Annotated in this window: 49 protein-coding genes and 1 other annotated feature (1 of these 50 cut by a window edge); of the genes, 35 read left to right on the plus strand and 14 right to left on the minus strand. The window is 37.1% G+C overall.

Annotated elements, in window-relative coordinates:
- The 3 genes from mprF to rihC all read left to right on the plus strand — a co-directional run.
- Positions 1-553, plus strand: the 3' end of a protein-coding gene (gene mprF / locus A5819_RS06635) for a bifunctional lysylphosphatidylglycerol flippase/synthetase MprF (protein ID WP_086277775.1). The gene continues 2,039 nt to the left of window position 1, outside the view; the window shows 553 of its 2,592 coding nt (coding positions 2,040-2,592); its start codon lies off the left edge, out of view; it ends in the stop codon at positions 551-553.
- Positions 554-666: 113 nt separating this feature from the next.
- Entirely contained in the window at positions 667-999 is a 333-nt protein-coding gene (locus A5819_RS06640) for a hypothetical protein (protein ID WP_086277777.1), read from the plus strand.
- 140 nt (positions 1,000-1,139) lie between these two features.
- A complete protein-coding gene (gene rihC / locus A5819_RS06645; protein WP_176271377.1) occupies positions 1,140-2,063 on the plus strand; it encodes a ribonucleoside hydrolase RihC in 924 nt (307 codons plus the stop codon).
- Between the two features lie 214 nt (positions 2,064-2,277).
- On the opposite strand, the gene A5819_RS06650 is transcribed toward rihC, so the two are convergent.
- The 3 genes from A5819_RS06650 to hisJ all read right to left on the minus strand — a co-directional run bounded on the left by A5819_RS06650 (position 2,278) and on the right by hisJ (position 6,608).
- Positions 2,278-2,568 (minus strand): hypothetical protein, encoded by a 291-nt coding sequence (locus tag A5819_RS06650; RefSeq protein WP_086277780.1) that lies wholly within the window; start codon positions 2,566-2,568, stop codon positions 2,278-2,280.
- A gap of 218 nt (positions 2,569-2,786) precedes the next feature.
- Entirely contained in the window at positions 2,787-5,423 is a 2,637-nt protein-coding gene (locus tag A5819_RS06655) for a YfhO family protein (RefSeq protein ID WP_086277782.1), read from the minus strand.
- Between the two features lie 357 nt (positions 5,424-5,780).
- Positions 5,781-6,608, minus strand: coding sequence for a histidinol-phosphatase HisJ (gene hisJ, locus A5819_RS06660; RefSeq protein ID WP_086277783.1), 828 nt, complete (start codon positions 6,606-6,608; stop codon positions 5,781-5,783).
- A 666-nt stretch (positions 6,609-7,274) separates the two neighbouring features.
- Here hisJ and A5819_RS06665 point away from each other — a divergent pair.
- The 9 genes from A5819_RS06665 to A5819_RS06705 all read left to right on the plus strand — a co-directional run bounded on the left by A5819_RS06665 (position 7,275) and on the right by A5819_RS06705 (position 16,408).
- On the plus strand, positions 7,275-8,375 hold the full coding sequence (locus tag A5819_RS06665) for a site-specific integrase (protein WP_086277785.1): 1,101 nt from the start codon (positions 7,275-7,277) through the stop codon (positions 8,373-8,375).
- A 334-nt stretch (positions 8,376-8,709) separates the two neighbouring features.
- Positions 8,710-11,163: a WxL domain-containing protein gene (locus tag A5819_RS06670; RefSeq protein WP_086277786.1), complete on the plus strand. Its 2,454-nt coding sequence runs from the start codon at positions 8,710-8,712 to the stop codon at positions 11,161-11,163.
- 16 nt (positions 11,164-11,179) lie between these two features.
- Positions 11,180-11,518 (plus strand): LPXTG cell wall anchor domain-containing protein, encoded by a 339-nt coding sequence (locus A5819_RS06675; protein WP_086277788.1) that lies wholly within the window; start codon positions 11,180-11,182, stop codon positions 11,516-11,518.
- A 1-nt stretch (position 11,519) separates the two neighbouring features.
- Positions 11,520-12,308 carry a WxL domain-containing protein gene (locus A5819_RS06680; protein WP_086277790.1) on the plus strand — a complete coding sequence of 263 codons (789 nt, stop codon included), beginning with the start codon at positions 11,520-11,522 and terminating at the stop codon, positions 12,306-12,308.
- Between the two features lie 28 nt (positions 12,309-12,336).
- A complete protein-coding gene (locus A5819_RS06685; protein ID WP_086277791.1) occupies positions 12,337-13,110 on the plus strand; it encodes a WxL domain-containing protein in 774 nt (257 codons plus the stop codon).
- Positions 13,111-13,202: 92 nt separating this feature from the next.
- Complete coding sequence (locus A5819_RS06690; RefSeq protein ID WP_086277794.1) at positions 13,203-14,270, plus strand: DUF916 and DUF3324 domain-containing protein; 1,068 nt, start codon at positions 13,203-13,205, stop codon at positions 14,268-14,270.
- Positions 14,271-14,542: 272 nt separating this feature from the next.
- Positions 14,543-15,034: a hypothetical protein gene (locus tag A5819_RS06695; RefSeq protein ID WP_254907232.1), complete on the plus strand. Its 492-nt coding sequence runs from the start codon at positions 14,543-14,545 to the stop codon at positions 15,032-15,034.
- A 28-nt stretch (positions 15,035-15,062) separates the two neighbouring features.
- Positions 15,063-15,671: a signal peptidase I gene (gene lepB / locus A5819_RS06700; RefSeq protein ID WP_086277797.1), complete on the plus strand. Its 609-nt coding sequence runs from the start codon at positions 15,063-15,065 to the stop codon at positions 15,669-15,671.
- 47 nt (positions 15,672-15,718) lie between these two features.
- Positions 15,719-16,408, plus strand: a complete 690-nt coding sequence (locus A5819_RS06705; protein ID WP_086277798.1) for a winged helix-turn-helix domain-containing protein — start codon at positions 15,719-15,721, stop codon at positions 16,406-16,408.
- Between the two features lie 130 nt (positions 16,409-16,538).
- Here A5819_RS06705 and A5819_RS06710 read toward each other — a convergent pair whose 3' ends face one another.
- From A5819_RS06710 to A5819_RS06735, 6 genes are all read right to left on the minus strand, one after another.
- Positions 16,539-17,786: a glutamate-5-semialdehyde dehydrogenase gene (locus tag A5819_RS06710; RefSeq protein WP_176271454.1), complete on the minus strand. Its 1,248-nt coding sequence runs from the start codon at positions 17,784-17,786 to the stop codon at positions 16,539-16,541.
- A gap of 40 nt (positions 17,787-17,826) precedes the next feature.
- A complete protein-coding gene (gene proB / locus A5819_RS06715; RefSeq protein ID WP_086277801.1) occupies positions 17,827-18,624 on the minus strand; it encodes a glutamate 5-kinase in 798 nt (265 codons plus the stop codon).
- Between the two features lie 143 nt (positions 18,625-18,767).
- Positions 18,768-20,012: a DUF1015 domain-containing protein gene (locus tag A5819_RS06720; protein ID WP_086277803.1), complete on the minus strand. Its 1,245-nt coding sequence runs from the start codon at positions 20,010-20,012 to the stop codon at positions 18,768-18,770.
- Positions 20,012-21,199 carry a phosphoglycerate dehydrogenase gene (locus A5819_RS06725; RefSeq protein ID WP_086277805.1) on the minus strand — a complete coding sequence of 396 codons (1,188 nt, stop codon included), beginning with the start codon at positions 21,197-21,199 and terminating at the stop codon, positions 20,012-20,014. Before A5819_RS06725 ends, A5819_RS06720 begins: the two co-directional genes overlap by 1 nt.
- Positions 21,200-22,291 (minus strand): 3-phosphoserine/phosphohydroxythreonine transaminase, encoded by a 1,092-nt coding sequence (gene serC, locus A5819_RS06730; protein ID WP_086277807.1) that lies wholly within the window; start codon positions 22,289-22,291, stop codon positions 21,200-21,202.
- A gap of 253 nt (positions 22,292-22,544) precedes the next feature.
- On the minus strand, positions 22,545-23,240 hold the full coding sequence (locus A5819_RS06735; protein ID WP_086277809.1) for a MurR/RpiR family transcriptional regulator: 696 nt from the start codon (positions 23,238-23,240) through the stop codon (positions 22,545-22,547).
- 42 nt (positions 23,241-23,282) lie between these two features.
- Here A5819_RS06735 and A5819_RS06740 point away from each other — a divergent pair, with 42 nt between their 5' ends.
- The 18 genes from A5819_RS06740 (at position 23,283) to ispE (ending at position 39,611) form a co-directional block, all read left to right on the plus strand.
- Positions 23,283-23,900, plus strand: coding sequence for a hypothetical protein (locus tag A5819_RS06740; protein WP_086277811.1), 618 nt, complete (start codon positions 23,283-23,285; stop codon positions 23,898-23,900).
- A 12-nt stretch (positions 23,901-23,912) separates the two neighbouring features.
- Positions 23,913-25,229, plus strand: coding sequence for a PTS sugar transporter subunit IIC (locus A5819_RS06745; RefSeq protein ID WP_086277813.1), 1,317 nt, complete (start codon positions 23,913-23,915; stop codon positions 25,227-25,229).
- Positions 25,230-25,369: 140 nt separating this feature from the next.
- Positions 25,370-26,755 (plus strand): hypothetical protein, encoded by a 1,386-nt coding sequence (locus A5819_RS06750; protein ID WP_086277816.1) that lies wholly within the window; start codon positions 25,370-25,372, stop codon positions 26,753-26,755.
- A 111-nt stretch (positions 26,756-26,866) separates the two neighbouring features.
- Complete coding sequence (locus tag A5819_RS06755; protein WP_086277818.1) at positions 26,867-27,346, plus strand: dUTP diphosphatase; 480 nt, start codon at positions 26,867-26,869, stop codon at positions 27,344-27,346.
- Positions 27,347-27,449: 103 nt separating this feature from the next.
- Entirely contained in the window at positions 27,450-28,820 is a 1,371-nt protein-coding gene (radA, locus tag A5819_RS06760) for a DNA repair protein RadA (RefSeq protein ID WP_086277820.1), read from the plus strand.
- Between the two features lie 89 nt (positions 28,821-28,909).
- Positions 28,910-30,052, plus strand: a complete 1,143-nt coding sequence (locus A5819_RS06765) for a PIN/TRAM domain-containing protein (RefSeq protein ID WP_086277822.1) — start codon at positions 28,910-28,912, stop codon at positions 30,050-30,052.
- The gene (gene ispD / locus A5819_RS06770; protein WP_086277824.1) at positions 30,039-30,761 is read left to right on the plus strand and encodes a 2-C-methyl-D-erythritol 4-phosphate cytidylyltransferase; all 723 of its coding nucleotides are present in this window, start codon (positions 30,039-30,041) and stop codon (positions 30,759-30,761) included. The genes A5819_RS06765 and ispD overlap by 14 nt, the downstream gene beginning before the upstream one ends.
- A gap of 9 nt (positions 30,762-30,770) precedes the next feature.
- Positions 30,771-31,244, plus strand: coding sequence for a 2-C-methyl-D-erythritol 2,4-cyclodiphosphate synthase (gene ispF / locus A5819_RS06775; protein ID WP_086279663.1), 474 nt, complete (start codon positions 30,771-30,773; stop codon positions 31,242-31,244).
- Between the two features lie 15 nt (positions 31,245-31,259).
- A complete protein-coding gene (gltX, locus tag A5819_RS06780; protein ID WP_086277826.1) occupies positions 31,260-32,717 on the plus strand; it encodes a glutamate--tRNA ligase in 1,458 nt (485 codons plus the stop codon).
- 1 nt (position 32,718) lies between these two features.
- Positions 32,719-32,919 (plus strand) — a binding site (T-box leader).
- Between the two features lie 62 nt (positions 32,920-32,981).
- Positions 32,982-33,530 carry a serine O-acetyltransferase EpsC gene (gene epsC / locus A5819_RS06785; RefSeq protein WP_086277828.1) on the plus strand — a complete coding sequence of 183 codons (549 nt, stop codon included), beginning with the start codon at positions 32,982-32,984 and terminating at the stop codon, positions 33,528-33,530.
- On the plus strand, positions 33,514-34,926 hold the full coding sequence (gene cysS / locus A5819_RS06790; RefSeq protein WP_086277830.1) for a cysteine--tRNA ligase: 1,413 nt from the start codon (positions 33,514-33,516) through the stop codon (positions 34,924-34,926). The genes epsC and cysS overlap by 17 nt, the downstream gene beginning before the upstream one ends.
- Positions 34,923-35,321, plus strand: coding sequence for a Mini-ribonuclease 3 (locus A5819_RS06795; RefSeq protein ID WP_086277832.1), 399 nt, complete (start codon positions 34,923-34,925; stop codon positions 35,319-35,321). The genes cysS and A5819_RS06795 overlap by 4 nt, the downstream gene beginning before the upstream one ends.
- A complete protein-coding gene (rlmB, locus tag A5819_RS06800) occupies positions 35,311-36,150 on the plus strand; it encodes a 23S rRNA (guanosine(2251)-2'-O)-methyltransferase RlmB (protein ID WP_086277834.1) in 840 nt (279 codons plus the stop codon). The genes A5819_RS06795 and rlmB overlap by 11 nt, the downstream gene beginning before the upstream one ends.
- 71 nt (positions 36,151-36,221) lie before the next feature.
- Positions 36,222-36,752 (plus strand): NYN domain-containing protein, encoded by a 531-nt coding sequence (locus tag A5819_RS06805; protein WP_086277836.1) that lies wholly within the window; start codon positions 36,222-36,224, stop codon positions 36,750-36,752.
- 87 nt (positions 36,753-36,839) lie between these two features.
- Positions 36,840-37,400 (plus strand): sigma-70 family RNA polymerase sigma factor, encoded by a 561-nt coding sequence (locus A5819_RS06810; protein WP_086277837.1) that lies wholly within the window; start codon positions 36,840-36,842, stop codon positions 37,398-37,400.
- Between the two features lie 133 nt (positions 37,401-37,533).
- Positions 37,534-37,779 carry a Veg family protein gene (locus A5819_RS06815; protein WP_086277839.1) on the plus strand — a complete coding sequence of 82 codons (246 nt, stop codon included), beginning with the start codon at positions 37,534-37,536 and terminating at the stop codon, positions 37,777-37,779.
- Between the two features lie 215 nt (positions 37,780-37,994).
- Positions 37,995-38,576, plus strand: coding sequence for an ATP-dependent Clp protease proteolytic subunit (locus A5819_RS06820; protein ID WP_086277840.1), 582 nt, complete (start codon positions 37,995-37,997; stop codon positions 38,574-38,576).
- Positions 38,577-38,759: 183 nt separating this feature from the next.
- Positions 38,760-39,611, plus strand: coding sequence for a 4-(cytidine 5'-diphospho)-2-C-methyl-D-erythritol kinase (gene ispE, locus A5819_RS06825; protein WP_086277842.1), 852 nt, complete (start codon positions 38,760-38,762; stop codon positions 39,609-39,611).
- Positions 39,612-39,680: 69 nt separating this feature from the next.
- Here ispE and A5819_RS06830 read toward each other — a convergent pair whose 3' ends face one another.
- Complete coding sequence (locus A5819_RS06830) at positions 39,681-39,998, minus strand: hypothetical protein (RefSeq protein ID WP_086277844.1); 318 nt, start codon at positions 39,996-39,998, stop codon at positions 39,681-39,683.
- 23 nt (positions 39,999-40,021) lie between these two features.
- Positions 40,022-40,177 (minus strand): hypothetical protein, encoded by a 156-nt coding sequence (locus tag A5819_RS19215; RefSeq protein ID WP_176271378.1) that lies wholly within the window; start codon positions 40,175-40,177, stop codon positions 40,022-40,024.
- Between the two features lie 226 nt (positions 40,178-40,403).
- On the opposite strand from A5819_RS19215, the gene A5819_RS06835 reads away from it, so the two are divergent.
- The 4 genes from A5819_RS06835 to purR all read left to right on the plus strand — a co-directional run bounded on the left by A5819_RS06835 (position 40,404) and on the right by purR (position 44,038).
- Positions 40,404-41,372: a metal ABC transporter substrate-binding protein gene (locus A5819_RS06835; protein ID WP_086277846.1), complete on the plus strand. Its 969-nt coding sequence runs from the start codon at positions 40,404-40,406 to the stop codon at positions 41,370-41,372.
- 80 nt (positions 41,373-41,452) lie between these two features.
- Positions 41,453-42,133, plus strand: a complete 681-nt coding sequence (locus A5819_RS06840; protein ID WP_086277848.1) for a metal ABC transporter ATP-binding protein — start codon at positions 41,453-41,455, stop codon at positions 42,131-42,133.
- Entirely contained in the window at positions 42,106-42,942 is an 837-nt protein-coding gene (locus A5819_RS06845) for a metal ABC transporter permease (RefSeq protein ID WP_086277850.1), read from the plus strand. Before A5819_RS06840 ends, A5819_RS06845 begins: the two co-directional genes overlap by 28 nt.
- A gap of 268 nt (positions 42,943-43,210) precedes the next feature.
- Positions 43,211-44,038, plus strand: a complete 828-nt coding sequence (gene purR / locus A5819_RS06850; protein ID WP_086282436.1) for a pur operon repressor — start codon at positions 43,211-43,213, stop codon at positions 44,036-44,038.
- Positions 44,039-44,095: 57 nt separating this feature from the next.
- Here purR and A5819_RS06855 read toward each other — a convergent pair whose 3' ends face one another.
- A complete protein-coding gene (locus tag A5819_RS06855) occupies positions 44,096-44,947 on the minus strand; it encodes a MucBP domain-containing protein (RefSeq protein ID WP_086282438.1) in 852 nt (283 codons plus the stop codon).
- Positions 44,914-45,423, minus strand: a complete 510-nt coding sequence (locus A5819_RS06860; protein WP_086282439.1) for a hypothetical protein — start codon at positions 45,421-45,423, stop codon at positions 44,914-44,916. The genes A5819_RS06855 and A5819_RS06860 overlap by 34 nt, the downstream gene beginning before the upstream one ends.
- A 194-nt stretch (positions 45,424-45,617) precedes the next feature.
- On the opposite strand from A5819_RS06860, the gene A5819_RS06865 reads away from it, so the two are divergent.
- A complete protein-coding gene (locus A5819_RS06865) occupies positions 45,618-46,763 on the plus strand; it encodes an ArgE/DapE family deacylase (RefSeq protein WP_086282442.1) in 1,146 nt (381 codons plus the stop codon).
- A 269-nt stretch (positions 46,764-47,032) separates the two neighbouring features.
- Here A5819_RS06865 and A5819_RS06870 read toward each other — a convergent pair.
- On the minus strand, positions 47,033-47,335 hold a 303-nt coding region (locus tag A5819_RS06870; protein ID WP_139843552.1), incomplete at its 5' end, for an Asp23/Gls24 family envelope stress response protein.

The raw sequence follows: 47,335 nt of genomic DNA on the forward strand, positions 1-47,335 counted from the left end.
AGCGCATGTGTCTGAGGAGTGGTTAGGTAGCCAACGAGAGAGAAATTTTGTCTGTGGTTATTTTGACCAAGAATATTTGGGGCTTAGCGATGTAGGGGTTTTCCGGAATGAACAACATGAAGTGATCGGCTTTATTTCAGCTAAACCGATTGTTCAAGGTCTTGAAATGTCCTATGATTTGCTTCGATATCGTGAATCAGCACCGAAGTATACTGCAGATTTCATGCTAACGCATTTTATCACAGAATATCGTAATCGTGGCTATCGCTCGGTTAATTTAGGAGCTGCACCGCTAGCGAATGTCGGTGAAACAAAATACTCATTTTTAAATGAGCGTCTGATCAATATTTTTTATAAGTATGGCGATCAATTGTATGGATTCAAAGATACGAGAAAAGAAAAAGAACAATATGTTACGAGTTGGGAATCCAGATATTTTGCTTATTCAAAACAAAGTAATGTGCTCTTTGCTGTTATTCAGTTGGCGTTATTGATTGAGCGAAGTAAAGGCAAAGTTGCTTCACTAGTTGAAGAGGTCATGACAGGATCATAAAAGAGGGGTGAATGAAGCTAGAAATGGTTTCATTCACCCTTTTTGTACTGCTTAAGTCCCACTAGTAAAAAAATGTGAATAGCGTATAATAATTTAAAAGGAGGTTTTTTTGGATGAATAGTATGCAAGTGAGAGTAAGCACGAAAGCTGAATTAGCAGAAGAATTAGATAAGAAGACAGATGAAATTATCGTTGAAGGTGATTTCAGTCAAAGTATTGCTGAAATCAAAAAAGGCCAACTAAGTGATACCGATATGCTAGGATTTGCAGTGGGAAGTTGTGGATCAGGTATGATCATGGAGTATGGGATCAGTAAGTTAATGGATGTTTTTGATCCTGCTGCAAAAGAAGACAAAAAAATTCGGAGACAAATTGAACGATTATATACAATCAAGCGTTTAACGCAGGAATCATTTTTACTGCATTTAAAACAATTAGATTATTAAAATAGAAGAAGGCGGGAAAACAGGCACTTTTTCTGTTCCCCACTTTTTTATAAAAAAAGGGGTAGCTTTAGTTCTCTGAAACGAGCATGGGAGAAAGGCTTTTTCAGATAATTTTAGTTGAAAAGGAAGGATTACGTAACGTGAAAAAAACAAGAAAAATCATCATCGATACAGATCCAGGGATCGATGATGCAGTAGCAATTGCAGCGGCGCTTTTTGATGAAAGGCTGAACGTTAGATTGTTTACGACTGTTGCTGGTAATGTCAGTGTAGATAAAGTAACCAAAAATCTACTTAAACTGCTCGCTTTTTGGGGGAAAGAAGTTCCGGTGGCAATCGGATCAGATCGGCCATTACTTCGTGAAGCGATCAATGCAAGTGATATTCATGGAAGTACTGGGATGGATGGCTATGAATTTTCCGAATCAAAGTATGAACTATTAACAAAAAAACATGCAGTGATTGAGATGTATAAAGTATTGATGGAGTCAAAAGAAAAAACAACGATTGTGGGGATCGGTCCGCTTACGAATATTGCTCTTTTACTTCGAATTTATCCAGAATGTGTGGAGAGAATTGAAGAACTGGTAATCATGGGTGGTTCTTTGGGGAGAGGAAATTATGGAATATTATCTGAGTTTAATATTGCTGCAGATCCAGAAGCGGCTAAAATCGTATTTGAAAGTAAGATTCCATTGACGATGGTAGGCTTAGATGTTGGTGAGAAGGCGTTAATATTATCTGAAGATCGTATACAAATCAAAAAAATGAATAAAACAGGTGATATGATTGACCATTTATTTAGTAACTATCGTGGTGGCAGTTTAGATACAGGATTAAAGATGTATGATGGTTGTGCCGTGGCCTATCTATTAATGCCGGAAATGTTTGAAGTTAAAGAGTCTTATGTGGCAATTGAAACACAAGGTAGTTTGACTGCTGGTGCTACTTTAGTTGATTTGGCTGGGTATTTAGGGAAAGAGATTAATTGCCGAGTGTGTGTGGATATTGAGGAAGAACAATTTAGGCAGTGGTTGTTAGAAGCGATTGAGAAGTGTGCTTAATCGCTAGGCTATAAGACAAAAGTATTGGTTATACAAGAGGTTGGGACAGAAGCGTTTAATCCCGAGAAATAAGAAGGAATTCACGAAAATTGCTCTTCAAATTTTTGTGAATTTCGGCTTATTTCCGAAGGGATTGCTTCTGCTCCCACCGTTTATTCGAGATCAGCTTGTTTAACAAAAAGAGAAGCGACTCCTGTCCCAGCCTCTTTAACGTCTATTTTACAAATTCAAGCATCATAAAATAAAAAAGCGTAGCTAGTAGGAATAAGATATAGGCACCTGTGACCATTCGACTTAAATGAACACTCTTCCATTTGTTAGAATAGGCTTTTTGAAAAGTTATCATCAACATAGATAGTGTAATAATTGTTACCAAAATAGGTCTAAAATTAAAAAACATATTCCAATGTGGAGACAGTGTTGTTATTTCTATTCTTGGTAAAAAGTAATAGATGATTATCGCTAAATTAGTGCCAAAAATTGAAATAGGTTTTGCTTTGTTCATATTTAGTCCTCTATTCTAGTATAAGTTTGTGTTTGAGCTAATTCAAAATAGTTTTATAGATAAACTGTCGCTTAGTAGGCTACTTTCCTATTTTAATGATAATATATGATTTTTTACTCGTCAATCCTATATGCTTGTTCTAAGTGTTAAGAATAAAAGAAGTTGGTGTAATAAAAAAGAAGGAGCTTCACAACAAAGCTCCTCCACTAAAGATCATTTTAACGTTTTTTTCGTTTCCTTTTTTTAGGTTTTACTAAAGTGAGTTTAGTTTTATTCGTAAACCGTACATAAACCACAAATCCCCCAATACAAACAACAAACAAAATCACACCAGGGATAAAACCTTCCGGTAAATAAACAAATTCAATCGTATGCTCACCTTGTGTTACGGGAATGCTGACAAAGGCTTTTTTAAACGCTTCAATCGGTACCTTTTTTCCATCTACATACGCTTTCCAGCCTTTATCGTAAGGAATCGTTGTTAAAAGGACTTGATCTTTCTCAGCGTTCACTGTACCGACAGCTTTTCGTCCTTTAGCAGTTAGATCAGCGCCTTTGGCTTGGATTGCCTGAACAGATGATTCAAAGGCTTTGGTATCTAAACCGACAACTTTAGGTTCCATAAAACTAACGGCTGTTGTGCCATAAAAGCTCACTGTAAAGGTAACAGTAGTTGGTTTATCGTAATAGCCGATATTGTAATACTGTCCTGTAATATTGATTTGTGATTTTTGGCTAACACCATTGACCGACATCGTTGCACTTGAACTTTCTAGTTGAGCGAAATCTGTTGGGAATAAGCTAAGATACGCTTGAGTATTAGCTGGTACATCAACTGTCCAAGTAATATCTTTAGAAATGTTGTTTTGAATTTCTTTATAGGTTACTGATCCAGCATTTTGCTCGATTTTAACATTTGTTTTATTAATAATGGTTGGTTGATAAAATTTGAAATAATTTTCTTGTTTATCAGATAATGCATTGAATAACTCCGTTTGACTGGTTAAGTTATCGTTGGCGGGCTGTTTGACTTTATAAATATCTTTATCAGCTAAAAAGCCTAATGGCAACGCATTACTATTTTCGTATAATGAAAATTTATCTGCTTTGTCTGTTGGGAAAAAGCCAAATTTCAAGGGATCACTTTCCGAAATATTGTATTTGATTCCAACAAGTGAGTCCATTAACAACGTATTATTGGGGTAGCGAATGTTCAAACCAGTTCCTCTAGAACGGAAACCTAAGTCATTCAAGTAAGAAGAAGAATGACGATTTCGGATAGAAGAAAACAAACTGACTCCGCTGTAACCGTAATTAATACTATCGTTAGAAGAAACAGGATTTAAGTTTTCCAACCGATAAAAAGAATCATTTTCTTTTTTCGTTTTATCCACTAATTTTTTGATTGATGGATAAGGCTCAGAATAAAGGCTGCGTGAAGCATAGTTCCAATCATCCAGAATACCTTTTAGCATTGTATTAGTATTGATGAATGCCTCTGTTGAAACGAGTAATACTAATAATATAATCAGATAGTGCATCGGTATTTTTTTCAGTTGATAAAAGACGATACTAGCTAGATACAAAAGTAAAAATAAAGCTGTAATGACAAAGGCCGAAATCGGAACATAGTCATAACTTGTGGCGTTTTTTGTACCTTCCGCTAAGGCGAAAATAGCGATCAACATAATCGTAGAACCTGCTAAGACGCCGAGATCATCTGTTTTAAATTTTTCAAAGCCGTATCCTGCTAATAAAACCACTAAGAAAGAAAATAAAAAACTATAACGGAACAAGAACATATTCGGTGCGTGCATCCCGTGCCAAAATAGATTCAACGGCGTGATATAAAAGCTAGCAATCAAAATGATGAACAGGCTACCAAATAAGAATTTGTTTTTCCGTGGAATTTCCTTTGTGACAAAGTAAAAGATACAGAAAATTAGTGGAAGCAGACCAACATAGATAAACGGAATCGAACCATATTTGGTCGTATCATACACACCGATCATATTTTTCATGACGATATCCCAAAAAGCAGTGGCTTCTGTTTTAAACTGAGTGACTTCAGATAATGTTTCGCCATTTGCACGTAAATCAAGAACAGCGGGCAGCACTAAAATCATCGAAGCGCCTCCTGCTAAAAGAGAAGTCAGACCATAAGGAATAATCCGTTGTTTGTATACTTTCCAATTCGTCAACATTCGAGCGATAAAGTACAAGAATGAGAACACACCAATCATAAAGCCCATGTAAAAATTGGAAATGAACAAGAGCAGATAACTGACAAATAGCAGTGTTGGTTTTCGTTCATCCATCAGACGATGAATACCGAGAATAACCAAAGGCAGATAAGTAAATGCATCTAACCACATGATAATTTCAGAATGCGCGGTTGCAAAAGACATCAAAGCATAAGGTACACTAAGCATGACATGTCCCCACTTAGGCATTTTATAAGTGTTCTTAGCAAAGACCCAAAAAGCCAAACCAGCTGAACCAATTTTCAGTAAGGTGATCAGATACAGAGCATCCGGGATATTTTGGTTTTTAAAGAATAGGACGAGTGGGGTAAATAGTCCACCTAGGTAATAAGAAATCAGGGAAAGATAGTTTAATCCCAGCGATGCATTCCATGTATAAAAAATGCTTTGTTTACCATGTAGCATATTGTTAAAACTAGCGTGAAAATTGGAAAATTGTGAAAAAGAATCACTGGCCATCACACTTCGGCTGCTACCGGGGTAAATACCAATACTTAAATAAACAATGACCATCACAAAAAAAGGAATAAAAAAGCTGGCGGTCATATAAGGCCAGTTTTCTTTGATAAATGCTTGCATTTTTTTCTTCATAATCGACCTCGCAACGTAATAAATAGAATATATATAGTTTAGCATATCCGCTGAAAAATTGATTGTCAGAAAGAAAAAATTAAAGAAATTCAAAAGGTTTTACGGAGGTGTCACTTTTTGATTTACATGACACAATAGACGAATACACCTCAGTAACAGCTGTTCTTCTCAATATAATGTAAGTTTGTGCCAGTTCTCGATATAAAATCTATGCTATTCAAAAAGAAAAATTACAAACGTTAGCAAGTGGCGATCAAATCAACCTGCACGAGCTATAAAAACACCGCAATATGAAACATTGAATGAAGTAAAAAGAGCAAGATTTGTGGATAACTTTTCACAAGTCTTGCTCTTTTTTTAAAGGTATTGTGTAATTCTCTCATATCCTTGTCCAACATCAGCCAGTGAATGTGTATCAGACCCATAAACAAATGGAATGCCCAATTCAATAGCTTTTTTAGTTATCCACACCTGTGGATAAGTCTGTTGATAACCCTGTTTATAAAATCCGGCAGTGTTCAAATCTAAGCTGTATTTTTCCTGCTGTACACGTGTCAAAAGGGTGTGGACAAGTGTAGTATTTTCGGAAGAATAATCAGTTGGTTCATCAAAGAACTGTTCAAATTTTTGGCACAAGGAAATATGACCTAAGCGAGTTGGTTTAAAAGGACCTAAATCAGCATCTAAAGAGGCTAAAACCTTTTGGTAATAACGTTTTTGAGCATATTCAAAGCTTCCTAAATAGTCAACGACACCTGTTTTATATTCTTCAAATGAGTAATCAATTCCGCGCAAGCCATCTTGTCCATCAAGAAAATGAACAGATAAAATACCATCATCTGTTTGCGGTCCATATTCTGCTAAAAACTCACGTGTCCAATCTTCAAATTCTGAAAAATAATCTAACTCAAAGCCAATGTGAATAATCATGTCAGAAGCATACTTTTTTCGTAAGCTATTCATCTTTTTAAAATAGTTATCCACATCATTTAAAGCCATCGAGGCAGTTTTCCACACCTCAGGGTCTCCCGCTGCAAATTTTTCTATACCCTTAGGTAAAGGAGCGTGTTCTGTAATGGAGTATTCTTTAAAACCTAGACGAATTGCCTGTTGAATCAATTGCTCAGTTTCTTCCACTTTTCCATGTGGACAATATTCTGTATGCGTGTGACCATCACGTTTCATACGAAAACCTCCCGATTACTTATCTGTTTTTTTTCATACAGATCCTATAACGTTCATTCTGTCCAACAGTGTTTAGAAGAAAGTTACTGTTTGTGTAAACAATAGAGAATTGAGTGATAATTTCAGGATAAATATTTTTTAAAAATTAAAATTTTAATCATTATTTTTTTGTTATATAATCATTATTATAGTATTTTTTCAAGCTATTCAGAAAAATAAATGATTAAAGAAAAGGGAGGGTGGGGAAACCGTTACTAATTTCAAAAAGGTAGTGTTTTTCAGTAGATAAAAGTAAGTTGTAGATGGTTATAGAAATAAAAAAATAAAACTATTTCTTGTTTTTAAATGAAACGAGAAATAGTTTTATTTGATAAAAATTTGTTTAAGTTAAATACATTGTATTGGTTTATTTGAAATAAATCAATAGCTTTATAATCTGTCTCTTATACACATCTAGATGTGTATAAGAGACAGGTTAAATACATTGTATTGGTTTATTTGAAATAAATCAATAGCTTTATAATAGAAAAAACTGTTTTATTTTCTCAATTTTTTTAGGTTTCTTAAAAAAAAATGAAAAAACCGACGATATTCAAAGGAAAGATGGGGTATTTTTTACCGCCGTCAATTAAGCCGTCAACTATTATAAGAAAGGATTTGATTATTTTGGCTAAAGGCGAAAATATTTATAAAAGAAAAGATGGACGTTGGGAAGGGCGTTATCCTAAAGCTCGTAAAGCAGATGGGACGATCCATTATGGTTATATCTACGCCCGTTCTTATCGTTGTGTAAAGGAGCAGTTGATTGAACGAAAAGCTCAAACCGCACTATTCTATTTAAAATCAGCAAAGGAATTTCAGGGAACTTTTGGAGAGTGGGCAAATATTTGGCTGAATGACATCATGGCTGTAAAACTAAAAGAGAGCACATATGCTAGTTATAGCAATAACCTTCAAATACATATTTTTCCACTATTAGGACAGCGGGCACTCAAAAAGATTACCACTTCTGATATGGATCAATTAGTAAAAGGACTTTCTAAATCATTGTCAGCCAGCTCTATTCAGATTGTATTCCGAATCGTCAAGAGTTGCTTTGAAGCAGCTAGAGAACGTGGTTATATTTATCTGAATCCTTGTGAACAGACGATGTTACCTAAAATTAATAAACAAAAAATCCAAGCACTGACGCGTAATCAACAAAAAGCAGTAGAAATAGAAAGTCAAAAAACAGCCAAAGGATTGCCTGTTTTATTAGCATTGGAAACAGGTATGCGAATCGGTGAAATTTGTGCGTTGAAATGGACAGATATTGATTTTGAGGAGTCTGTTTTACGTGTTCATAGAACAAAACAGCGGATCGCAATGCCAAAATCCTCAAGTCAGCGCACTAAAATCATTGAAACAGCACCAAAAACAGCTAATGCCAATCGATTGATCCCACTTTCTTTAAAATTGAAAACAGCGTTATTGAACTGCAAAGCACAATCGAATTCGGAGTTTGTTGTGACTAGCGGGTCTCGTTCTGTTGAACCAAGAACGGTCAGCTATCGATTTGAGCAAATCAAAAAACGCTTAGGTTTATTTAATGTACCCTTCCATGCTTTGCGACATACGTTTGCAACTCGTTGTGTAGAATTAGGTGTAAATATTGCCGCTATCAGTTCGTTGTTAGGTCATTCCTCCATAAAATTGACTTTGGATACATATACAAATTCTTTTTTTGAAGAGCAAAGAGCGGCTATCGATAAATTAGCATGTTTATAAATAGTGGAAACGTTACTAATTTTCGGACTATATAGTAGAAAATTAGAGCCTTTTAAATAACGTTTGTTATTTAAAAGGCTTAAGAAATGACTCAACAGCAATTGTTTTAAGAACTATATTCTTTTTTTTTCGCCGTCAACTTCCTCGTCAGAACGAGCCCAAAATGCTTAAAAATAGGCGGAAATTAAGCGTATTTCTCGTTTCATTTAAAAATGAGAATCTTTTATTCATTAAATCAAAGACCCCCAATGAAGTCAATTATTCTGATTAAGGCAGGTTTATTTGTCATGTTTAAAAGAAAAAGCGCCTCAATAGAAAGGAGGTGAAAACAAAGATGTTAGGTAAAGTAAAAAGAGTTATTTTTTCTGCACTGATTTTTTTTGTAGTAGGTGTGCCGTTGCAGGCAGAAGCGTTAGGGTATATTGATGCGCCGCAAAGTGTTCCTTTAGATCAGATTTTTGTAACGCCTAAAGGAGCAAATAGTTATGTAGAAGGAAATAATGTTATCATCACGGATAAAAAAATAAGCCAAATCGGGAGTATTTTTTCCACAGAGCAAAATAAAATGGATTTAACCAAAGATTTTTACTCTGAAATGTACATTTACATTGATGGTGATGCAGACGGGATTGCATATGTGATGCATAATGATCCAGATAAAATTGCCAATTTTTCTGGATTAGTCGGTGCTGGTTTGTCCATTTATGGTGATAAGGTTGTTTATGGATCGCCTAGTCAAATTGGCGGAAAACAATTGAAAAAAAGTTTTGCCATTGAATTTGATACTTACTACAACGGTGATAGTTATGATTCTGGTCTAAATAGAAATACAGATAAAGGACATATTGCTTATTCTTTTCCAGATAAACTTTCTTCTTACAAGTACACAAGTCCATCTACTACGATAACAGGAATCAACCATTCAGGATTACAGTACCCAACGTTTAAGCTTGGGGATGGACAGTGGCGTTTATTAAAGATTCAATGGACTGCTTGGAATGCTAGTAATGTTGGTAATTTGACCTATACCTTTGGTGATTTAGCTCCTATTTCAGTTCCAATTTCTAGAGATACTTTTGGGACAGATAGTGTTTATTGGGGATTTACTGGTTCAACTGGTGCTTTTTCTGAAAAAGCAGTAGTTGCATTCAAATCAGTACCCGGATTAGTAAATTATACTGAAAATGTTGAGTTTATGAATGGTAAAGGACAAAAAATTCAAAGTATTACGCAAGATTCAGAAGTAACGGTGCATTATTCGGGACAATATACGGGTGGTAAGCAGAGTATGATTCAACCCACTTTCAAGTTTACGTTATCACCCAATCAAGTATATCAGCCAGGGACGTTTCTTTTAAACGGTGCTCCTGTAACACCTACGTATATCAATAATGAACTAGTGGTTCCTCTTTCCAAAGACTTATCGGCAACGACTCCGTTGGTTGATATTCAATTTAAAGTGAAGGATACCAAGGTGACAGATGATGCAAAATTGACACTAACCGCACAAGCAGTAGCTAAAAACTTTATTTCTGGCAAAGATGCTTCATATGACATCACATACGATCGAGAAGCCCCTCTTGGTATTGGAAAATTAACCTTTATTGATGCTGGTGACGAACAAGCAATTACTGGAGCTCCTGATTATAGTGCCTTTTTATTACACTATGAAGATGACTTTTCGCCAAAAGATAAAATCAAGATCAACTTAAAGGCGGGACAAGATATCGCAAGTATCGTAAAAACAATTGGTCCTAGTAGCTTCCAAGTTACTCTTACAGATGAAAAGGGCAACGCGCGTGATGTGACGATTCCAATTTTTATTCAAAATCAAGAGGTAGTCAAAAGTAGTCAATACATTATCTGTGGGACAGACTTTAGTGTTGCGGCAAAAGATTACCCTGAAACAGAAGCTGCATTACTGACCTTGATCAAGGAAAAAGCTGATTTAAAATTGTGGCAGTATAATGAGCTGTCTGCAAATCCAATAGATAAAAATAAGTTGAATTTGACGATTGGAACCTTACCTAAGCCACCTGAACTTGCGGGTGCTGGTGTTTATGAAGTAACCGCTTCTTATGGTTTGGATAGTACAAAAGTCGATAAAACAATCAAGGTTACCGTTACCCAAAGTTTTGCCACTGTAAAAATTTCTTTTGTTGACGAAAAAGACCAACCAATCATCGAAGATTTATCATTTGAAGCAACGATAGCTGATCGTATCGACTTAAGTCAAAATACTCAAGTCATTGAAAAACTTAAAGCGGTCAAAGGCCTGAATTATGTCTTAAACACACCGCCGCCAGATGAAAAAAATCTTTTGATCGTTCCAGAAGGTGTAACGCGAAAATATACGTTTAAAGGAACGTTGTTTATTGAATCTGCACCTAATGCGATTGATTTCGGTGATCAAAAAGTGAGTGGTAGCAATAAAAAATTCGATGATCCAAGCTATGATCAACATTTGATTATTTGGGATAATCGTTCAACCTTGGGGACTTGGAAAATTACGTTAAAACAATCACAGGATTTTAGTATTCCAGGAGATCCAACGCATCATTTACCCAATGCCTTAAGCTATCAGACGACTACTGAAGAAAAAGTGATTTCTACAGATTCTCAGGAAGTCTTTCGCTCAAAACACCAGGCTGCTGGAAAATATGACATCAGCGAAGAAACGTGGGGACCTAAAAAACAAGGGTTACGTTTGAATGTGCCGGTCGCATCTGTTAAGCAAGTAGGAAAATATGAAACAACACTGACTTGGCAAATAGAAGAAGCCTATTAATGGAGGGAAGACTGTTATGAAAAAGCATCGAATTATTCGTTATATTCTAATTCCTTTGATTTTTCTTGCCGTGTCTTTCGGTACGATTAATAAGGGCTGGGCAGCTGAGGAAGGCGGGCAGGTACAGACAAAAGCTGGGATCGTTTTAAAAAAATCGACTCCTACGACTGAGCAAACAAGTGACGCAACACATAATGGTTTATCACCTCAAGAGAAAAAGCCGGCTGGGCGACTGCCAAACACTGGTGATTTAATAAAAGTCAGTTTGCTGTTCACAGGTGTTATTTTAAGCTTACTTGCATTGATTCTTTTCTTTTGGAAGAAGAGACGTCCTGTGAAAGGAGAGCGTGATTGAGATGAAAAAAGAACGACTCGTCAGTTCCCTACTATTATTTGCACTATTCGCAAGCCCGTCAATCGCTAAAGCGGATGCTACTAACTTCTCTGGTGATGGAACGATTGAATTTAACGGGAAACATCCTTTGCAAGTGATGGATCCAGAACATCCAGAAAAACCTGTTGATGCAGGAGTAAGTCCGAATATGGATCGCTTATTACGTGTTGATTTTGTTCCTCAAATCAATTTTTGGGAAGCAGAAATTTCTGATACAGATCAAACATATTATGGAAATGCTCAATTGTTCAAAGATGATACTGGAGCAAGAGGTAATTTTATACAAGTATCTGATTTTAGAAATGATAGCCCAGGTTGGACGTTGCAACTAAAGCAAGAAACACAGTTTCAAAATAGTGCCAACGGTCAAAAATTAAACGGTGCAGTGCTTTCGTTCGATCAGTCTTGGGCCAACTCAATAAATGATCCTGAGACAGCACCTAAAGTGTCTAAAGAAGTGATTCGGCTTTTAAATATTGGCGAAAGCTATAATTTAGCTGAGGCCAAGCCGAATATGGGGGAGGGAACCTGGGCGATTATTTTCGGAGCTTCTGTAACGAATGATAAAAAAAGAGCAGACACGCTAAAACCGAAATTGGATGAACAGAATAATCCAGTCGTTGATCCAGCGTTCAACAATCAACCAATTTATGAAAATCAAGCGATTTCTTTATTTGTACCTGGTAAAGCAACAAAAGAGCCAGGAAACTATCAAACGGTGTTAACTTGGATAATATCTGAGCTACCATAAATCAAAAAAATTCTAGGAGGAAACACACATGAAATTAACACACAAATTATGCGCAGCTGCGCTATTAGCAGTCCTTGGAGCAGCAGTATCCTTGCCAACAGCTGTACAAGCGGCAGATGATCCATTGAACTGGAGCGGAAAAGGTACGATCAATTTTAGTGAGGATGATGGTGAAGACAAACCAGTTGATCCAACTGACCCAACGAAACCGATCGATCCTGAAAATCCAATTACAGAACCACCAGTTAACCCAGCTAAAGGACCTTTAAAAGTTATTGCGGTGACTGATTTAAATTTCGGCGACAATAAAGTAACGCCGGCTTCAGGTAATGGCTGGGAGTATACAGCAAAAGCCGCTGAAGTTGTCTATAAAGATGGTACAAAAGTGGTTAGTCCAAACTTCGTACAATTTAAAGATACTCGTGCTGATAACCAACCTAACAAACACACCTTGACAGCAAAAGCAACAAAATTTACGAATACAGAAAAACAAGAGTTGAAATCAGCTCAATTGAAATTTGGTAACGTGAAACTAATCAATGCAGCAGATCAAAACCAAGTCAATACAGCTGGCGTTCCAGCAACACAAATTGTTGAAACTGATGGAACAACACCAACAACTTTTGTGACGCAAGATGCTGCAGATAAAGGCTTCGGTCAATTTATCCTACAATTTGGAGATAAGGCTGATAGCACTGAAGCAGATTCTGTTAAATTGTGGGTCCCTTCAGCAGGCAATAAATTATCAACAAGTAGCGGCTATTCTTCAACAATTACTTGGACGATTGCTGACGCAAGATAATCTAAACAAAACATAAAAGTAAAATGAAGAGTGGGAACAAGTTCGTCATTATTGGCGCACTTGTTCTCATATAAAAGAAAGGGCAGTATGGAATGAAAAAGAAAATCTTAACGTGGCTGGCAATTATTCTATACATAGGGGTCAATAGTACCTTTTTATCCACAACAGGACTTGCTGCTAAAGAGGATGGCAGTGGCTTTACGTATAAAGTCATCCAGCCTGAAAACCAACATAATAAAGAAGTCGGCTATTTTGACTTACGTATGACACCAAGTCAGGAGCAAACTGTCACGATCAAAATGAACAATAGCTCCTCAGCAGAAATCACCGTAGAAGTCGCATTAAATAGTGCTAAGACTAACACAAATGGTGTCGTCGAATATGGTCCCTCTAAACTTGAAAAAGATAAATCTTTAAAATATGATTTCGCCGATCTAGTAAAAGGTGAAAAGACGGTTAAAATTCCTGCTAACCAAAGTGTTGATTATACATTAGACATAAAGATGCCCAACGCTCAATTTGACGGTGCAATTTCTGGCGGAATTTACATGATCCAAAAAGGACAAACAGAAAGCCAAGATGCCATGATCAAGAATGAGTACGGCTACTTAGTTGGCATGATTTTAACTGAAACAGATACAGTGATAACGCCAGAACTGAAGCTCAACACAGTTTTTGCCGAGCAGCAAAACTACCGTAACGCCGTTTTTATCAATTACTCAAATATAGCACCTGTTTATCTTGATGATATGACCGTTGATGTTCAAATCATGAAAAAAGGTTCGGATGAAGTACTATATGATACAAAACAAAATAAAATGAGAATGGCACCTAACTCACAAATCAATTTTCCTGTTTTGATGAATGGTGAAAAAATGCAGGCGGGCGATTATCGGGCCCATATTTTAGTCACAGCAGAAAATAACGGTAAATGGGAATGGGAACAAGAATTTAAGATCACAGATGAAGAAGCAGATAAATTTAACCAAGAAGATGTCAGTTTATTACAAGAAAGTCGAATAAATTGGCTGTTGATCATTGCATTAGCGCTAGGTGGAGTCGTACTGATAGTGATCATTTTCTTTACAGTCCGCTTCTTTAGGCAAAAGAATAAGAAAAAAGCTAGAAAGAAAAAGAAATCAGGCAACAAAAAAAGGTAATGTTGCAAAGCAACGAAAAACGTTGTTTGGTGATCCAAAAAAATGGCAGATACAAAGCAAACGATTGTTAAAACTGCCCATCTCTGGGGGATAGAAAAATGTCGATACTAGATTGGCTATTCATTGGGATACTTTCAACGGCTATCCTCTGTATTATTTTCGCAATTGTTTTTTTAATTTCTTATTTTCTAACAAAAAAAGAGAGGTTCAAATTAAAACAACTTCGACCAAAAAATAAAAAAAGGCGCAGAATTCTTAAAAAGAAATCTCGTATGTTAATAAAAAAAGGCAAAAAGCAAATTCAATTGGGGCTGATGTTCTTACTTTTAGGTACAGTCTTAGCAGGTGGCGCCGCTTTTTCCCGTTACCACCAAGCGACAAATTTAGGAGATCGTGATTCAGACGGTATTGTGGAGGGGTATTATTTATTAAATAAAACATCAGAACAATTAGCATCGGTGCAAGAAACACCCAATGTTGAGAAAGCAAGAAAAAATTTACGGGAATTAGCTGCAAAGTTATCTGGATTTGGGGTTCGATATGCGGATCCGAGGTTGACAGTAGAAGGACAGCAATTGCTAAATCGCTATTATTCACAAATGAAGGAAATCGGGCTAAACTTGAATAACCAATCGGTCGAAAGTCTGCAAGAAAAAACAACCTATGAAAATTATTTAGCAGATATCAAAAAAGTACAAACGATCCAGAAAAAAGTTTTTACGTATTTCAATGTGAATGAAGCAGCTTTAAAGCAAAAGAAATAAAGGGTTTAGGGAATGGCTGTGAGGCTAAATGAGTAGAAAAAAATTGTCCTATAACAAAAAAAAGCGTAGGCGTAAAAAAAGAAAGATACGCAGCATTCAAGAGGTTAGTAAGGAATTAGGCATAACGTTTTTAATAGTACTATTATTGCTCTTTTTGCTCTCTAGAGTATTTTTTACGCTACCAAAAAATGAAGGCTATGGTATGCGTGATGAGCTAAATGATGGCGATCGGGTTTATGTTGATCGGTTGGGAAAACGGAAACGTTTTTCATTGATTTATTTCAAACAGCCTGATGGAAATGGTACTTCGATTCGCCGAATTATAGGATTACCAGAAGAAAAAGTTAGTTATCGAAATGATGAACTCTATATTAATGATCGGTTGGTTGTAGAACGTTTTATACAAAGACGGCTAGTACAAGCCAAAATAGAGAACGAAGTAATCACTGTTGATTTTGATTCAAAAGACATTTTAGAAACAAACAATGGCATAATTCCGCAAGGTAAATATTTGGTACTTGGGGATAACCGACATTATGCTACCGATAGTCGTTACTATGGTTTAGTTGATGAACAAGCGGTAATCGGTACTGTAAAACTGCGCTGGTGGCCATTTTATCAAATTAGGGCATACTAAAACGGCTATGGATCAAAAGAGAAAAACTTTCTATTGGAGGGGTAGACATGTATCGTATTGGCGTAGTAAATTTCGAAGGTAATACATCGGAATGGGAACAATTACAAACGATAATACCAAGTGAGTGGACGTTGATTCCTATAGTTGAGGATTCAAAAGACAGGTATGACTTGATTATTATAGTAGAAAATAGTTTGAAACAAGTTGGGGAAATCTGTGGACAGTTGATACAGGTGAAAAAAGAAGCAGATTCTCTGATTTGGATTTGGTCAGTAGTTCAAAATGAGATGAACCGAATGGTCTATTTAAAACTTGGGGCCGATGGTGTAAAAACAGACAGTTTAAAGTTAGAAGAATGGCTGCTGGTTGCAGAGAACGCATTAAAGCGTAAAAAGATAATTAGCAATTTACAAACTGAAAAGACAGTTCAAGAAAGCCGTTGTGAAGGGATTGTTTTAAATCACCGAAATAGAAGTGTTGTCGTAAATGAAACTGAAGAGGTTCAATTGACTAATCTTGAGTACAAAGCCATGGACTTGCTGTTTAAAAATATGGGCAAGACTGTGACTTATGAAGAGATGTACCAAGTGATTTGGGAAGAAGAAGAGAGCACGGAGCGGAAATTTTACCGTATTAGCAATTTGATTTTCCATATTAGGCAGAAGTTTATACAAGAAACTAGTGCAACCGAAACAATTCGAACTGTACGTTCAAAAGGGTACGTGTTAAATGTGTGAGAGGATAAAAATCAAAAAAGGGTGTGGGACAAAAGTAAAAAGTACTTTTGTTTCACACCCTAAATACGAATAAACGGTGGGAGCAGAAGCAACCCCGAGAAATAAGCTCCTGTCCTAACCTCTTTTTTGATTATTTCCGATATTGCCCATCACCATAAACGATATATTTCGTAGAAGTCAGTTCTGCTAACCCCATTGGTCCGCGTGCATGTAATTTCTGAGTGCTAATACCGATTTCTGTACCAAAACCAAACACAAATCCATCTGTAAACCGTGTTGAAGCATTAGCATAAACGGCTGCTGCATCAACTTGCTGTAAAAATTGTTGTGTAGCAAAATAATTATCACTGACGATACTTTCAGAATGTTTGGTATTGTAGCGATTGATATGGTGAATTGCTTCATCTAAAGAATCGACGACTTTAACAGCTAAAATGTAATCATTAAACTCTGTTTCCCAATCTTCTTCAGTAGCTGGAATCGCTTGTTCAAAAATCGCTATTGCCCGTTCGTCCGCACGCAATTCCACCTTGTATTCATTCAATGCCTTTTCGATCACAGGTAGGAAAGCTGCTGCCACATCTTGATGGATCAATAACGTTTCTGCTGAATTACAAACAGAAGGTCGTTGGCATTTTGCGTTGACGACAATATTTGTAGCCATCTCTAATTGGGCCTCTTTGTCAATATAGACATGACAATTACCAGTTCCTGTTTCGATCACCGGAACAGTCGCGGTCGTTAAGACGGTTTTGATCAAATTAGCGCCACCACGTGGAATCAAAACATCTAAATAATCATTTAATTTCATCAATTTTTGGGCTGTTTCACGAGAGGTATCATCAACAAATTGAATCGCAAACGGCGAAGCTCCTTTTTGTTTTAAAGCTTGCTGTAAAACTTTAACAAGGATTTGATTTGAGTGGAATGCTTCCTTACCACCACGTAAAATCACAGCATTACCCGTTTTAAAACATAGGCTTGCCGCATCTGTTGTCACGTTTGGACGAGATTCATAGATGATGCCGATCACGCCTAGTGGTACACGTTGTTTGCCGATCATTAGGCCATCTTCATTTTTCCACATTTTATCTACTTCACCAATTGGATCAGGTAAAGTTGCGACTTGGCGGATGCCATCAGCCATTTCTGTGATCCGTGCTTCTGTTAATCGTAAACGATCTAGCATTGTCTCTGTAATCCCGTTTTCTTTAGCAGTAGCTAGATCTTTTTGGTTTTCTAGTAGAATCTTAGCGGTGTTTTTTTCTAATTCAGCTGCCATGTGCAACAATAAATCATTTTTTGTTTTTGTATCCAGCAAACCTAGTTGATAAGCTGTTTCTTTTGCCTGTTGGCCTAGTTGTGTCAAATCAGTCATCATCATTTTCCCCCTTTTTTTAATTGTCATGAATAAGAAACTAGCGAATAAATAAGGTTCCGATCATTTCACCATCTAAGATATCAAAAATAATCTTAGGGTGTTGTCCGTTTGCTAAAACCATAGCGCTATTATGTTCTAAAACGCGTTCTGCAGCTTTTAATTTGCTGTACATACCACCAGTACCAAAGCGGCTACCTTTGCCTCCTGCTAGTTGTAAAAGTTTATCATTGATCTCGTTGATTTCAGAGAAAAGTGTTGCTTCTTTATTGATCGTTGGATTAGCAGAGAAAAAGCCGTCAATATCGGATAGCATGATCAAAGCATCTGCCTGGATCAGTTGAGATACGATAGCTGATAGCTGATCATTATCGCCAAATTTTGTCAGATGATCTAATTCATCGATCGCTACAGTATCATTTTCATTAATGACCGGAATGATGCCCATTTGTAATAATTGTTCCATCGTATTGGTCACATTTTTTCGGCTTTCTGGATATTCGATCACATCTCTAGTTAATAGCAGTTGGGCAATTTGCTGGCTATAAGTCAAAAAACGCTGATTGTAAATATTCATCAGTTCAGCTTGTCCAACAGCAGCTACTGCTTGTTGTTCTGGAATGGTCGGGGGTCGTTTGTCCATGTTTAACTTATTCAACCCAACACCGATCGCACCAGAAGAGACTAAGATGATTTCTTTACCTTGGTTGCGCAAATCGGATAGGGTGAATGCTAATTGATCAATGGCACTTAAATTAATATTACCATTGGGGTAGATCAACGTACTTGTTCCTACCTTGATAACGATTCGTTTTGCATCTTTTAATTGTTTTCGCATGGTTGACCTCACTTATTTCCTAACTTTTCCAGATTATTTTATATAAGGCTATTATCTAGCCATTTCCGTTTATTTGCAAGAAAGCTTGGACAAAAAAATTTGCTTTTGTCCAAGCTTTGATTTTATTCTTCTATTTTACAGCTTTATACGTCATTTGTCTCTAGGTCGTGCACAAATAATCCACTCAATAATTTAGGTTCAAACCACGTTGATTTTGGCGGCATGATTTTTCCAGCATCGGCCACATTTAATAAATCATCCATTGTAGTTGGGTAAATAGCAAAAGCTGCTGTCCACGTACCACTATCAACTAATTGTTCTAATTCTTTCATTCCACGAATTCCACCGACAAAATCGATCCGTTTATCGGTACGAACATCTTGAATGTCGAAAATCTCCGCAAATACATGATTTTGTAGCAAAGAAACATCTAAACCATCAACAGGATCATCAGATAAAAGCGATTCTTTAGCAGTCAATGTATACCATTGTCCATCTAAATACATACCAAACATTTTCGGTTGGTCAGGTTTTCCTGTTTCGGTTTTTGTAACTGAGAAATTGGCGCTTAGACGTTCAAAGAAATTTGCTTCAATTGGAACATTGACAACCCGATTATAATCTAAAATCTCCAGTTCTTCTTTAGGAAAAATCACAGATAAGAAGTAGTTGAACTCGGCTGTGTCAGTTGCATTTGGTTGGGCTGATTTTTTCTTTTGGCCAACTTTTACCGCTGATTCTGTTCGATGATGACCATCAGCGATATATAATGCTGCTACATCTTGGGCAAAAGCTGTAACTAGTTGATCGATTACTTCTGGTTGATCGATCAGCCAAACACGATGAGTGACCTCATGGAAACTAGTAAAATCATAGACTGGCTTATACGTTTTTTTCCATTCATCAGTCACTGTTTGGATTTGTTCATTTCGACGATACGTTAGAAAAATCGGGCTAGTATTAGCATCACAAGCTTCAATATGGCGAATGCGGTCAACTTCTTTTTCTGGACGGGTAAATTCATGTTTTTTGATTCTACCATTCGTATAATCAGTGATGGAAGTACACGTTACGAGTCCTGTTTGAGCACGTCCATTCATTGTTAACTCATAAAGATATAAAAGCGGCTGGTCATCTTGTATTAGCCATTGTTTTTGTAAAAAAGTTTGTAGATTGTTGGCGGCTTTCTCATAAACTTGATCATCATAGGGAGAAAGTGTCTCTGGTAAATCGATTTCTGCTTTATCGATATGCAAATAAGAATAAGGATTATTTGCACCGAGCTCTCGTGCCTCAGCAGAATTCAAAACATCATAGGGTAATGTAGCGATTTTTTCACTGAATTCAGTTGCTGGGCGAATACTCTTAAAAGGATGAATCATAACCATTAATAGCTCACCGCCTCAGTATTTTTGATTGTGCGTACGCGGATGATATTTTCAGCAGCTTGAATTTTCTCAGCGGCAGCATTGATTTTTGCTTCATCTGTTTCAGCAATATCAACAATCGTATAGGCGTAATCATCACGACTGCGGTTGATCATCGTATCGATATTGATTTCTAAATTTGCGATTTCTGTTGAGATTTGTCCTAGCATGTTCGGAACATTTCTATGCACGATCGTAAAACGGAATGGTGAATTAAAGGCCATTTCTACAGTTGGAAAATTGACAGAACGTTTGATATTTCCTGTTTCTAAGAATTTTTTCAACGTACGTGCGGCCATTTTGGCACAGTTGATTTCAGCTTCTTCTGTAGAAGCACCTAGATGAGGTAAGACTAAGATTTTGTCATTGTGTAATAACCGTTCATCAGCGAAGTCAGTCACAAAATTGCTGATTTCTCCACTATCAAGAGCTTCGATCACAGCAGTAGTTTCTACTAATTCACCACGAGCAAAATTCAGCAAAACAGCATTTTCTTTCATTTGTGCTAATTGTTTTTTACCAATCAAATGATGGGTATTTTCAGATAAAGGAACGTGAACAGTCACAAAGTCACAGGTTTTCAAGACTTCATCCATGCTTTGTGCTCGTTTAACACGGCGCGAAATGCTCCAAGCAGTATCAACAGAAACGAAAGGATCGAATCCAGTCACTTCCATACCTAAGCGATAGGCATCGTTAGCAACCATAGCACCAATCGCGCCAAGACCAATCACACCTAGTTTTTTGCCTTCTAATTCAGTACCAGCAAACTGTTTTTTCTGTGCTTCGGCTTGTTCTTCAGTGTCTGTTCCTGTCAACGTTTGAACCCAATTAGAGCCTTTTAAAATCGGGCGAACAGATAAAAGCAAGCAGGCAATAACCAACTCTTTTACAGCATTGGCATTGGCTCCTGGAGTATTGAAAACCACAATACCGTCTTCGGTACATTGTTTAACGGGAACATTATTCGTTCCTGCACCTGCACGAGCGACAGCTAGAACAGAAGCGGGAAAGGCATAATCATGGAGTTTTTCACTGCGTAAGATAATTCCAGCAGGAGAATTTGATTTATTGATCGTAAAGTTCTCTTCGTTAAAACGAGCTAAACCAACAGGTGCAATTGCATTGAATGTTTTAATATCATACATCTATTTTGTGCCTCCGTTTTCTGCTTCAAATTTTTTCATCAAATCAACTAAAGCTATAACACCCTCTTTAGGAAAGGCGTTATATAAACTAGCGCGCATACCACCTACAGAACGGTGACCTTTTAAGTTTTCAAAACCTGCTGCTAAGGCTTCTTGGTTGAATTTTTTATCTAGTTCATCGCTTCCTGTAATGAATGGAATATTGTTGATTGAACGGTCTTTAGGCGTTACAGGTGAAGAAAATAAAGGTGAGGCATCGATGGCATCATATAAAATCGCTGCTTTTTCTTTATTTTGTTTTTCCATTTGACGAACGCCGCCTTGTTCTTTGATCCATTCAAAGACAAGTTTTGCCATGTAGATGCTATAGGTTGGTGGTGTATTGTACATTGAGCCATTTTTCGCATGGATGTCATAATCTAACATGGCGCTAAGAACATCTGCTTGCCCAATCAAATCATCACGAACAATCACAACGGTCAGTCCAGCTGGCCCAATATTTTTTTGCGCTCCAGCGTAAATCAAGCCAAAATCAGCTACATTATAATCAATTGATAAAATATTTGAAGACATATCGGCCACAATTGGTACATCACCTGTCTCAGGCAACTGATAAATTGTAGTCCCTTCGATCGTATTATTGGTCGTAATATGAACGTAAGCTGCATCTTGTGGAATATCTTCTTTGTGGATTTCAGGAATATAGGTAAAATTTTTATCTTCACTTGAAGCGATGACTTGAACATCGACATTCGTGATTTTTTTGGCTTCACTAATTGCTTTTTGCGCCCATGAACCAGTATTAACATATACAGCTTTTTTATTTTGCGCCAAGTTTAAAGGAACCATAGTAAATTGCGTACTGGCGCCTCCTTGTAAAAAGAGCACTTTATAATTATCAGGAATAGTCATTAATTCTCTGAGTAAGGTTTCAGCATTTTCAATGATCGATTCAAAAAGGGAGGAACGATGACTCAACTCCATCACGGACATACCGCTGTTCTCATAATTCACCAATTCGGATTGTGCTTTTTCCAATACACTTTTAGGTAAAACGGCGGGACCTGCTGAAAAATTGTAAACAGTTTTCATACATCTATCTCTCCTTTGATATGATCATTCATCTACTATTGTATAGTAAATGTGAAAACCATTATAACAGAAAGCTTAGATTAAAAAAAGATTAAAAGTAAATTTCGTAAAATTTTTCACAGAGGTTTTCATTTTAAAAAAGTCAAACATGTTTATAAATTGGTAAACATGTTTAAATCTGTCTGAAAGCGCTTCTAGTTCTGGCTTTTTTCAACTATAATGCACATGAAGAAACATCGGCCGAATCTTTCTTCTACTGTAAATTTTGAAGTGTGTAACTCATTAATAATTCAAATTGAATTAGAACTGTACCAAAAAATAGCTGAGGGTAAAAATCTTGATGGGAGCTCGGAGAATAAGTATTTGTACTGATAGAAAGTGTGGACAGTTTGCTGATGGTCGATTGATCATTGCCGACAAAGCAAATGCTTTCTAGTTCATTGGCTTGAGCGATTTCTGCTAGTTCAAACATTCTACCGGTATTACCGGAATTACTGATGAAAATCAACAGAACATCATCTTGGTGACTCGCTCTTAAAAATTCTAAATGACTATTAGAAGTAGCCCTAAATCCATAAAGATTCAAGTATTCAGAAAAGTAATTGGCTAAGTTTTGTGAGAAACCAGAACCTAAAATCATGATGTTTTTATCGTGGTACTTTTTTAATAACGACAAAAAGGCTTCACCATAAGTTGTGATCACATCATGGTTTTCAAGCCGTTCTTGGCTAAGGTTGAATTCGCTAATATAAAAAACCAATTCACTATAACCTGTAAAATTCATCTTTTTAGCCATATTAATGACCGTAGCCGTGGATACAAAACTTTGTTTCGCAATTTCTCGAATACCTAAATTCTTTAATTCTTGGCGATGCTCAGCCATATACCTTAAAATTTGAACCTCAGTTTTATTCAATTGGTATTTTTCTGCAAGACTATCGATATTCACATGAATCACCCTTAAAATCATTTTAGTTAGGAGTATTATAACATGACAGAACAAGAATATATCAATGATCCCTGGGCAAGAGTTAAAACTAGAAATAATTTAAATGGCGATGAAGTAGTCTCTGCTTTACAAAAGTCGATCCGCCGTGGTAATGAACGGGTAGCATGCGATTTTGCTTATGAAATGTATATCACTTCACCCCAGTTTGAAGAAAAATTATGGCGTCGGTTGCTGGCAATTTCAGTAGAAGATATTGGGATGGGCAATGAGAATGCTGCAATCATGGTCAACAATTTAAATCAAATGCGTAAAGAATTTCAATACAATGAATCGGATCGCGCGATGTTCTTTTTCCATGCGATTCGTTACTTATGCCAATCAGAAAAAGACCGTTCTTCTGATTTGTTAAAAAATATCGTGATCAAAAGTTTTGCAATGGGGTATGTCCCTGAAATTCCTGATATTGCGTTGGATAAACATACTACTCGAGGTAAAGAGATGGGACGAGACTCAAAACATTTCTTAAACGAAGCGAGCATTGTTATTCCCCAAGCGGATGTGACGAATGACTATAAAGAAGAATATGCGAAAATTATTGATCGTTATGATCCAAATGAAGTTGTTGAGTCAGCTTTTGAGTTTAACTCTTGGCAAGTCTAAGGAGGACACCTGATGAAAAATTCAGCGAATGCGAAAGAATCTATTGTAAATCGATTAAATGATGTTTTAAGTCCGTTTGCCAATAAAATCGGTAATCAACGGCACCTTAAAGCAGTGTCTACTGGAATGATGTTTGGGTTACCGTTTATCGTGATTGGTTCTTTTTTCCTGATATTTGCTAATCCGCCGATTAATATGGAGCAGTATGATCCTGCACATGCAGGACTGTTTATGAAATTTTTGGCTGTTTGGAAAGAGTTTGCTGTTGCTAATTATGATATGATCACCGCACCCTACAATCTGACGATGGGGATCATTGGCTTGATTAGTGTTTTTGGGATAGCGTACTCTTTATCAAATGAGTACAAACTAAATGCTGCAATGAATGGTATGGTCAGTATGGTAACATACTTGCTCGTTTGTACACCTGTTAAAGAAGGAACGATATCGTTAGCCTACTTAGGAACAAACGGTTTGTTTGTAGCTATTATCTTAGGACTTTTAGTCGTTGAAGTTAGCCGTTTTTTTGAAGTGAAAAATATTAAGATTTCGCTGCCTGATACAGTACCGCCAATGGTTGTGACATTTATCAATACATTGATTCCTTTATTGACGAATATTGTGCTTTTTTATGGCTTGAATTTGGTTTTCTTAGGGCTGATCGATCAAACATTCCCTGATGCCGTCATGTCTGTGTTGACTCCAGCCGTTAATATTGCAGGAAGTTTAGGTGGTTTACTGTTAATCGTCACTCTAGGCAATGTTTTGTGGCTATTTGGAATCAATGGATCATCGATCATTTTTCCAATCGTTTTTACGCTGGGAGTGGCCCAAACTGGTTTGAATGCAGAACAAGCTTCCAATGGAGAAGCAATGACACATTTGATGAACTTGCAGATGTTTCGGATCTCTGTTTTAGGCGGGGCTGGAAATACGCTAGGCTTAGTTCTTTTGATGATGTTTAGCAAAGTGCCGCAATATCGAACGATTGGAAAATTATCTTTCGTTCCAGGAATTTGTTCGATCAATGAACCAGTTATTTTCGGATTGCCGATTGTGTTTAATCCGATTTTAGGAATTCCCTTTCTGACCATGCCAGTCATTTCGCTATTTTTAACCTATTTTGCTCAAAAAATCGGGATGATATCACTTGGGTTTATCGTTGATCCATCATTTACTCCATTTTTTGCTCAAGCATACTTGGCAACGATGGATTGGCGGAATATTGTTTTTTATGTATTTTTAGTTGTTTTAAGCATGGTGGTTTATTATCCATTCTTCAAAGTTTTTGAAAAAAATCAAACGAAATTAGTGGATGAAGTGTTATAAACAGAAAAAAGTTAATGAAAAGAGACGTCTATTGCATAGTTTATGTTATAGGCGTTTTTTTCTATTAGTGGATGATTTCACTTTTTTCATTATCATGGTAGACTACCAACATAACAAACCGTTTCAAAGGAGATCAACGAATGTCTAAACTAAAAGAATTAGCCCGCAATTGTTTGCAAGTGGCGCCGTTTATTTTATCCAATACAGTTATTTTCATCCCTTATTTTTTATTTCTGAGTTTAAGTGATGGTACGACGATGGAAAGAATTTTACCTTTTGTGCTTTTTTATACCTTTCGCATGACGGGCATCTTTTTGTTAAAAAGTTTTAAACTAGCTTTGACCAGTTTCAATGCGCTGATCATTTCTATCCTGATTGGTGGTGCCGGGTGTTTGATCGGCGTGTTAGGTCAATTTTATTTTCCAGCCTATTTGTTTTCGGCAGTTTTACTAGGGCTTAGTGCCTCATGGTTGCCTGCCGCTAATACCACAGTTAATTATCATGAGAAAAGGCAGGGTTATTCAGCTTTGACTGGTAGAAAATATCTTTTTATCCTATTGCTATTAGGTGGGGTGATCGCTTCTTTGATGCTGACGAAAGAATTAAGGATTCCGTTGGTTTTAGGTGAATATACCTTGTTGTATATAGCTGCCTACCATACTGTAACGCATTATCCTGACTATGAAATTGATTTTAATGAAGTCAACCAACAAGTGGTATCGCTTAAAGAGTTCTTTTTATTTCTAGGATTTTTTGTTTTATTGTTATTTATTCGTTCGGCTCGACTTCTGTTTGATCCTCAGCTTTTAGATGCTGGCATTATTGGTTTTTCTGGTTTATTTTTGATCACAGCTTGGTATTTGAACCGACAAAGAAAAATGTGGAAACTACCGATATGGCTAAACTTACTAACATTTGCTAATGGAATGTGTATGAACTTTTTGCTCCTTTTTGGCACGTTCTATGTTTCACTACGCTTAGGGATCGATCGCCTGACTGTTAATCTGTACGTTCCATATATTTTGGGGATCATTGCTTCAGCGATTGTTATTAAATTTTTATATCGTTTATTGCCTAATGTCGATCCGAGAATCATCCATCTTGGTGGATTTATCTTTTCGCTATTTCTGTTACTATTTCGGCCGCTTTTTCCGCTTGGAATTTTCCTGCTAAGCTGTTTTATCAGCGCAACTGGAAACTTTTTAAATCAAGAATATTATCAGAATGAAAGTTTACCGCAGGATACACGGATCATCACTAAATATAGTACACAAACCAAAGGTAGTGTGACCCATCAGTTACTATTGATGAGTGTTTTGTGGTTATTAGCAAAGCAAGCGCACCTACCAGTTAAAACCGTTTTACAGATTACTGCACATCGGACTCATAACCCTGCTGCCCTTCAGGTAGTTGAATATGTTCATGTAATAAGTATCATTGGGCTAATGTTATTTTTTGTTTTTATTTTTTATGAGGTGTTAAAAGAGAATAAACGTCGATTTGATGAACAAAATGAATCCAAATGATGTGAAAACATTAAAAAAGCACAAGAGAATAGTAAAGATACTATAAAACTAAACAGGGAATCAGTGTAGTATGTTAAAATAGAAATAGTTTACAAGTAGAGGAGATTTTTGATGAAACAACGAGGATTTGAAATTATTACGGATTATTCAGACCAAGGGATCACGATTCCGCAGCGTGCGACAAAAGGTGCTGCAGGTTATGACTTTGAAGCAGCTGAAAGAGTTGTTGTACCAAGTATTTGGCAGCAGCAAGCACAAGGCGTTGCGCCAAAGCCAGTTTTAGTTAAAACAGGAATCAAAGCCTACATGGCTGAAAATGAGTATTTAGAATTGGTTAGTCGCTCATCAAACCCATTGAAACGTTTTTTAATGTTAGCGAATGGTGTGGGTGTGATCGATCGTGATTATTATAATAGCGAAGGCAATGAAGGGCATATCATGTTCCAGTTTTTAAATTTTGGCTATGAAGAAATGATCATCGAAAAGGGTGAAAGAATCGGTCAAGGAATCTTTAAGCCATTTCTTTTAGCAGATATTGATGACGTAGAAAACGAACGTACAGGCGGTTTCGGCTCTTCGGGTAAAAACTAAGCTAAATTCACTGGAAAACTGCGTATTTTACAGTGGGAAGTCTTAGTCTAAGCGGCCTAAACTATGGTAAAATAAAGAATACATCAAAATGAGGGGATAGCATATGGCAAAAAAAGCAAAAGTTCAATTTGAATGTCAAACGTGCGGGTATATTTCCCCCAAATATTTAGGACGCTGTCCAAATTGCGGACAGTGGAACACGATGACAGAAGAGATCATTCAAGATACGACAGATCGTCGTGCTAGAGTGAGTTTGACTGGTAAAAAAACACAACCGCAACGTCTAGCGGAAGTAGTACCTAAGAAAGAGCCAAGAGTTAAAACGAAGCTGGTAGAACTGAATCGTGTGCTAGGTGGCGGTGTAGTTCCAGGCTCACTTGTTTTGATCGGCGGTGATCCGGGTATTGGAAAATCTACGCTACTTTTACAAGTATCACAACAACTTGCAGAAATCGGCGGCAAAGTCTTATATGTTTCCGGAGAAGAGAGCGCCGAACAAATCAAAATGCGTGCGGAACGTTTAAGTTCGATCGACACGGAATTTTACTTATACGCTGAAACAGATATGAATGAAATCGCTCGTGCAATTGAGAAATTAGAACCAGATTATGTGATTATTGACTCTATTCAGACGATGACGCAGCCAGATGTAACGAGTGTGGCTGGTAGTGTAAGCCAAGTCCGTGAGACAACTGCTGAATTATTGAAAATTGCCAAAACCAATGGTATTGCGATTTTTATCGTCGGTCATGTGACCAAAGAAGGTTCCATTGCAGGCCCACGTATGCTTGAGCATATGGTAGATACAGTTTTATATTTTGAAGGTGATAAACATCATACGTTTAGAATCTTAAGAGCAGTCAAAAATCGTTTTGGGTCGACTAATGAAATTGGTATTTTTGAAATGAGAGAACATGGATTGGAAGAAGTCGCCAATCCGTCGCAAGTTTTTTTAGAGGAACGACTGGCGGATGCCACAGGTTCAGCAATCGTTGTAGCAATGGAAGGAACGCGGCCGATTTTGGTTGAGGTGCAGGCTTTAGTTACACCAACTATGTTTGGAAATGCTAAACGAACAACCACAGGGCTAGATTTCAATCGAGTTTCATTGATCATGGCAGTTCTAGAAAAGCGGGCTGGCTTACTCTTGCAAAATCAAGATGCCTATTTGAAAGCAGCAGGCGGTGTCAAAATCAATGAGCCGGCAATCGATTTAGCTGTAGCAGTCAGTATCGCTTCCAGTTACAAAGAAAATGGGACCAAACCAACAGAATGTTTTATTGGTGAGATCGGTTTAACTGGCGAAATACGTCGTGTGAACAGCATTGAACAACGAGTACGTGAAGCACAAAAGTTAGGGTTTACCAAGATTTATTTACCGAAGAACAATTTAGGTGGTTGGACGCCACCAGAAGGAATTGAGATTGTCGGCGTTGCCACAATTGGAGAAACCTTAAGAAAAGTATTCAAGTAGAGTGAGAGACAGAGATCGTGGTAACAAACTAAAGGCGGTCTCTCCTGTCATTCTTTAAAATAAGTATGACTATATTGGAGGATGAATCTATGCAAAAACGTGTCATCACACTGCTGATGGTCGTTGCTGGTGCAAGTTTAGGTATCTCATTATTACCGATGGCTTGGGACATGGCAAAGCAGGCAGATAACACATGGCTGAACAATAACTTTACTAACAGTTTGATTGGTGCACTTATTTTCTTCATTTTATCGTTAGGGTTAGCAAAGTATATTGTTTCAGGTGTGAAAAAAGTAGAAGCAGCATTAAATGAAATGAGCTTGACCTATTTATTATTTGGGAGTGTGGGCGCAATCATTGGGTTGATCATCGGAGCGATTATCTCGATTCCTATGTACAATTTGAATATTCCGTTTGTAAATAGCGTTTTACCCATATTAGTGATGATTATTTTTGGTTATTTAGGTTTTCGTATGGGCACAACTCGTATTGATGAATGGCGTAAAATTTTTACTCCTAAGCAAAAGAAAGTTCTAACCGAAAGTGAAGGCGAAGTGCTAGATCGTAGAGTAGAAGATCATTTCCATAAGTATAAAATTTTGGATACGAGTGTAATTATTGATGGTAGGATCTACGATATTGCTAAGTCAGGCTTTTTAGAAGGGGTTATTTTGATTCCTAATTTTGTATTGTATGAATTACAATATATTGCAGATTCTGGTGATAGCTTAAAACGTGTTCGTGGTCGCCGTGGATTGGATATTTTAAATGCATTGCAAAAAGAAGATGGGATCTCTGTTGAAATGTATGAGGGTGATTTTGAAGACATTTCAGAAGTAGATAGTAAATTGATCAAACTAGCAAAACTGTTGGATGGTGTAGTCGTAACCAATGACTATAACTTAAATAAAGTTTCAGAATTTCAAAACATTCCTGTCTTGAATATCAATGCTTTAGCCAATGCAGTTAAACCAGTCGTGATTCCAGGAGAAACGATGAACGTAATGGTTGTCAAAGCTGGAACAGAGCGTCAACAAGGTGTGGCCTATTTAGATGACGGCACGATGGTTGTAGTTGAAGATGGACAGCATTACATGAATGAACATATTCAAGTTGTTGTGACTAGTGCCTTACAGACGGCGGCGGGTCGGATGATTTTTGCAAAACCTGCACATTCGGGTCGCGGAATCGATGATCGTAAAGAAGAACATAAAGCCAATGAAAAGAGCTGAAAATAGAAATAAAGCACTGGATTATGAGGTCATTTTGTTGGGGGCTGGACAAGGGAAACGAATGGGTGCCAGCCGTAATAAAATTTTATTGCATTTGATCGGTAAACCAGTTATTTCTTATTCGTTAAATACCTTTTTAAATGATCCTGCATGTAAACATATTATTTTAGTGACACAAGAAGATGAACAAGATTTATTGGCAGCAGTAGTTAAAAAGGAGAACAAGAAAAAACATCCTATAACGATCGTCTCTGGCGGATCGGAGCGACAATACAGTGTTTTTAATGGATTAAAGGCATTACTTGACCCTAAAAATATTGTGATGGTTCATGATGGAGCCCGACCTTTTGTAAGCTTAGCGCAATTAAAATTACTCCATCGTAAAGTTCAAGAAACGAGAGCTGCTATTTTAGGTGTGCCCGTCAAAGATACAATCAAGCGTGTCGTTGATGGAATCGTTGAAGAAACAGTTCCACGTGAAACATTATGGCAAGTTCAAACGCCACAAGCCTTCTATGGAGCGGATTTGTTGGCTGTGCATGTTTGGGCACAACAAGAAGACTATTTAGGCACAGATGATGCTTCACTGATTGAAAAATATAGTGATTTACCTGTCTCAATGGTTTTGGGAAGTTACGAAAATATTAAATTGACGACACCAGAAGATATGTTGATTGGTGAAGCCATCGTCAAACGAAGAAGAAACTAGGTGGAAAATATGATACGTATTGGACAAGGCTTTGATGTTCATCAATTAGTAGCTGGACGTAAGCTGATCATTGGCGGCGTGGAGCTCCCTTTTGAAAAAGGATTATTAGGGCACTCAGATGCAGATGTATTACTGCACGCAATTACTGATGCAATTTTAGGCGCTGCAGGGCTTGGCGATATCGGTCATTTGTTTCCCGATACAGATCCAGAATTTAAAGATGCCGATTCGATCAAGTTATTACAAGTAGCAAGTCAAAAAGTTTTAACTACTGGCTTTACTATTGGCAATATTGATTGTACAATTTTAGCAGAACAACCAAAAATGAAGCCTTATTTAGAACAAATGAAAGAAAATATCGCCAAAGCATGTCAGATTGAGCTAAATCAAATCAATTTAAAAGCCACAACGATGGAAAAAATGGGTTTCATTGGTCAAGAAGAAGGAATGGGAGCGATCGCGGTCGCTTTACTTGATAAATAGAAAGAGGAATGCACAATGACAAAAGTACGTGTACGTTACGCACCAAGTCCAACTGGACACTTGCATATCGGAAATGCAAGAACTGCTTTATTCAATTATTTATTTGCCCGCCACAACGATGGTGACTTTATTATTCGTATTGAAGATACCGATCAAAAGAGAAACATCGAAGATGGAGAGAAAAGTCAGCTAGAAAACTTAGCTTGGCTAGGAATGGATTGGGATGAGTCTCCTGAAAAACCAGGTGAATATGGTCCTTATCGTCAATCAGAACGTAGCGAAATTTATCAACCTTTAATCGATCAACTGTTGGTAAGCAATCGTGCATATAAATGTTATTGTACTGAAGAAGAATTAGAAGCTGAAAGAGAAGCGCAACGTGCTCGCAGTGAAATGCCTCATTATTCAGGTAAATGTGCAGAATTGACACCTTCTGAACAAGCCGAAAAAGAAGCGCAAGGACTGAAACCAGTTGTTCGTTTCCGTGTACCAAGAAATACGTCTTACACATTTGAAGATATGGTCAAAGGCGAAATCGTTTTTGAATCAGATAATATCGGCGGCGATTTTGTTATTCAAAAACGTGATGGCATGCCAACGTATAACTTTGCAGTAGCAGTGGATGACCACATGATGAAAATCACCCATGTTTTACGTGGAGATGATCACATTGCGAACACACCAAAACAGTTGATGGTCTATGAAGCATTCGGTTGGAAAGCACCAGAATTTGGTCATATGACGTTGATCATCAACTCTGAAACAGGGAAAAAATTAAGTAAACGTGACGAATCGATTTTACAATTTATCGAACAATATCGTGAACTTGGCTATTTACCAGAAGCAATGTTCAACTTTACCGCATTATTAGGCTGGTCACCAGTTGGGGAAGAAGAAATCTTCTCACAAGATGAATTGATCAAAATCTTTGATCCAGAACGTTTAAGTAAATCACCAGCTGCATTTGATGGAAAAAAACTTGAATGGGTCAATAACCAATACATGAAACAATTAGATTTAGATGTTTTAACAGATATGTGTCTTCCGTATTTAGTAGCAGAAGGTAAAATCGAAGCACAACCAAGCAGTGAAAAATTGGAATGGTTGAAAAAAGTTGTTAGCCTATACCAACCACAAATGAGTTATGCGGCTGAAATCGTCAATGTATCTGAGTTGTTCTTCAATGAACACCCAGTTTTAGATGCTGCTGCGAAAGAAGTTCTAGCAGGAGAAACAGTGCCGGCAGTCTTAGCTGCATTTAAAGCTCAATTGGAAGCAATGGATGTTGTTGATGTCCCAAGTATCAAAGCTGGGATCAAAGCAGTCCAAAAAGAAACAGGCGTAAAAGGTAAAAATCTATTTATGCCGATCCGTGTAGCTGTTTCAGGACAAATGCATGGCCCAGAATTAGGCGATACGATCGAACTTTTAGGAAAAGAAAAAGCTTTAGATCATTTAAATAACGTTTTATAATAAAAATATGTAGAGAAGAAGAAGTAAAAAAGAGCGCGACTTTAGAGAGACTGTGGATGGTGAAAACAGTTGTCAGTACTTTTTGAAATGCATCTTTGAATAGTTTCAGCGATATGTAGCTGAAAACGGCCAACAACCGTTATCTGTTTTGAGGCAGGGAAACCTGTGAAAAAAAGTGGAACCACGCAGAAGCGTCTTTTGAACGGAATTATTTCGTTTAAAAGACGCTTTTTTGTTTAAAATAAAATGAAAGGAGTAAAAAATATGAGTTGGTTAAAGAGAGCTGTTAAAGCAGTCAAAAACAATGATCCGGCAGCACGTTCAACATTAGAAGCTTTACTGACGTATCCAGGCTTGCACGCATTGTTTTGGCATCGTTTTTCTCATTTTTTATATAGACACCGCTTGTTTTTATTAGCGAAAATCCATGCACAATTTTGGCGATTTATAACAGGAATTGAGATTCATCCCGGCGCGACGATTGCACCAGGTGTTTTTATCGATCATGGTATGGGTGTCGTAATCGGTCAAACAGCTGAAATTGAAGAGGATGTTGTTTTATTTCACGGTGTAACATTAGGTGGGACCGGAAAAGATACAGGAAAACGTCATCCGACAGTCAGAAAAGGGGCCATGATCCATGCACATGCACAAATATTAGGTCCTGTTACAATTGGCGAACGAGCTAAAATCGGAGCTTCTGCCGTTGTTTTAACAGATATTCCTAATGATGCCACAGCGGTAGGGATTCCAGCAAAAGTTGTTAGAATCAAAGGAGAAAAATTGGAGGTAGCATATGATTCAAATTTATAATACATTAACAAGAGAAAAAGAAATTTTTCAACCAATCGAAGCAGGGAAAGTCCGGATGTATGTTTGCGGACCCACCGTGTACAACTATATTCATATCGGTAATGCCCGCAGCTCAATGGCTTTTGATACGATTAGACGTTATTTAGAGTACCGCGGCTATGAGGTGAAATATGTTTCGAACTTTACTGACGTAGATGATAAAATCATTCGAGCAGCCAAGGATCTGGGAATCACAGCGCCAGAAGTTGCAGATAGATTTATCCATGCTTTTGAAGAAGATACCAATATGTTGAATGTTAAACCAGCAACGCTTCATCCTCGTGTGATGGATCATATGCCAGACATCTTAACATTTATTCAAACATTGATTGATAAAGGGTATGCTTATACTTCACAGGGTGATGTCTATTATCGGACACGTAAGTTTGAAGGGTATGGTAAACTTAGCCACCAATCAATCGATGAATTAGAAGTTGGAGCAAGTCAACGAACTGGTGTAGAAAAGGAATTGAAAGAAGATCCTTTGGATTTTGCTTTATGGAAAGGGGCAAAAGAAGGAGAAATTTCTTGGGATTCACCGTGGGGAGCGGGACGTCCAGGCTGGCATATCGAGTGCTCGGTCATGGCAACGAAACATTTAGGTGATACAATTGATATTCATGGGGGCGGTCAAGATTTAGAGTTTCCTCACCACGAAAATGAAATTGCCCAAAGTGAAGCAAAAACTGGTCAAAAATTCGCCAATTATTGGATGCATAATGGTTTTGTTACGATTGGTGAAGACGATGAAAAAATGAGTAAATCTTTGGGGAACTTTGTTACAGTTCACGAACTAGTCAAACAAGTTGATCCTCAAGTGTTGCGTTTCTTTATGGCAACGACTCAATATCGTCGCCCGATTCGCTATAGTGAAACTACGATGAAAGAGGCTGGCGTCAATTTACAAAAATTAAAAAATGCCTTTGAGAACTTGTCCTTTAGAAAAGCGGATGCTGCTATTCAACTGGATGAAGATAGTCAGAAATTACAAGAACTAGCAGATTTAGAAACACGTTTCACGACTGAAATGGATGATGATTTTAATGCGGCAAATGGGATCACTGTCGTTTACGAATTGGCTAAATGGCTGAATCAGTACAGTGAGCAAGAAACCGTTTCTACGATCGTTACAGAAAAAGCACTAGAACAATTCTCGCAATGGTTAAGTATTTTCGGTATTTTCTTCTTATCAGAAGAATTGTTGGATGACGATATCGACCAATTGATTGAAGAACGCAATCAAGCGCGTAAGAATCGCGATTTTGCCCGCAGTGATGAGATTCGTGATCTATTAAAAGATAAAGGAATAACCCTGGAAGATACAGCCCAAGGAACTAGATGGAGAAGAAGTGAATGAGAGATTACACGCAATTAAATGGTTTAGCTTTGGCTTATGTGGGCGATGCGATCTATGAGATTTATATTCGTGATTACCTAGTAGAGCAAGGACAAACGAAACCCAATATTTTACACCGTCAGGCAACGCATTATGTTTCAGCGAAAGCACAAGCCTTTTTGATCCAAGAAATGCTGGGAGAAAAATTATTGTCAGAAAATGAGGAACTAATGTACAAACGCGGCCGTAATGCGAAAAGCCATACTTCTGCTAAAAATGCAGATATCACAACGTATCGTATTGCAACAGGTTTTGAATCATTGATGGGCTATTTACATCTGACAAAACAAACAGAGCGTTTGGAAGAATTGATCGATTGGTGTATAAAAAAAGTAGGTGAAAAAAATGAGAAATGATAAGAAACGCCCTTTCAAAGGGAATAAACCGCAAAAAAGTCAGCCGTTTAAAAAAGAAACAGTCAGAAAAGAGCGGGAAGTTTCGCAAGAAGAGATCGAAGATAACTTTGTCTTTGGCAATCACGCTACGATTGAAGCAATCCAGCAAGGTCGAGGAAACAAACTATTTCTTCAAGAAGATAGTAAAAGTGAAAAAGTTGAACACTTAAAATTACTGGCAAAAGAAAATGCTGTGCCTGTTAAATGGGTTCCTAAACAAAAACTAGATATAATGACGAATCATGGTGTCCATCAGGGGATTGTATTGGCGATTACAGCTTATGAGTACTTAACGCTGGATGAATTACTCGATCGTACGAAAGAAAAGACAGAGGCCCCATTTTTCTTGATTTTAGATAGTTTAGAAGATCCTCACAATTTTGGTTCGATCTTGAGAACAGCAGATGCAACAGGTGTAGATGGAATCATTATTCCGAAGCATCGTGCTGTTGGTATTACACCTGTGGTAACAAAAGCATCGACTGGTGCAGTTGAGTATATTCCTGTTGCTCGTGTAACGAATTTAGCCCAAAGTATCACAACCTTAAAAGAAAATAACTTTTGGATTTTTGGAACAGATATGAAAGGGACGGATTATCGTCAATGGAACACTAAAGGGGCGATTGCGTTGATTATCGGAAATGAAGGCCGTGGTATGAGTCAAGGGCTGCATAAAGAAGTGGATGAATTATTAACGATTCCAATGACAGGACACGTTCAAAGCTTGAATGCCGGCGTTGCGGCTGGATTATTGATGTACGAAGTCTATCGTGGACGTAATCCGCTATAAAGAGTTAGATAAATGGCGAGAAAAAAGTAATTTTTTTCTCGACCTCATACATAAAGAAGGTGACAAAGCAAATGAAAAAACAGTTGCTGATCGTTGATGGCTATAACATGATCGGTTCTTGGCCAGAGTTGGTTCAATTGAAGAACCAAAATAAGCTTGAGGATGCTAGAGAGGTTTTGCTTCAGCGTTTATCCAATTATGCGAAATATGAGGATTTAGAAGTAATGGTTGTTTTTGATGCACAGTTTGTTCCAGGAATTCAGCAGACATATAAAAAGTATCGCTTAACGGTGATTTTTACCAAAGAAGAAGAGACTGCGGATAGTTACATAGAACGAGTAGCTGGTGAACGAAATGATCGGCTAACCCAAGTAACTGTAGCAACAAGTGATTTAGCGGAGCAATGGCTAGTTTTTTCCAAAGGTGCATTGCGAACGTCAGCTAACGAGTTGTACAAAGATGTTCAAAAAACAGAACGCACGATCGCAGTCCATGCGACAGATATCCATTTTCAAGATTTTCGACGAAATTCTCCGTGGAATATCGAACAATTGTCAAAGTTGTCCGATAAACTGGACGAATTATCTAACAACAAAGATTGACCGCTTGATTTCTCCGACTTTTATTGAAGAAAATGTTACGCTTTTTCCAAGCATTTTGGTAGAATGCTTGGAAGGAGAAGGGTATTTATGAATAAGTACAATGATATCTTAAAAGGGGACACCGTGGGATTTGATCATTTGTATCGAAAATATCATCCAGTGGTGTACAAGTTTCGGAAAAAGTATTATCTGAAAGATTTTGATCGGGAAGATTGGCTGCAGGAAGGTCGAATTATTTTTTATCGATCGCTTGAAAAATATGAAGAAGCACATAATGCTTCTATCGGGAAGTTTTTTAAGTCAAATTTTGAAAATCATGTTCGCAGTTTGATCAGAAAGCAATGCGCTCTTAAACGAACGATCGATACACAATCAGTCTCACTTGATCAAAAAATAGAACATCAGGGCGAATCATTTTTTGACTATATCGAGACGGAAGAGCCTGATGTTTTAGAGCAAATGATCATTAGGGAAAAACTGGAACAATTGCCGAAAGTCTTGTCGCCGTTTGAACGAATTACATTTGAAGAATATATAAACGGCAAAGAACTAGATGAAATTGCAAAAGATACCGACAGTCGTGAAGTTACGGTTAGAAGTGCATACGACCGGGCAAAAAAGAAGTTGAAAGCGATTATTTACGATTAAATGAGAAAATTGTTATTTTTCACATTAAATAATTATCCATTTATAAATTATAATTAGTTGCATTTCATTTTCTGCTATGGTAAACTTGATATTTTTATCGTTCTGTGGTACAATGGAAAATGAGGTGAATGCAATGCCAACAACTTTAGCTTCCATTAAAAAAGATCTAGAATGTCGTATCGGCAGCAAAATCACATTAGTTGCTCAGACCGGCAGAAAGCGTCAAACAGAACGTAACGGTATTTTGACAGAAACGTATCCATCTGTCTTCGTCGTAGATTTAGATCCAGATGAAAACTCATTTGAACGAGTTTCTTATAGTTATTCTGATGTGCTAACACGCACAGTAGAGATTGAATTTGTCGGTGAAGCAGTTTAACAATGAGTCTATTTTAAAAGCAGAGCTAAAGCGGAAACGCTTTAGCTCTGCTTTTTTGACTGTTTCTACTTAGATCAGGATAATTTACTATCATTGCAGGCTTTAAACGATACTCTGATTTTGTCGGTAGCACACGGTGGGCAAGTAGAAATATTCCGTGATTTTTCAAAAAAGCTATGTTAGACTTTCAGTAGATTCAAAAAGGAGGATATGTAATGAGTGAACAAGAAAAGGTCAAAGAAGAACAAAAACAACCGGATTTACTGGCTGAGAAAATGATAGGAACTAGGACGATTATTATTTCAGGCGAAATCAATGAGCAAATGGCAAAAGAAGTTTGTACACAGCTACTGTTATTAGAATCAATCAATGATGAGCCAATCAATTTGTTTATTAGCAGTAATGGTGGTCATGTAGATTCTGGTTACTTAATTTTTGATATGATCAACTTTATCAAACCGAAAGTCAATATCATTGGTTCAGGTTGGGTTGTCAGTGCAGGGGCACTTATTTACTTATCTAGTGAAAAAGAACGCCGCTATTGTTTGCCAAATACACGGTTTATGATCCACGAACCTTCTGGTGGCACACAAGGTCAATCCAGCGACATGGAAATCACAGCGAAAGAAATCATCCGTACAAGAGAAAAAATTAACCAGTTGATTGCTAAAGAAACTGGCAAAGATATTGAGCAAGTCAAGAATGATACGGCCAGAGACTATTGGTTGAGTGCTGAAGAAGCACTTGATTATGGGATCGTTAATAAGATCATCAAGAATAGAAGCGAGATCGTTTAATCGCAAAAACAAGAAATAATCAAAAAGCGTGTATTCCAAGATAATAAAGGGATAGATGTTTTTTTATGTTCTATTTGAAAACCGTATCAATTTTTATACAAATATATACTTCTCTAACAACATATGTTAGAATTTAAAAGATTGTGAAGATGGTTAGGTAATGAGATTAGATAGGTGAAAAGAATGGAAATCATAGAAAAAGCGCCCGCAAAAATCAACTTGGGGTTGGATGCTCTCTATAAAAGACAAGATGGTTATCACGAATTAGAGATGATCATGGCTAGTGTAGACTTAGCCGATCGGCTGACGTTTGAGTTATTGCCGGAAAATGAAATAATAATCGAAACCGATAGCTCCTTTTTACCAGTGGACAGAAGAAATCATGTGTATCAAGCAGCAGAATTGCTGAAGGATATCTTTCAACTCACTCAAGGAGTCAAAATATATATAGAAAAAAGAATCCCTGTTGCAGCAGGATTGGCTGGCGGTAGTAGTGACTGTGCCGCTGCCTTACGAGGCTTGAATCGTTTATGGAACTTAGGGTTATCTCTAGCAGAACTTGCAGAATTAGGCAGTAAGATTGGCTCAGATGTCCCGTATTGTATTCATGGAGGTACTGCTTTTGTGGCAGGTCGTGGGGAAAAAATTGACTTCTTACCTTCAATGCCTCAGTGTTGGGTCGTTTTGGTAAAACCTAAGATGAGTGTTTCAACGAGTTCGATTTTTGGCAGTCTATCATTTAATAGTATTCAACATCCTGATATTCGTGGGTTGAAACAAGCGATTGAAGCGGATGATTATTTATTGATGACAGAAAAAATCGGGAATGCGTTAGAAGGTGTGACAATCAAACGTCATCCGGTGATCCAACAAATCAAAGATCGAATGACGAAATATGGTGCAGATGCAGCACTTATGAGTGGTAGCGGACCAACGGTTTTTGCCTTATGTGAGAAGAAAACGCGCGCTCAACGGATTTATAATGGCTTAAAAGGCTTTTGTGATGAAGTGTATATTGTAAGAACGTTAAAATGAAAATTTTAAAATTTGAATATAACTAAAAAACCCACTCAATCGAGTGGTTTTTTAGTTACTACAAGTGATTTAAAACGAAATATGTAGCTGCCGTTGGTAATACATATTTCCTAACATAATTTTTTTAGTAGAACGATCGATACGATAAAAAATCGCATAGTTTTTCCCAATTAAAATTCTGTAGGTTGGGTTATTAAAATTGTAAATGGCTGAGATTTCTTCATGCATTTCGGGAACTATTTTGGTTAGCTCAATGGACTTGTAAATAGATTGAACAAAAATTGTGATTTTTTCATCAGTAAAAAAATATTCTTTTGACCACTCCTGAATAAGTTTTCTAAGACTTAAACGAAAGCTCTCAGTATACTCAGCAGAAAGAGCTGTCATGATTGATCTCCCCAATCATAATGTTAGAATTCTTCCATAATTTCAGCTTCTGTCACGATATTGCCTTTTTCAAAGTCTGCAAAGCCTTCTTCAATTAAACATCGGTCATACTCTTTTTGCGCCTCGGATAGATCTAATTGAATAATATTCCCGATTTTTCTAACTTTTATTTTGTGCATAACCATCACTCTATTTCAATCTAATTATAATGTATCTATAACTGTTTAGGAAAAGATAAAACAGTTTCAACGACATAATTATCTATACTTGACCGTCTCCTTATATAGGAATAAATTATTTTTTGGTTTTCTCTTGACGTTCTCTTTTTCATCTGGTAAATTAGTTTTGCTAATAAATCGTAAATATTACTATTTGAATAAGACAAATCGTAATGGGGAGAGATAGATGAGAAAAAATAGCTGGAAATATCTGGTAGGATTGTTATTAATTGCGGTAATTTTTACATTAACAGCCTGCGGTCAAACAAATAAACAAGAAGAGTCTGGAAAAAGTGATACAATAAAAGTTGTGTCCACATTTTACCCAATGTACGATTTTGCGAAAAATGTAGTGGGAGATGCAGGCGATGTTCAGTTATTAATCCCAGCTGGAACAGAGCCCCATGACTATGAGCCGAGTGCCAAAGATATTGCAAAGATCACAGATGCGGATGTGTTTGTCTATAACAGCCATGAATTAGAAACTTGGGTCAAGGATGTTTTGGAAAATGTTGATGAGAAAAAAGTCGCTGTTGTTGAAGCTGCTAGTTCGATCGATTTAATGGCAGGTGCAGCCCATGACCACGATCATGATGAAGAAGAAGCGGATCACGATGAGCATGACCACGATCACGAATTAGATCCGCATGTTTGGTTAGATCCAGTTTTAGCACAAAAAGAGGTTGAAGCCATTCGTGATGAGTTAGTGAAAAAATACCCAGAACAAAAAGCAACATTTGAGAAAAATGCTGCAACTTATATTGAAAAATTAAAAGCCCTAAATACTGAATACCAAGAAGCTTTTAAAGATGCTAAAAACAAAACGTTTGTAACGCAGCATGCTGCATTTGGCTATTTAGCAAAACAATATGGTTTGACACAAGAATCAATTGCTGGAATCTCTCCAGATCAAGAACCTTCACCAAGCCGTTTAGCAGAGTTGAAAAAATATATCAAAGAGCACAACGTATCAGTGATTTATTTTGAAACATCGGCATCATCAAAAGTCGCTGAAACATTAGCTCGCGAAACGGATGTGGAACTAGCAGTTCTTAACCCGCTAGAAAGTATCACTCAAAAAGAACAAGATAAAGGTGAAGATTATATCTCCGTAATGAAAGCTAATCTAGAAGCTTTAAAGAAAAGTATCAAGTAAACAAATAAAGGCGGGATAATAAGCATGATGCTATTATTCCCGCTTTCAATTGTGTAGTAGTCAAAAGAAGGAGAATGGACATGCATTATCTAGAAGTCAAAGACCTCACATTTTATTATGATGATGAGCCAGTCTTAGAAGATGTTTCATATTATGTCGATCCAGGTGAATTTGTCATTCTCACTGGTGAAAATGGTGCGGCAAAATCAACCCTGATCAAAAGTACGCTGGGTTTGTTAAAGCCAACAAAGGGTGAGATCACGATCGCCAAAGAAAATAGTGCGGGCGAAAAACTAAGTATCGGCTATATTCCCCAACAAGTAGCCTCATTTAATGCGGGATTCCCAAGTACGGTGATCGAATTGGTTCGTTCAGGACGTTTTCCCCGTAATCGCTGGTTTAAACCTCTTACGAAAAGAGACCATCAACATGTAGAGAAAGCTTTGAAAGCAGTTGGTATGTGGGAGATGCGGCATAAACGGATCGGTGAACTTTCAGGTGGACAAAAACAACGGATCAGCCTGGCTCGTATTTTCGCGACAGACCCTGATTTATTTATTTTAGATGAACCAACAACAGGGATGGATGAAACGTCTAGAAATGAGTTTTATCGTTTATTACGGCATAACGCTCATGATCATGGAAAAGCGATTTTGATGATCACTCACGATCATGAGGATATCAAATCCTATGCTGATCGACAAATTCGTTTAGTTCGGAAGGAGGATTCACAATGGAGATGCTTTCATATGAGTTCATGAGAAAAGCCTTTTTAGCAGCAACCTTTATTTCCGTGATTGCCCCAATGCTAGGTGTATTTTTGGTAATCAGAAGACAATCTTTAATGGCGGATACTCTTTCTCATGTCTCTTTGGCAGGGGTAGCTTTAGGGTTTTTCTTAAATTGGAATCCAGATATCATGACGTTGGTCGTCGTGATTATTGCAGCAATTATTTTAGAATATCTACGAATGATTTATAGTACGTACTCGGAAATTTCGATTGCGATTTTAATGTCTGGTGGCTTAGCGCTAGCTCTGGTGTTGATGAACCTTAGCGGAGGAAATTCAGCGGCTAGTATCCAGTCGTATTTATTCGGTTCAATCGTGACGATCACTTGGCAGCAGGTCGTTATTTTGGCGGTGTTGTTTGTTGTATTAGTGATTTTGTTTGTTTTATTTAAACGACCAATGTATGTTTTGACGTTTGATGAAGATACGGCACATGTGGATGAGTTACCGATTCATTGGATGTCGATGTTGTTTAACGTGATTACAGGTGTAGCGATCGCAGTTATGATCCCTATTGCAGGGGCCTTATTGATATCTGCGATCATGGTCTTACCTGCTGCGATCGGGATGCGGATTGGCAAGGGATTTAACACGGTTATTATCATCAGTGTTATTATGGGATTGATTGGCATGCTAACAGGATTGACGGGGTCTTATTATTTAGAAACACCGCCAAGTGCCAGCATTACCTTGATTTTTATCGGGTTATTTATTCTTGTCAGTATCATTCGTAAACTAGTGGTGACGATGCAGCGGAATAAGAAAATGAGTCAGAGATAACTAGAGTTGAGTCAAAAGAAGATAAGGAGAAAAACGAAAGTTTTTATCCTTATCTTCTTTTTTGTTTCATAAATTGCGAACTATTTTTCATTATTTTAAAAAAATGCTCGATTTTTTTTGTAAAACACCCTATAATAGGGAACGATAGATTGTAAGGGAGTATCATTTATTTTACCTATTAAAAAATAATGAATAACGAACCTATAAAAAAATAAGGTCTAGTAATCATACTAGCGGATAGTAAACCTTAAAGGAAAGAGGAGAAGAAGTGACAGATTCTAAAATTCGGAGAAGCGAACGATTGATTGATATGACACAGTACTTACTGGATCATCCCCATACATTAGTTTCTTTGACTCATTTTGCACAGCGTTATAAATCAGCTAAATCATCAATCAGTGAGGATTTGGCGATCATTAAGAAAACATTCAAACAACGAGGTACAGGAATTCTTGAAACAATTCCAGGAGCTGCTGGTGGTGTACGATTTATCCCAGAAATTCCATATGAGGAGTCAAAAGAATTAGTCATGGCTTTGTGTGAACGTTTATCTGAACAAGATCGTCTGTTGCCAGGAGGATATGTGTATCTTTCTGATTTATTAGGACAGCCGGAATTATTGCGCCAAGTTGGGAGAATCATTGCTTCTAAATATTTAGGTGAACAAATCGATGCAGTCATGACCGTAGCAACTAAAGGGGTACCGATTGCTCAAGCTGTTTCTTATTACTTGAATGTTCCGTTTGTGATCGTGCGTCGTGATTCAAAAATCACGGAAGGTTCAACGGTTAGCGTGAATTACGTTTCTGGATCATCTGAACGTATCGAAAAAATGGAACTGTCAAAACGTAGCTTAAAACGCGGTTCGAGAGTTTTAGTAGTAGATGACTTCATGAAAGGCGGCGGAACTGTTAATGGAATGAAGAGCTTGATCGAAGAGTTTGAAGCCGAACTTGTCGGGATTACCGTCTTTGCCGAGTCTAAATTTAAAGGCCAACGCGCGATTGAAGATTATACGTCATTGCTGTATGTAGAAGATGTAGATACACGGACGAAAACAATCAATGTAGTTCCTGGGAATTACTTTAATGAATAAAATTAAAACCAGACATCAGAAATGATGAGCTGGTTTTTTTGTTGATATTATTGAGGTTTAGTTTGTTTTGTTTCTTCTTAAATAGACAAGCCCACTTAGAATAATTAATGATCCGCTAAGGTATAAAATAGAGTGTGTGGCAGTTTCTCCCGTTTTAGGAAAGTTCTTGTTGTTTTTTGAAGAGGTTGTTTTTTGTGCTGTTGGTTTTCCAGTGTTGCCTTGATTTGTATCTGTTGTGTTGCCAGATTCTTTATTGGAAATGTAGTGATAAGTAACAGTTTGTTTAGTATCAGTTAAAGTTCCAATCGCATTTGTAGGTAATTTTGTCTCATCTAGCGTACAGCCTTCAATGATTCGTTTATGGGCTGTCATTGAGACATCATAAGCTGTACCAATCATCCCGCTGACAATTTTGGAATCAACTAGTTTTTGACCATTTTCATCTACATATTGAACGGTAAGATTTTGTGCTATCTGTTGATTTTTTTTGTACGTATACGTAACGACTTGATCTAAATCACTCAATGTACCGACTGCATTCGTAGGTAATTTTGTTTCGTCTAGCGTATAGCCATCGATGACTAGTTTGTAGGTATCTGTTGATGCATCATAAGGTTCGCTAATCATCCCGCTGATTGGTTTGGGATTAGCTATTTCTGTCCCTTCCTCATCAACATAACGTACTGTGACATCATGGGCTTTGCTTGGATTCTTTTTGTATGTGTAAATCAAGAGTTGTGCTACTGGACTTATTGTACCTGTAGCATTTGTAGGTAACTTTGTTTCATCTAATGTGTAGCCTTCAATTGCTAGTTTGTAAGTATCTGTTGAAGCATCATAGGGATCGCCCACAATACCAGAGATCGTTTGTTTTGTTAAAATCTCATTTCCCTGTTCATCAAGGTACAAAACAACAGCTCCCCGCTAGGTTGTGGATCAGCTCTTTTCTGAACAATGTATTCTCCAGAAAATTTATGTGCTAGTTGGGGATAATTTGATGGATTCTCTACATTGGCTGGGATCACAAAATTGGTTATTCGATCTCCTTCTTTTAATACAATATTATCAGGGAGCGTGAAGGTAAAAGAATATTTTTCTTCATCGATTTTTGTAACGGTATAATGAAACATCTGATTACCAGAGGTCGTACCATTGTAATTTTTACCATTAATTGCGATCCAAGCAGCACCGTCGAATGTACTGACAGGAACTTTTTCTCCAGGAGGCAAAGTGCCAAACGCCGCCAGATACCCTGAAATTTGTGTTTGACCTTCTAATGTAGGATCTTCAAAAACTAATTGATCCACCGCATAGGAAGCTTTTGGAAAACACGTCATAATTAGCAAAATAGCAAAAAAACTGATTAAACTAGCGATTTTTTTCATTTTTTTATCTTCTTTTTTTTATTATTATTCATTCAGTATATATGAAAAAAAGGAAAAATAAGATATAGGCAAAAATAACCGATTTTATTTAACGAAATTCTCATTTAGGTGTATAGTTAACCTGTAAGCATATTTATCCATTTTCTCACACACGATAAGAAAATGAATGAATCAAATGAAAGAAGGCCAACACAATGGAAAATCAAGAAAAAGTTCAAATTTTAAAAGACATCGTTACAATTAAATCGGTCAACGGCAATGAAAAAGAGGTCGCTGAGTATCTAAGTAAGTTATTCAAAAAACACGGGATTGACTCAAGCTTTTTAGAATATGACAAAGATCGTGATAACCTAATTGTTGAAATTGGGAACAAAAATAACGAGAAAGTTCTAGCGTTTTCTGGACATATGGATGTCGTTTCAGCAGGAAATGTTGCGGATTGGACTTCTGATCCGTTCAAACCTGAAATTCGTGATGGGAAAATGTACGGTCGCGGCACATGTGATATGAAGAGTGGTTTAGCTGCTATGGCCATTGCGATGATTGAATTAAAAGAAGAACATGCTGCCTTTAATGGACGCCTACGTTTGATCGCAACGGTGGGTGAAGAAGTTGGTGAACTAGGAGCCGAGCAATTAACGAAAGAAGGCTATGTCGATGATGTAACCTCAATGGTGATCGGTGAACCCTCTGGTTATGCTGGAATCGTTTATGCACATAAAGGTTCGATCAATTTTAAAGTAGAGTCTCAAGGTAAAAATGCTCACAGCTCAATGCCTCAACTTGGGGTTAATGCAATCGATCATCTAAATGATTTCTATTCAAGAGCGAATCAATTATTCCGTAGTGAAACCCATACAGATGAAGTCTTAGGTGATTTTATCTATAACGTAACGATGATTTCCGGCGGAGAACAAATCAACAGTATTCCAAGTGAAGCCAGTCTACAAGGAAATATCAGAACGATTCCTGGCTATGATAATGATGTTGTAATCAAAAAAATGAACGAACTGATCGATGAATTAAACCAAAAAGACACCTACCATTTAACGTTAAGTATCGAAGCAAATAAAATTTCTGTGAAAAGCGAAAAAGATTCTGATATCGCAAAAATCGCCCAACAAGTAGCGAAAAAACGAGTGAACGTGGATATTCCAATGGTCGGTGTTTCTGGTACAACAGATGCTGCTGAATTTACCAAAGGCAAACAAGCTTTCCCAGTAATTATCTTTGGACCAGGTAATGAAACGCCTCACCAAGTAGATGAGTATGTGGATGTGGATAATTATTTGGAAATGGTGGATATTTATAAAGAAATGGCTACGAGTTATTTAGTGTAATGGATATTTGAATCGTATTAAAAGTATCGTAGTTCCCCTTTTTTCAGTGGTAAATTGAATTTTAAAATCAGAAATTAACTAATGTTGTATTAATAAATATAAATTTCTTGAGTTTTAAATGAATTAGATAATAGATAGCTTCTGCTTTGGAATTAAGTAATTAAACTAAAACCCGTACAATGCATTTTATGCATTATACGGGTTTTAGAAATTTATCAAAGGCTCTGCCTTTTTTTACTGATTAGTAGTATTATTTAAGTTTTGCAAACTTATTGAACCCTTGCTTCTGTTGCATCTTTTGCTTTTGCTACACCGTTATTTGCCATTTTTTTTGCTTTTTCTGTTTGTTCACTTGTGAAATTGCTTATTGATTCTGTCGCATCACTTAATCGATCTTGAACAGTTGTTGAATCTTCTTCATATTGTTCTTTTGATTTTACGTCTGTTACAGTTACATTCACTTCTACTACTTTAAGAGAAGTCATTTTTTCAACTTCTCTAGAAATAACCTCTTTAATTTTTTCATACAACGCTGCGATATCTCTACCGTATTCAGTTACAACATCTAAATC

The organism is Enterococcus sp. 7E2_DIV0204, from assembly GCF_002140855.1.
GTDB classification, from domain to species: Bacteria; Bacillota; Bacilli; order Lactobacillales; family Enterococcaceae; genus Enterococcus_L; species Enterococcus_L lemimoniae.

Bases quoted from the DNA above. Each gene is read 5' to 3' on its own strand.
- A5819_RS06640 (WP_086277777.1), top strand. From the start codon at position 667: ATGAATAGTATGCAAGTGAGAGTAAGCACGAAAGCTGAATTAGCAGAA.
- A5819_RS06650 (WP_086277780.1), bottom strand. From the start codon at position 2,568: ATGAACAAAGCAAAACCTATTTCAATTTTTGGCACTAATTTAGCGATA.
- A5819_RS06655 (WP_086277782.1), bottom strand. From the start codon at position 5,423: ATGAAGAAAAAAATGCAAGCATTTATCAAAGAAAACTGGCCTTATATG.
- hisJ (WP_086277783.1), bottom strand. From the start codon at position 6,608: ATGAAACGTGATGGTCACACGCATACAGAATATTGTCCACATGGAAAA.
- A5819_RS06670 (WP_086277786.1), top strand. From the start codon at position 8,710: ATGTTAGGTAAAGTAAAAAGAGTTATTTTTTCTGCACTGATTTTTTTT.
- A5819_RS06675 (WP_086277788.1), top strand. From the start codon at position 11,180: ATGAAAAAGCATCGAATTATTCGTTATATTCTAATTCCTTTGATTTTT.
- A5819_RS06680 (WP_086277790.1), top strand. From the start codon at position 11,520: ATGAAAAAAGAACGACTCGTCAGTTCCCTACTATTATTTGCACTATTC.
- A5819_RS06685 (WP_086277791.1), top strand. From the start codon at position 12,337: ATGAAATTAACACACAAATTATGCGCAGCTGCGCTATTAGCAGTCCTT.
- A5819_RS06690 (WP_086277794.1), top strand. From the start codon at position 13,203: ATGAAAAAGAAAATCTTAACGTGGCTGGCAATTATTCTATACATAGGG.
- A5819_RS06695 (WP_254907232.1), top strand. From the start codon at position 14,543: ATGTTAATAAAAAAAGGCAAAAAGCAAATTCAATTGGGGCTGATGTTC.
- lepB (WP_086277797.1), top strand. From the start codon at position 15,063: ATGAGTAGAAAAAAATTGTCCTATAACAAAAAAAAGCGTAGGCGTAAA.
- A5819_RS06705 (WP_086277798.1), top strand. From the start codon at position 15,719: ATGTATCGTATTGGCGTAGTAAATTTCGAAGGTAATACATCGGAATGG.
- A5819_RS06710 (WP_176271454.1), bottom strand. From the start codon at position 17,786: ATGACTGATTTGACACAACTAGGCCAACAGGCAAAAGAAACAGCTTAT.
- proB (WP_086277801.1), bottom strand. From the start codon at position 18,624: ATGCGAAAACAATTAAAAGATGCAAAACGAATCGTTATCAAGGTAGGA.
- A5819_RS06720 (WP_086277803.1), bottom strand. From the start codon at position 20,012: ATGGTTATGATTCATCCTTTTAAGAGTATTCGCCCAGCAACTGAATTC.
- A5819_RS06725 (WP_086277805.1), bottom strand. From the start codon at position 21,199: ATGTATGATATTAAAACATTCAATGCAATTGCACCTGTTGGTTTAGCT.
- serC (WP_086277807.1), bottom strand. From the start codon at position 22,291: ATGAAAACTGTTTACAATTTTTCAGCAGGTCCCGCCGTTTTACCTAAA.
- A5819_RS06740 (WP_086277811.1), top strand. From the start codon at position 23,283: ATGACAGAACAAGAATATATCAATGATCCCTGGGCAAGAGTTAAAACT.
- A5819_RS06745 (WP_086277813.1), top strand. From the start codon at position 23,913: ATGAAAAATTCAGCGAATGCGAAAGAATCTATTGTAAATCGATTAAAT.
- A5819_RS06750 (WP_086277816.1), top strand. From the start codon at position 25,370: ATGTCTAAACTAAAAGAATTAGCCCGCAATTGTTTGCAAGTGGCGCCG.
- A5819_RS06755 (WP_086277818.1), top strand. From the start codon at position 26,867: ATGAAACAACGAGGATTTGAAATTATTACGGATTATTCAGACCAAGGG.
- radA (WP_086277820.1), top strand. From the start codon at position 27,450: ATGGCAAAAAAAGCAAAAGTTCAATTTGAATGTCAAACGTGCGGGTAT.
- A5819_RS06765 (WP_086277822.1), top strand. From the start codon at position 28,910: ATGCAAAAACGTGTCATCACACTGCTGATGGTCGTTGCTGGTGCAAGT.
- ispD (WP_086277824.1), top strand. From the start codon at position 30,039: ATGAAAAGAGCTGAAAATAGAAATAAAGCACTGGATTATGAGGTCATT.
- ispF (WP_086279663.1), top strand. From the start codon at position 30,771: ATGATACGTATTGGACAAGGCTTTGATGTTCATCAATTAGTAGCTGGA.
- gltX (WP_086277826.1), top strand. From the start codon at position 31,260: ATGACAAAAGTACGTGTACGTTACGCACCAAGTCCAACTGGACACTTG.
- epsC (WP_086277828.1), top strand. From the start codon at position 32,982: ATGAGTTGGTTAAAGAGAGCTGTTAAAGCAGTCAAAAACAATGATCCG.
- cysS (WP_086277830.1), top strand. From the start codon at position 33,514: ATGATTCAAATTTATAATACATTAACAAGAGAAAAAGAAATTTTTCAA.
- A5819_RS06795 (WP_086277832.1), top strand. From the start codon at position 34,923: ATGAGAGATTACACGCAATTAAATGGTTTAGCTTTGGCTTATGTGGGC.
- rlmB (WP_086277834.1), top strand. From the start codon at position 35,311: ATGAGAAATGATAAGAAACGCCCTTTCAAAGGGAATAAACCGCAAAAA.
- A5819_RS06805 (WP_086277836.1), top strand. From the start codon at position 36,222: ATGAAAAAACAGTTGCTGATCGTTGATGGCTATAACATGATCGGTTCT.
- A5819_RS06810 (WP_086277837.1), top strand. From the start codon at position 36,840: ATGAATAAGTACAATGATATCTTAAAAGGGGACACCGTGGGATTTGAT.
- A5819_RS06815 (WP_086277839.1), top strand. From the start codon at position 37,534: ATGCCAACAACTTTAGCTTCCATTAAAAAAGATCTAGAATGTCGTATC.
- A5819_RS06820 (WP_086277840.1), top strand. From the start codon at position 37,995: ATGAGTGAACAAGAAAAGGTCAAAGAAGAACAAAAACAACCGGATTTA.
- ispE (WP_086277842.1), top strand. From the start codon at position 38,760: ATGGAAATCATAGAAAAAGCGCCCGCAAAAATCAACTTGGGGTTGGAT.
- A5819_RS06830 (WP_086277844.1), bottom strand. From the start codon at position 39,998: ATGACAGCTCTTTCTGCTGAGTATACTGAGAGCTTTCGTTTAAGTCTT.
- A5819_RS19215 (WP_176271378.1), bottom strand. From the start codon at position 40,177: ATGCACAAAATAAAAGTTAGAAAAATCGGGAATATTATTCAATTAGAT.
- A5819_RS06835 (WP_086277846.1), top strand. From the start codon at position 40,404: ATGAGAAAAAATAGCTGGAAATATCTGGTAGGATTGTTATTAATTGCG.
- A5819_RS06840 (WP_086277848.1), top strand. From the start codon at position 41,453: ATGCATTATCTAGAAGTCAAAGACCTCACATTTTATTATGATGATGAG.
- A5819_RS06845 (WP_086277850.1), top strand. From the start codon at position 42,106: ATGGAGATGCTTTCATATGAGTTCATGAGAAAAGCCTTTTTAGCAGCA.
- A5819_RS06860 (WP_086282439.1), bottom strand. From the start codon at position 45,423: ATGAAAAAAATCGCTAGTTTAATCAGTTTTTTTGCTATTTTGCTAATT.
- A5819_RS06865 (WP_086282442.1), top strand. From the start codon at position 45,618: ATGGAAAATCAAGAAAAAGTTCAAATTTTAAAAGACATCGTTACAATT.